The organism is Collinsella sp. 4_8_47FAA (assembly GCF_000763055.1).
Lineage (GTDB): Bacteria > Actinomycetota > Coriobacteriia > Coriobacteriales > Coriobacteriaceae > Collinsella.
The window spans coordinates 277929-334142 of the sequence record NZ_KN214135.1 but is presented as its reverse complement, the minus strand read 5'-3'; the positions used below and the strand labels follow the sequence as shown (position 1 = coordinate 334142).

Below are 56214 nucleotides of genomic sequence, written 5' to 3'. Positions count from 1 at the left end.
CGCTCCTCGACCTCCTGCTCGCGGGTGCGGGCCCGGGTTCGACCTCGACCCCTCGGCCTCGCCCGTCGGGCGGGCCGCAGCGCCTCGGCCGCCGCCCTCGCGGTAGAGCCTGCACCAGCGCTCCAGCGGGGACTTCGACCTGATCCCGAACTCGGCCATAGCGTCGGCCTTCGCCATCCCGCCGTCGACCACGGCCGACGCCGCGGCGACCCTCTGCTCGAATGTGTACCTGGATTGTTTCCCGCCCATGGACAGCAGCGCCTCGCTTCCGAACGCCCGGTATACCCACTGCCATTCTCTCACGGTCTCGCGGGGGACGGACAGGGCCTCGGCCGCCGGCTTGCAGCCGACGCCGGCGTCGAAGAGCTCGACGGCCCGCCTCCTGGACTCCAGGTCGTGCTTCACCCTGAGGTCTATACTCATGGAAAACCTCCCATTTCCCGATGTCCAAGAAATGGGAGGCAGTTCACAGTCCCCTTTGTGGTGGTTTTCTAGGTCGTTAGCTCAGCAGCATGCGGTCGTTGGCGAGCTCGCCGCCCGAGACCTCCTCGAACTTCTGCAGCAGGTCGGCCACGGTGAGCGACTTTTTCTCGTCGCCGGCCACGTCGTAGATTACATGGCCCTCGTGCATCATGATCAGACGGTTGCCCAGACGGATGGCGTCGTTCATGTTATGCGTGACCATGAGCGTGGTCAGGTGGTTCTCGTCGACGATCTCCTCGGTCAGGTTGAGCACCTTAGAGGCCGTCTTGGGGTCGAGGGCCGCGGTGTGCTCGTCGAGCAGTAGCAGGCGCGGCTTGGTGAGCGTGGCCATCAGCAGGGTGAGTGCCTGGCGCTGGCCACCCGAGAGCAGGCCGACCTTGGCGTTGAGGCGTGTGTCCAGGCCAAGGTCCAGGCGCTTGAGCAGCTCAACGTACTCGTCCTTCTCGGCCTTGGTGACGCCCCACGAAAGACCGCGACGCTGGCCACGGCGCTTGGCGAGGGCCAGGTTCTCGGCAATTTGCATGTCGGCTGCGGTGCCGCGCATGGGGTCCTGGAACACGCGGCCCAGGTACTTGGCGCGCTGCGACTCGCTCAGACGCGAGATGTCGGTGCCGTCGAGCTCGATAACGCCCGAATCGAGCGGATACACGCCGGCGATCATGTTGAGCAGCGTGGACTTGCCGGCGCCGTTGCCGCCGATCACGGTCACAAAGTCGCCGTCGTTAAGGGTAAGGTCGACGCCGGTGAGTGCGCGCTTTTCGGTGACGGTGCCCTTGTTAAAGGTCTTTTTGACGTGCGAGAGCTTAAGCATTTGCCTCATCTCCCTTCGTATAGGAGCTGCGGAGCTTGTAGCGCTCCCAAACCACGGGCACGCACAGGGCCACGGCAACGATCACGGCGGAGAGCAGCTTCATGTCGTTGGCATCCATGCCCAGCTGCAGCACGATGGCGCGAATGAGGAAGTACACCACGGAGCCAAAGACTGCAGAGGCAAGACGGACGCTAAACTGCGTCAGACCGCCGGGCAGCAGGCGGCCGAGCACCTCGCCGATAACAATGGCGGCAAGACCGATAACGATGGCGCCGGTGCCCATGCCAATGTCAGCGTACTTCTGGCTCTGGCAGATGAGCGCACCCGAAAGGCCGATAAGGGCGTTAGAGAGCACGAGGGCGATCATCTTGGTGGAGTTGGTGTTGACGCCCAGGGCGCGGATCATGTACTCGTTGTTGCCGGTGGCGCGCAGCGCCGAGCCAATCTCGGTGCCAAAGAACCAGTACAGGATGGCGACGATGGCCACGGCCAGCACAATGCCCAGGATGATGGCAACGGTGGACTGCGGCAGGCCCGTCATGTGGCTGACGGATGAGAAGATGGTGCCCTTGGCAAGGATGGGCGTGTTGGATTTGCCCATGATGCGCAGGTTGATGGACCACAGGCTGATCTGGGTGAGGATTCCGGCGAGGATTGCGGGAATCTCAAAGACGGTGGTCAAGATGCCCGTGACGGCGCCGGCGATGGCACCGGCGCACATGCCGGCCAGCACGGCGAGCAAGGGGTCGACGTTATTGTTGACGATGAGCACGGCGCAAACACAGCCGCCGAGGGCAAAGCTGCCGTCGCAGGTCATATCGGGGATGTCGAGCAGGCGGAACGTGATAAACACGCCGAGCACCATGATGCCCCAGAGGACGCCCTGCGAAACGGCGCCCTGCAATGCAATGAGCATGCTTCATACCTCCTAGGATAGGGTGGACACGTGATTTTCCATAATAGCGGTAACACTGCATAAAAGAGCTGCGGCCGGATGTTTTGTCTCATCCGTAACAAGCAGGGCGAACGCCGGTCTTTGGCGTCCGCCCCTGTGGCTCAGATATTGAATAGCACGGCAACGGCGCGAGCATGAGCCCTAGGCACATCGCCGCGCATGCCGCTACGCGTCCAGAGCGGAGAGGTCGATGCCCAGGGCCTCGGCCATCTCGTCGTTCTTGACGACGACCAGGTCCTTGCTCGAGAGGTGCTTGATCGGCATATCCTCGGGCTTGGCCTCGCCCTTCAGGATCTTGACGGCCATCTCGCCCGCGGCGTAGCCCAGGTCCTCATAGTTGATGGAGAGGGTGAACAGACCGCCGGCCTTACACATGCCCTCCTCGCCGGTAACGAAGGGGAGCTTGTTCTCCTTGCAGATCTGGCCGACCTGCGAGGCACCCGCGGCGATGGTGTTGTCGGTGGGGGAGTACAGCGCATCGACCTTGCCCACGGCAGACTCGACGACGGACTGAATCTCGTTAGAGCTCGAGACGGTGAAGTCGGTGTACTCGAGGCCCAGCTTGTCGAGCTCCTTCTTGGCGGCCTTGATCTGGACGTCGGAGTTGGACTCCGCAGTGCAGTAGAGCAGGCCGACCTTCTTAACGTCGGGCAGGACCTTCTGCATCATCTCGAGCTGCTCGGCGACCGGGGTGAGGTCGGAAGCGCCCGTGACGTTGGTGCCGGGCTTGTCGTTGTCCTGGACCAGGCCGGAAGCAGCGTAGTCGGTGATGGCGCAGCCAACGATGGGGATATCGGCGGTGGCGCCGGCGGCAGCCTGCGCGGCGGGCGTAGCGATGGCATAGATCAGGTCGACGCCGTCGCCTACGAACTTGTCGGCAATGGACTTACACGTGGACTGGTCGTTCTGGGCGTTCTTCTGGTCGATCTTGACCTTGAGACCGCTCTTCTTGATGGCCTTGACGAAGCCGTCGTTGGCGGCATCGAGCGCGGAGTGCTCGGTGAGCTGCAGAACGCCGATGGTGTAGTCGGAACCGGCGGCAGCGGAGCCGGAACCAGAGTTGCCGCCGCATCCGGCGAGCGGAGCGAGCGCGAGCAGGCCAGCGGAGACAAGAAGGCTCCTGCGGCTGATGGTGATGTCCTTCATATCATTACCCCCAGTATAAAAATGGCTGGAAACACTGCACTAGGAAAAAGTGCAAGTGGGACTATAGTAACGCCGATGTCCATTTTTACAATAACCTGGCGGGTTTTTTAATACTGAACCGGATGGGCGGTGCTGAGGAACGACGGACGGTAACGGGGCTTATGCTGCGGGTGCGGGGCTGTCTTCTTCGTCTAGCGCGGCAAAGAGTTTCTTGCCGTCGAGCAAACGCGTGCTGACGTTTCTCATGCGGCTGATCTCAACGGTGCGCAGGGTGTCGTCGGCGCCTCGGGTGTCGTAGACCGTTCCCAGCAGATACGAGACGCCATCGCGCTGCCTGATGGCAAAGGGCCGGACCGTCATCCGTACCACCTCGATTTCGCCTCGGGTCAGGACGTTTGTGATATCAAAGCTGACAGTTGTTCCATGGTCGATGGCCTGTTCGACGAGTTCGCACGTGTCGATACGCTTGGCGTGCGGACGCGTTGTCTTGACGGGTGCGTCGTTGGCGGCCGGTGCCGGTTCGGGCATATCGAGATAGTCGCGAACATCGGCGCTCGCCATGGCGACCAGGTGCTGCGCCATGCTCTTTCGAATGGCTATGGGCGTCGATCGGTTGCGCATGACCATGCCGTGGAGCCGTATGATCTCTTCGTCAGCAAGCGGGCGGGTGAGGAGTCGATAGCCCACGCCGCGCTTATAGTCGATTTCGTATCCAGCGTGACGAAGTGCAGATATCGAGGTATAGATGCTGCGGCGTGCCGCCGAGATGGGCATGCGGGCGGGGTCGTCGGGATGGGCGAGGAGCTCGACCAGCTCGTCGGAAAGCAGCGCCTTGTCCTCGCCGGTGTTCTCGCTCAAGAGCTGCAGGATGCGTACGGCGCGATAGGCTGCCATCGAGGCGGAGCCCCTGGTCGTGGTTTCGTAGTTTTCAACAACGGCTTCGGTCATAGTGCCCACGTCCTTTCCCTTTTTTGGCGATGGCAGATCAGAGCCTAGGGCGCGGAGCCTGGCCAAGGACACGTGACGCCTTGGACGGTCGATGGTTGCCGGCAAACGGCGGGTCGAGTTTTCAACAACCCTGCCTAACTGACCAAAACCTTGCCAAAAGCTTGACGGATGCTGTTGAAAAAAGCGCCCCTCGGCTTGCCGAGAGGCGCTGGCGTGATGCGCTGGAACGCGTTTGGTGGCGCTATGGCGATTAGAAGTCGGCGTTGCCCACGGTGCGCGGGTGCGGCAGGACGTCGCGGATGTTACCCACGCCGGTGAGGTACATCACCAAACGCTCGAAGCCCAGGCCGTAGCCGGCATGCTTGCAGGAGCCATAGCGACGCAGGTCCAGATAGTACTTGTACTGCTCGGGATTCATACCCAGGTCCTTGATGCGGGCCTCGAGCAGATCCAGGCGCTCCTCGCGCTGGGAGCCGCCGATAATCTCGCCGATACCGGGAACCAGGCAGTCGGCGGCGGCGACGGTCTTGCCGTCCTCGTTCATGCGCATGTAGAACGCCTTGATCTCGGCCGGGTAGTCGGTCACAAAAGTCGGTCGCTTAAAGTGTTCCTCGGTCAGGAAACGCTCGTGCTCGGTTTGCAGGTCGATGCCCCAGCTCACGGGGTAGTCGAACTTGTGGCCGGCGGCGACGGCCTGCTCCAGGATTTCGACGGCCTCGGTATAGGTGACGCGGGCAAAGTCGGAGTTTGCCACGTGGTTCAGACGCTCGACCAGGCCCTTGTCCACAAACTTGTTGAGCATATTGAGCTCGTCGGGGCAGGTGGCCATAACGTCCTTAAGAACGTGCTTGAGCATGGCCTCGGCGTTGTCCATGTAGTCGTTGAGGTCGGCGAAGGCCATCTCGGGCTCAATCATCCAAAACTCGGCGGCGTGGCGCGTGGTGTTGGAGTTTTCGGCGCGGAAGGTGGGGCCAAAGGTGTACACGTCGCCAAAGGCCATGGCAAAGTTCTCGGCATTGAGCTGGCCGGACACGGTGAGGCTTGCATGCTTGCCAAAGAAGTCCTGGCTCCAGTCGACCTCGCCGGACTCGGTGAGGGGCGGATTTTTGGGGTCGAGCGTGGTCACGCGGAACATCTCGCCGGCGCCCTCGCAGTCACTCGTGGTGATGATGGGGGTGTTGACGTAGACAAAGCCCTGCTCCTGGAAGAAGCGGTGGATGGCGGCAGCCGCGACAGAGCGGATACGGAACACGGCGCGGAACAGGTTGGTGCGCGGGCGCAGGTGCTGTTGGGTGCGCAGGAACTCGACGGTTGCGCGCTTTTTCTGCAGCGGGTAATCCGGAGCGCTGACGCCCTCGACCTCGATGGAGGTGGCAGAAAGCTCGAAGGGCTGGGGCGCATCGGGGGTCAGCTTGACGGTGCCGGTGCAGATGAGGGCGGCAGAGACGTTTTGGTGGGCGATCTCGTCATAGTTGTCGAGCGCCTCGCGGTTCATGACGACCTGCAGGTCGCGGAAGCAGCTGCCGTCGTTGAGCGTAACGAAGCCAAAGTTCTTCATGTCGCGGACGGACTTGACCCAGCCGGCAACGGTGACGGTCTGGCCACCGAGCGACTCGGCATCGGCATAGAGCTGCGCGATTTTGGTGCGGTTCACGTATCCTCCCATAACGGTTGTACGGATTATTTCCAAACAGTTAACCATTCTAACCCGCGAGTGGGGGCGTAGCAAAACGTCAAGCTCGATGTATGAGCGTGACGTGGGCACCGCGCAAGCGCCGATTTTGCGGTGCCTAGTGTCCGCAGATGGCTTGACGTATGAGGGCTGCGTAGGTGTCGATTCCCGCCTGGGTGAGGTGTGTGCCGTCGTCGACAAGGTATTCGCTGTGGCCCTCCGAGGCGCCGTTCCAGTCGATGACGCCGGCGTTGTCGTTTTGGGCGCATACGTCGCGGATCGTCTGGTTGTTGCGGTCCTGCAGCTCGAGCGGCACGCGCACGGTCACAAAGTAGATGGGTTTGCCGCTCACGGCATTGATCACGTCCTGCACCTGCTGTGGGTCGCGAATAAGGCCATTGGTGCCAAGTGCACAGATGACCACACTCGGGTCGTAGTTGGCGCTGTCCTGCGCGTAGACATCCTGGAAGGTGTAGAACTGGCGGCTCACCACGCCGTCGATGTACGCGTTGGGAAGCACCGCCTGAATGCCAGGTTGGGCACCTGCGGTGACCGAGTCGCCGATCATGAGCACGCGGGCGTCGCAGGTTCCGGTTGCCTCGTCGTAGGTAAAGCTCTTCCAGTCCAAGTTCTTGGGGACCTTTTCGGCGATAGGTCCCTCTTTGGGTTTTTGCTTGGTGGCGTCATCGGATGCGGTGTCGCTGGGCTGGGAATCTTTACCGGATGTGGGCTCGGCGCCCTTGTCGTTGGCTCCGTTGTCCTGGGACGAGGTCGCGTTCTGGGCAAGCTCGGGACGGAGCTGCTCGGCGCGGGCGGTGGCGATGCCTGCCCAGTCAAGCGGCGCGAAGGCAAGTGCGGCGACGCATGCAGCGCCAAGCGCGGGGAGCACCATGGCGGGCGCGAGGACGTGTTTTCTTGCCGTGCTGTCCTGTTGGACCGGCTTGTGGGACCAAGGGCGTTCGACGAGGCGATAGAAAACCTCGGCTACCGCAAGAATCAGTACAAGTTGTAATACCTGCTCCCACCAGGCGATGCGGGTAGTGCGGGTTGCGGGGTTCATCAGAAGCAGTAGGGGATAGTGCACCAGATAGACCGAGAACGAGCGCTGGCCCAGCCAGACGAGCGGCTTGACCGACAACAGACGGCGCACGATGCATTCCGTATTCTGCACGCAGATGATGAGGAGTCCGGTGACGAAGGCAAACAGCAAAAAGCCGCCGCGGTAGAGCCAGACGCTCTCTCCGGTCAGCATGAGTGCGCCGGCTATAACGGCAACGAGCCACGCGATAGAAATCGCATTGACCTTTGAGATGCCCTTGTTGGCGCCGGGGATATGGATGTCACCGCTCAGCATCTCACGCAGGCGCGGCGCTGCGATGGCGGCTAAGGCTCCGCATAGAAGCTCGGCGGCACGGGCGTCGGTTCCGTAGTAGACGCGCGATGTGTCGGCGGTGGGATTAAACATGAGGACCATGGCTGCCGTCGATACAAGCGCGAATGCGATCGTGATGCCGATGGCGGTGCTGCGCGACCTGGTTTTGCTGCACAGTGCCATAAGGATGACCGGCCACACCAGATAGAACTGCATAGTGACGGCGCAGAACCACAGGTGCGTGAGCGGCGAGGGGAGCCCCGCGGCGGCGAAATACGAGACGTTGCGGAAGATGTAGAACCAGTTGCTCAAAAAGAGTGCCGATGACAGGGCGTCCTGCTGCACCTTAGGGAGTAAGCTCGGGGCTGCGATGTAGGTGGCGATGGCGGTAAGCGCGATGGTCACGACGATCGGCGGCATCATGCGCGCAATGCGGCGGCAGATATAGCGCGGGTATGAGAATCCGTCGCGTGCCGTAGCCCGCATAATGCTTTTGGTGGCGAGATAGCCACTCAGCGTAAAGAAGAGTGTAACGCCCAAAAAACCGCCGGTCAGGCGGCTGGGGCGAAGGTGATATAGGACGACGCCGGCGATGGCGAGGGCGCGGAGCCCGTCGAGCGCGACGATGCGTTGGTTGCGTTGAGGCGCGGCATGTACGGCGCCCGTGGGTGTGTTTTGCATCGATCTTCCTCCAATGTCGACCTAGCAGTCTAGCGCTCTGCGCGGACAAAGGAAGGGGGTTCGTGCGGTTGAACAACATGTCGCGGGGCGATGTCTCGCTATGCAAAAGCCGCACCTGCGTTGATGCTCAGCTGCCTATATAGAAACGTTTCAGAACCTCTACATAGGCAAAAACAACAACACAGGTGCGGCAAAGACGCACAGGCGGTTGACCCGTTATGTGACGGCGGTCTGCTACTTGGTCTTGGCAACCAGCAGCGGGTCGCCAAGCTTGACGAGCGGATTGCCGCCGATAAGCGTGCCAGACTCGCCGACGTGGTCGATGCTCTTGAGGCGGTCGAGCTCAGAGACGATGACGGTCACGATGTCCTCGTGGCCGGCGGCTTTGATGGCGTCGCGGTCGAAGCTGATGAGCGGCTGGCCGGCCTTGACCACATCGCCCATCTCGACAAAGCGGGCAAAACCCTTGCCGTTCATTTCCACGGTGCCCAGGCCAACATGGATGAACACGCGCAGGCCGTCCTCGGTGATCATGCCGATGGAGTGGTTGGTGACGGTGGTGGCGCCGATGCGGCCGTTGGCGGGCGCGTAGATGGTGCCGGTAATGGGCTCGATGCCATAGCCCTGGCCAAGCATGCCCGAGGCGATCGTCTCGTCGGGAACCTCGTTCAGGTTGACGAGCACGCCGTTGACGGGGGCATAGATGACGCCTTCGCGGGTAGCGAAGCTTGCTGCGGGCGGAACGGACGCCTCGCCGGTCGAGGTGAAGGTGGACTTAAGCGAATCGAGCAGACCCATAGTTGCCTCCAACTTAAATAGGCGCATATCGCGCGTTTGGTTTGCCGGAAACGTTTCACATGTGTTTCGCGGCTTGGTCAACGCCCCTATTCTACGCTGCTCAACGATACCTCTGAACTGGGATTATGTGATATATCAGTTGAAGGGAAACTTATTGCCGGAGTGTTTCTGCGCCACGGGTTCAAGTGGGGTACGCTTGAAGGCGAAAAACAAGGGCGCATAATTTGCGCGAAGGGAGCACATATGATTGTCGAGAACCATGCGCTGTGGGGCGAGGAGCCGACCGAGGATTATCCGGCGACGTTTACGTATTTGGGTGCCGAGCCGCTGCCCGATAAACCGAATGGCCGCCGCCCCGCGGTGATTATCTGTGGCGGAGGTGCGTTTACGCATATCGCTCCGCATGAGCAGGATCCTGTGGCGTTTGCGTTTTTGGATCACGGTTACCAGGCCTTTGTGCTCAACTATGTCACGAGTTCTACGGGTGACGTGAGCTTTCCGCACCCCCAGGCAGATCTTGCCAAGATGGTCGCCACGGTGCGCGCCAACGCCGACGAGTGGCATGTCGATCCTAAGCGCGTGTGCGTCGTGGGCTTTTCTGCTGGCGGCATGATTTGCGCCTCGCTGGCAACACAGTGGAAGACCGGCCCCTTTGCGGCACTTGCCGGGGCGCGTCCGGACGACATTCGTCCCGATGCCGTGGTGCTGGGCTATCCATTGCTCGACTTTGCCTATGTGCGCGACATGCAGACGCGCGATCCGCGCATTGACTTGCGTGTGCCCAAGACGGGCGGCAAGACGGGGCGCGATTTGCTCAACGACTACCTGTCGATGGTGACGGGCGGCGAGGCAACTGACGAGCATCTGGCCGACATCTGCCCCACCACGCATGTTTCGCGTCAGATGCCACCGACCTTTGTGTGGGGCGTGTCCGACGACAAGACGGCGCCGATCGCGCAGGTCTATCCGTTTGCCCAACGCATGGCGGAGGAGGGCGTCGCTTGCGAGATGCACGTCTTTGACCAGGGCGGTCACGGCCTTTCGCTCGGCAACGCCAACACCGCGGTCGACAACGAGGACAAGCAGGTGGCGGTCCGCCCCTGGATCCGCCTAGCCTTCCGCTTCCTCGAGCGCCACGGGTTTTAGTTACGGCGTTTTACCAAACGCCGTAACCACTTGACGCTGCAAGCCCGCCAGGGCGGCAATCTGCCTTTCAGCTTCGGTGGCATGACCGGAAGGTCAATGCCACCTCGCTTCAAGGCACCTTGCTCGCTCTGGCGGGCTTTCGCTGTCGGTTCCAAGACATCGGCATCGTCCTAGCTGTCAAGGGCTTGGCGTAGGTAGTCATTGGGGACGTTCTTAAGCGACTAGTCGAAAGGGACACTCTTGCGGCACTTGGCACTCGGGGACGTTCCTTTTGTGCCGGCACTTGGGGACGTTCCTTGCAGCAATCTGTCGATTGAACGTCGTTGTGTGTTCACGCTATCATGTAAGTTTAAAATTGGTTAGCCATGGCAAACGGTTAGCCATGGTGAACATAAATACAACGCCCTGCGGGCGCCGGGGGAGGAACACGGACGTGAAGCTCGATACACTCGAGATTGGAAAGGACGCCGTTGTCGCATCGGTGGCATCGGACGATCAGGCACTCCGACAGCATATTTTGGACATGGGTCTAACGCCGGGCACCGAAGTCACCATGATGAAGTATGCCCCCATGGGCGACCCGCTCGAGATTCGCCTGCGTGGCTACGAGTTGACACTGCGTAAGGACGATGCCGCTCGCATCGAGCTCGTGGGTATTCACGACACCGATACGGGTCCGCGCGCTAACGCCGCAATCGGCACGACGGAGCATCCGGCCCTGGGCGAGGGGACGTATTCGCCCCGTGCGGCAAAGACGGCCGTGCCAGAGGGCGCGCCGCTGCACTTTGCCCTCGCCGGCAACCAAAACTGCGGCAAGACCACGTTATTCAACCAGCTGACGGGCTCCAACCAGCACGTCGGTAACTTTCCCGGCGTGACGGTCGACCGCAAAGATGGCACCATCCGTAACCATCCCGAGGCGAGCGTTACCGACCTGCCCGGCATTTACTCCCTGTCGCCGTACACAGGCGAGGAGGTCGTGAGCCGTCAGTTCATCCTCGACGAGCGTCCGGACGCCATCATCGACATCATTGACGCCACCAACATCGAGCGTAACCTGTACCTGACACTGCAGCTTATGGAGCTCGATCGCCCCATGGTCATCGCGCTCAACATGATGGACGAGGTGACCGCCAACGGCGGCGCCGTGGACGTCAACTTGCTCGAGAGCCTGATGGGCGTGCCTGTTGTCCCCATTAGCGCTGCCCGCAACGAGGGCATCGGCGAGCTGGTGGACCACGCCCTGCACGTGGCGCGGTTCCGCGAGCGCCCTGGCCGCCTGGACTTTTGCGCGCCCGACGGTCCGGACGGCGGTGCGCTGCATCGCTGCATCCACGGTATTGCTAACCTGATCGAGGACCATGCCGTGACGGCGCACATCCCGGTGCGCTTTGCGGCGACCAAGCTGGTCGAGGGCGATGAGCTGGTAACCGAGGCGCTTCACCTGGATCGCAACGAGCTCGACGCTATCGAGCACATCATTACCCAGATGGAGGGTGAGGCCGGCACCGACCGCCTATCTGCGCTGGCCGATATGCGTTTTAGCTTTATCGGCGACGTGTGCGGGCGTTGCGTCGTCAAGCCGCACGAGAGCCGCGAGCACGTGCGCTCCGTCAAGATTGACCGCATCCTGACAGGTCGTTACACAGCCATTCCGGCGTTTCTGGTGATCATGGGCCTCGTCTTTTGGCTGACGTTTGGCGTGATCGGCGCGGCGTTGCAGGGACTCATGGAGGACGGCATCGCTGCCGTCATCGCCTCGGCCGATGCGGGCCTCAAGGCGTTCGGCACCAACGACGTGGTGCGCTCGCTGGCTGTCGACGGCGTGCTTACGGGTGTGGGCAGCGTGCTGACCTTCCTACCGATTATCGTCGTGCTCTTCTTGTTCCTCTCCATTCTGGAAGACTCGGGCTACATGGCGCGCGTGGCCTTTGTCATGGATAAGGTGCTGCGTCGTTTTGGCCTGTCGGGCCGCAGCTTTGTGCCCATGCTCGTCGGTTTTGGCTGCACCGTGCCGGCTATCATGTCGACCCGTACGCTCCCATCCGAGCACGACCGCAAGATGACGGTCATGCTCACGCCGTTCATGAGCTGTTCGGCCAAGTTGCCGGTCTACGGCCTGCTGTGCGGGGCGTTTTTCCCACAGGCGACAGTTCCTGCCATGGTCTCGCTCTATCTGATCGGTATCGTGGTCGGCTGCATTGCCGCCCTGGTGCTCAACCGCACGGCATTTAAGGGCGACCCGGTGCCGTTTATCATGGAGCTTCCCAACTACCGCCTGCCGAGCGTCAAGACGACAGTGATGCTGGCATGGGATAAGGCCAAGGACTTTATTACCAAGGCCTTTACCATTATCTTTGCCGCTACCGTGGTCATCTGGTTCCTGCAGACGTTCGACATTCGCTTTAATGTGGTCGCCGATCAGTCGCAAAGCCTGCTTGCGGGCCTCGGCAGCATCATCGCGCCGGCGCTGGCGCCGCTTGGGTTTGGCGACTGGCGTGCGTCCACGGCGCTCGTCACCGGACTTATCGCCAAGGAGAGCGTTATATCGACGCTCACGGTGCTTTTGGGCGCGACCTCGCCCGCGGCACTGTCGACCATGTTTTCGCCGTTTACTGCCTATGTGTTTCTGGTCTTTACGCTGCTGTATCCGCCCTGCGTGGCTGCCATCGGCGCCGTCAAGAGCGAGCTGGGCGCGCGCTACGCCGTTGCCGTGTTCGCGTTTCAGGTGGCAGTCGCCTGGATCGTGGCGTTTGTCGTGCATTCGGCGGGCATATTGCTGGGGTTGGCTTAGTTATGTATTGACGGCGCAACCTCTGTGTATCGAATTGTTTTCGGCCCTGCATCTGTTGCTGACGGATGCGGGGCCGTTGCTATATAATCGCCTCCACTCAAAATGATTGGAGACGTTATATATGAGTCAGGCAAGGCAAGACGGCATCACGCTCAGGCAGTGGCTCCCGCTCGTCGGGCTCACCTGCTGTGCGTTCGTGTTCAACACGTCGGAGTTTATGCCCATCGGCCTTTTGACTGATATCGCCGCGTCGTTCTCGCTCACCGAGGCCCAGGCGGGCATCATGATCTCGGTCTATGCCTGGGGCGTCATGCTGCTGTCGTTGCCGCTCATGGTGTTCGCTTCGCGTTTCGAGTTCAAGCGGATGCTGCTGGGCGTGCTCGCCGTGTTCTCGCTGGGCCAGTTTCTGTCCGCTGTGGCGCCGACTTATCCCATCCTGGTCTGCGCGCGCCTGGTGGTCGCTTGCGCACATGCCGTGTTCTGGTCGGTCGCCTCGATTATGGCGTCGCGCCTGGTTGACACACGCCACGGGGCGCTCGCCATCAGCATGATCGCCACGGGCTCTTCCATCGCGCAGATCTTCGGCCTGCCGCTCGGCCGCGCCATTGGCCTGGCCGTGGGCTGGCGTATGACGTTTGCCGTGGTCGGAGCACTGTCTGCTGTCGCGGTCGTCTACCAGGCGACCGTGTTTCCAACCATGCCGGCGGGCGAGCGCTTTACCGTCAAGCAACTGCCCGAGCTGCTCAAGAACCCGTTACTGATCGCGCTCTATGCGGTCACGGTGTTCATGGCAACTGGCTATTACACGGGCTATAGCTATATCGAGCCTTTCCTGGCTCAGGTCGCGCATGTCGACGCAAGCGCCATCACTATGACGCTGACGGCGTTCGGCTGCTCTGGTCTGCTCGGAAGCTGGCTATTCGGCCGACTGTTCGATGGGCACCGCTTCCCGTTCCTCGCGATTACGCTCTCCGGCGTGCCGGTGGCCCTGCTGCTCATGGGCCCGGCCGCATCGTCGCTCGTGGCAGTGCTTGCCGTCTGCGCGCTGTGGGGCTGCTGCGCCACGGCCTTTAACGTGGCGTTCCAAGCCGAGCTCATCAAGCACACGCCGGCAGATTCGTCGGCCGTCGCCATGTCGATCTTCTCGGGCCTGTTCAATTTGGGCATTGGCACGGGTACCGCGATCGGCGGAGCCGTGGTTTCGGGCCCCGGTATCGCCTGGATCGGCTTCGCGGGCGGTGCGATCGCTGCCACGGGCGTCATCCTCGCCATCACGGTGATGTTCCCGGCCATTCGCCGCGCAAAGCCTGTCGCCTAACCACGTCCCCTCATCAGTTGCGGTGGAATAGTTCCTGTTTAAGGCCTCTGAAGGTCCAAGCAGGAACTATTCCACCGCAACTTATTTTGGGGGAGAGGATACAAGCTGGGCATACAATGGATGTCGTTGTGTTGAGCTTACCGGGAGGCTGTTATGTGGGCATACGAGACGACGTTCTATCAGATCTATCCGCTGGGCTTTTGCGGGGCTCCGCGCGAAAACGCCGCGCCCGTTGCCGAGGATGAGCTCGCCCAGGCCGCCGATGCCACAGCTAGCCCCGATGCCCCCATCATGAAGATTGCCCAATGGGCCGACTACCTGCAGGAACTCGGTATTGGCGCTGTGCTCATCAACCCGCCGCTCGAGTCTGATAGCCATGGCTACGACACGCGCAGCCTGCGCCATATTGATCGCCGCCTGGGTGGGGATGCCGACTTTGCCGCCGTGTGCGACGCGCTGCACGCCCACGGCATCCACGTGGTGCTCGATGCCGTCTTCAACCATGTGGGCCGTGGCTTTTGGGCCTTCCACGATGTGCAAGAGCGCAAGTGGGATTCGCCCTACAAGGATTGGTTCCACATCAGCTTTGACGGTGACTCGTGCTACGGCGACGGCTTTTGGTACGAGGGCTGGGAGGGCCATTTTGAGCTTGTGAAGCTCAACCTGCAAAACCCCGCCGTGGTCGATTACCTGCTTGAGTCTGTGCGTCACTGGGCCGAGGTCTTTGGCGTCGACGGTCTGCGCCTGGACGTCGCCTATATGCTCGACCGCGACTTTATGCGCCGCCTGCATACTTTTACCCGTGAGCTCAAGCCCGACTTTGTGCTGATTGGTGAGACGCTCCACGGCGACTACAACCAGATCGTCAACGACGAGATGCTCGACTCCTGCACCAACTACGAGTGCTACAAGGGCCTGTACTCCAGCTTTAACTCGGTCAACATGTTCGAGATCGCCCATTCGTTGCACCGCCAGTTTGGCGGCGACCCGTGGTGCATCTACCGCGGCAAACATCTGCTGTCGTTTGTCGACAACCACGATGTGCCGCGCCTGGCAAGTATCCTCACCGACAAGTCGTGTCTGCGTCCCGCCTACGGCATGCTCTTTGGCATGCCGGGCATCCCGTGCGTCTACTATGGCAGCGAGTGGGGAATTGCCGGCGAAAAGGGTGGCCCCGATGGCGACTGGGCGCTGCGACCTGCACTCAATGAGCCTGCGCCCAACGAGCTGACGGCGTTCATCACGCAGCTTGCGCACCTTCGCTCGGCCGACGACGCGGCTGCCCGTGCTCTCAACTACGGTGCCTATCGCAACGTGGTGATCCAGAACAAGCAGCTGCTGTTCGAGCGCGCCTGTGACGGCGCGACGGTACTCGTGGCGGTGAATGCCGTGGGTGAGCCTTACACCTTTGGCGCCGGCGAGCTCAACGGGTCCTTCGTCGACCTGCTTGCCGACGATGCGCCCACGGTCGAGCTGACGGGTACCCTTGAGCTTGCACCCTACGAGGTGCGCTATCTGTTGAGAGCCTAGCCCATGGCCGTATCTGACGAGGGCTATCAACATATTGAGCATGGGTTTGAGCCCGTGTTTGACGAGCACTCGCGCGTTTTGGTGCTCGGGTCGTTTCCCTCGGTGCTTTCGCGCGCCAATGCCTTTTATTACGGCAACTCTCAGAATCGCTTTTGGCGTGTGATGGCCACGTGCCTCGGTATGCCTGTACCGCCCAACGAGGGCGATCCTTTGGCAAGCGGTGAGCCCGCGACGCTCGATGCCTCCATTGCCGCCAAGCGATCCATGCTGTTGAACGGTGGCGTGGCCCTGTGGGATGTGATTGAGAGCTGCGACATTAAGGGCTCGAGCGACGCAAGCATCCGCAACGTTGTGCCGGCACATATCGAGCGCATTACCGATGCCGCGCCGATCGAGGCCGTTGTCTGTAACGGCGGCACGGCAGGGCGACTCTACAAACGCTACTTGCAGGATCGGACGGGGCTGCCTGCCATCGTCCTGCCCTCGACAAGTCCCGCCAATGCGACATGGCGTCTGGAGCGGCTTGTTGAGCGGTGGAGCGGCGCCGCTGATTGGCAGGCTTTTTCGATTTAGCAGTTTGAGTGCTTGGCAAGATGCCTCATAACGGCGTGCCAGATCGGTGTGGGCAGTGCAGGCGTGGCGCGCACCATGCCGTCGGTGTCGACGCCACCCGTTGCGGCGCCGCCGAGCTTCTGCGCGTGTTCGACGGAACACCCCATACGAACGGCGCCCACGAGCTTGTCCATGGCCTCAGAAAACGGTCGGCGCAAGAGGCCCATACGTGGGGAATGGCGAAGCGCTGCGATGCCGCTGCCGGCGCAGATGGCAACGCCGCCACACCACAATTGGTCATGGCGCTCACATGCCTTGTGCAGGCGAACGGTGGTCCCACGCGCCTGCTCAGCGCCCCGTTGTGCGGCTCGAATCACGGCATAGACACGCGCTCTCGTACTGCCAAAGCGCTCAAGCGCCTGCTCGATAGCTGTCAACGTCTCATCGTCAGCCACGTCTTCAATGGCCAGCACGATGCCATCGGCAACGCTGCCGGCGTCATTTGCCTTCGAGCCGACTGGGCGGGGGAGTACAGTGCCGGAAAGCTGAGCATAGGCGGCGATGGCATCCTGCAGGTCCCAGAGCAAAAAATCAAGATCGGCGCTATTGGGAATGCTGATATACGCAATGGTCTGCAACGTTTTTGGTGCATCGCCGCGTGCGGTCGTCTCCATGCCGCCTCCTTTCCGGTTGGTTTCCGTTTAGGTTACACCGTCTGGCGGCGCCACGCCGCGCTATCCTAGTGCAACCCTTACGAAAGGAAAGCCATGCGACTGTCCATGAATACCTCGCTTGCCACACTCAAGCCCTCCGGTATCCGCCGGATCAACGCGCTCGCCGCCCAGCACCCGGGGTGCATCGCGCTTGCGCTTGGCGAGCCCGATTTTCCCACGCCCGATGTGATTAGTGCCGAGGTGACCGCCGCACTGGACCGCGGTGACACGCACTATCCGCCCAACAACGGTCGCCCCGCCCTGCGTGAGGCGTTATCTGCCTACATGGGGGACGCGGGCCTTACGTTTTCGGCTGACGAGGTCATCCTAACCGACGGCGCGACCGAGGCCCTGTCGGCAACATTCATGGCTATGCTCAACCCCGGCGACGAGGTCATCATCCCCACGCCGGCCTTTGGCCTGTACGAGAGCATCGTCGTGGCCAACCACGCCAAAGCGGTCTTTTTGGATACGGAGCCTGCGCAATTCCAGATTGATGAGGAGGCGCTTCGTGCCTGCGTGACGCCGGCGACCAAGGCCATCGTCATCTGCTCGCCCAACAATCCCACGGGTTGCATCCTCAACGCGGCGTCTCTCGACGCCGTGGCACACGTGGCAGAGCAGGCGGGCATCTACGTGGTCTGCGACGACGTATACAACCGCCTGGTCTATGTGGATGGCTACGAGCGCTTTGCCCAGTGCCACCCGGAGCTACGCGAGCAGACAGTAGTCATCGAGAGCTTCTCCAAACCCTGGGCCATGACCGGCTGGCGCTTGGGCTGGCTCGCAGCGGCAGCCCCCGTCATCGCCGAGATCGCAAAGGCCCACCAATACCTAGTATCGAGCGCCGTCTCCTTCGAGATGGACGCCGCAGCCCGAGCCCTCACCGTCGACCCAACCCCCATGCTCGAAGTCTACCGGGCCCGCCGCGAACGCGTACTCGCAGCCTTAGACGCCATGGGCCTCGACGTAGTAGAGCCCGCAGGAGCCTTCTACACTTTCCCGAGCATCAAAAAGTTCGGCCTAACCAGCGAAGCCTTCTGCATCAAAGCCATCAAAGAGGCCAACGTAGCCCTAGTCCCCGGAAACTGCTTCGGCACCGAAAGCCACATCCGCCTAAGCTACTGCGTTTCCGACCAAGATTTGGACGAAGGCCTAAATCGCCTGTCCACCTTCATTTCAACCTTATAGCCAACGGGACGCAACACATCAGCCTACCGACATAAGGATTATGCGTGGGGGCGTCGCTCAACGGAAAACCGGGCTGCCCCAAAGTCACCGCAGGCCGCGCCGCCGAAGGCCGGGCGCAAGGTTTTCGTAGATTCCGCACGAGCCGGAAAGCACTTAATGTGCTTTCCGAGCGAGCCCAGGACCTGACCGAGCGAAAACCTTGCGCCCGGCCTTCGGCGGCGCGGCCGGATGGTGGAATTGTGTGCAGCCCGGTTTTCCGTTGACCGACGCCGGGGTCCCCGCCATAATACTTTCGGTTCACGCACGAATCCGCTGCCAGAGACAGCCGGCGCAAACGGGTCTTACCCGCGAGCTTAATGGGACTTCCCGCCAGCCGAGGTGGTCGAGTAGATATGTCTTCTCGCCCCCGTCGCTCATGCAGCGCGGGGGCTTTCTTTTTGGACATGCCCCCGTCACGTCCTTGTGGCGGACCGTGCCCGGAAAGAATTCGAGGAGGTGTAATTCATGCCCCAGCAGTACAAAATCGACAAGGTTGCAGAGATCGAGTCCCGCATCGCCGAGAACGCCGGTCTGTTCGTCGTCAACTACAACGGTCTGACGGTTAAGCAGGCTCAGGAGCTGCGTCATCAGCTTCGCGAGTGCGGCGCCGAGATGAAGGTCTACAAGAACAACCTGGTCAAGATCGCTCTCAAGAACCAGGAGCAGCCCGAGATCGACGAGATCCTCGCCGGCCCCGTCGCTTATGTGTTCTACGAGACCGAGCCGGTCGAGGCCGCTAAGGCCCTTAAGGACTTCTCCGCTCAGTCCAAGGGCGTCCTTGAGATCAAGGGCGGTATCTCCGACGGCAAGGCCGTTTCCGCTGATGATGTTAAGGCTATCGCCGAGCTGCCCACCAAGGACCAGCTTCTCGGTCAGATCGCCGGTCTCATCTCCGGTTTCGCTCGCGACATCGCTGTCTGCGTCAACGGCGTTTCCTCTGGTCTCGCTCGTTCGATCCAGCAGGTCTCCGAGCAGAAGGCAGCCTAGTTGCTGTTTTCACCCGCGGCGGCAACGCCGCACCCCTGGCGCATTCGCGCCGTGTTTTAACTGATCTCCGTGCACAGACACGGAAACCGAAAGGACTTAGAAATGGCTAAGCTTACCACCGATGAGATCATCGATGCTCTTAAGGAAATGACCCTTCTCGAGGCTTCCGAGCTCGTTAAGGCTATCGAGGACACCTTCGGCGTTTCCGCCGCTGCTCCTGCCGCTGTTGTCGCCGCTCCCGCTGCTGGCGCTGCTGAGGCCGAGGAGAAGACCGAGTTTGACGTCGTGCTCGAGGGCTTCGGCGACAACAAGATCCAGGTCATCAAGGCCGTCCGTGAGCTCACCAACCTTGGCCTGAAGGAGGCCAAGGAGGTCGTCGAGGGCGCTCCCAAGGCTGTTCTCGAGGGTGCCAAGAAGGAGGACGCCGAGGCCGCCAAGGAGAAGCTCGAGGCTGCTGGCGCTGCTGTCACCCTCAAGTAATCAGGCTTTCTCGCCAGATTTCTTTGCAGACGGGGTTCGCATTGCGAGCCCCGTCTTTTTTGTTATAACACCTCTATTTTGCTGGCTCGGCATGCAAATTGCTGCCGTTTGCGGTGCTTTGGGGTCGCTACCGTTGGGCGATAAAATTGCACCATCAGCGCAATAATTTGCGTTGACCTGCTGAAGAATGGCGCTTGCCTGCGTTAACGTTAATTAACAGCGGTAAGATACCTCGGTATCGCAATTTAGTCTGCGGCCGGTGAGCCGCACGCACGGGCGCTATTTGCGCCTGCGAAAGGATCCTTGAATACTATGAAGGCAATCATCCCCGCCGCCGGTCTTGGCACGCGTTTTCTGCCTGGCACCAAGTGCACGCCCAAAGAAATGCTGCCGGTGCTCGACAAGCCGGTCATCCAGTACGTCGTTGAGGAGGCGCTCGACCCCGAGGAGGTCGACGATGCCATTATCGTCACCTCTCCCGGCAAGCCTGAGCTGCTGAACTACTTCCAGCCCGACCGTTCGCTCGAGAACCTGCTGCGCGAGCGCGGTAAGGACGCCTACGCCGACGCTGTCGCCCATGCGGGCGGTATGCCGGTCGACTTCCGCTATCAGTACGAGCCCAAGGGTCTCGGTCACGCCATTCGCTCTGCCGCCGACGCTGTGGCAGGGGAGAACTTCCTGGTTCTTCTGGGCGACTACGTTGTGCCCAACCGTGATATCTGCGACAAGATGCTTGCCGTCTCCAAGGAGCACGGTGGCGCTTCGGTTATCGCCGTTGCCGCGTGTGCTCCCGAGGAAGTTAGCCGCTACGGCGTTATCGCCGGTGAGCGCGTGGGCTCGCTCGAGGGCGCCGAGGATGTTGCCGATGGCGAGCCGGGTGCCGTGTGGCGCATCGGCGGCCTGGTGGAGAAGCCTGCCCCCGAGGCGGCTCCGTCCAACCTGTACATCGTCGGTCGCTACCTCCTGTCTCCGCTGGTCATGGACCTGCTGGCCGATCAGCAGGCCGGTAAGGGCGGCGAGATCCAGCTGACCGACGCCATGGCCCGTTCGCTCGATCGCGAGGCCATGTATGCCGTCGTCATCGACCCACTGTCGGGCTACGACACCGGTACCCCGTCTGGCTGGATGGCCACCAACGCCCTCATGGCTGCAAGCGATCCTCGTTTTGCAGGCGCCTTCTGGGATGCCATCGACGAGCGCGGCGGCTTGATGCGCAAGTAGGCCTTCGGGCAACGATATTTACGGGCGCGGACCTCGGTTCGCGCCCGTTTTTTATAAGAGCTGCGATTGCCGGCCCTCTGTTCACAGAAAATATATGAACATATGTTCGATGCACATACATCTACCTGCATGTTTTCTGTCGAAAAACTTTGCTACTCCAAAAACTCAATCACGTCAAGGCTTTTCTTGCCCAACGGTCGGTACCTGATAAACTATTAGGTTGCGATAACTGGCGAAGCTATGCCTCGCCAATCCACCGAGCATTTCCGTGAAGGAGGAAAAACCTGGTGACCTACGCATACACTGCCACTGAGCGCAAGCGCGTCAGCTTCGGGAAAATCCCGGAGGCCATGGAGCTCCCCAACCTTATCTCTGTTCAAAGGGAATCCTTTGAGCGTTTTAAGGACGAGGGCCTTCGTGAGGCGTTCAAGGAATCCAGCCCCATCCAGAGCCAGAACCATGTTCTCGAGGTTACCTTCGGCGAGCATCAGTTCGGCGACCCCGCGCACACCGTCGAGGAGTGCCGCGAGAAGGACATGACCTATCAGGCTCCGCTTCTGACCGACGTCCGTCTCACCAACAAGGAGACCGGCGAGATCAAGGAGCAGCTCGTCTTCATGGGCGACTTCCCCATGATGACCGATCAGGGCACCTTCATCATCAACGGTACCGAGCGTATCGTCGTCTCGCAGCTCGTCCGCTCCCCGGGCGTGTACTACAGCTCCGAGATGGATTCGGGCAAGCAGATCTACAAGGCCCAGATCATCCCGTCCCGTGGTGCCTGGCTCGAGTTTGAGGTCGACAAGCGCGACCAGCTCATGGTCTCCATCGACCGTAAGCGCAAGCAGAGCGCCACGATGTTCCTGCGCGCCCTTGGCATCGCCGTCACCAACGACGACATCATCGAGCTGCTCGGCAACTCCGATGTAATCAAGCGCACCCTTGAGCGCGATACCGCCCTTACCCGCGAGGATGCTCTTATCGAGATCTACCGTCGCCTGCGCCCGGGCGAGCCTCCCACCGTGGACGCTTCCCGCAGCCTTCTCGAGGGTCTGCTCTTCAACCCGCAGCGCTACGATCTGGCCCGCGTCGGTCGCTACAAGGTCAACAAGAAGCTCAACCTCACCACCGAGGAAGAGGTCACGGTGCTCACCGACGAGGATATCGTCGCTACGCTGCGCTACCTGCTGTCCCTCGCCGCCGGCGAGCAGGGCTTCAAGGTCGACGACATCGACCACTTTGGCAACCGCCGTATCCGCACCGTCGGCGAGCTCGTCGCCAACCAGTTCCGTATCGGCATGAGCCGTATGGAGCGCGTCGTCCGTGAGCGCATGAGCTCCCAGGACATCGACGAGATTACCCCGCAGTCGCTCATCAACATCCGCCCGATCGTGGCCTCCATCAAGGAGTTCTTCGGTTCCTCGCAGCTCTCGCAGTTCATGGACCAGGCGAACCCCCTGACCGGTCTGACCCACAAGCGCCGTCTGTCCGCACTCGGCCCTGGTGGTCTTGCCGGCCACAAGTCCGGCTCCAGCCGCCGCACCAACGTGCCGACGGCCGTCCGCGACGTTCACAACTCGCACTACAGCCGCATGTGCCCGATCGAGACCCCCGAAGGCCCCAACATCGGCCTGATCGGCTCGCTCGCCCTCTACGCCCGCGTCAACGAGTACGGCTTCATCGAAGCTCCGTTCCGCCGCGTCGAGAACGGCGTTGCCACCGACCAGATCGACTGGATGACCGCCGACGAGGAAGAGAAGCACGTCATCGCGCCGGCCAACACGCCGCTCGATCCCAAGACCAACGAGTTCATCACGACCGATGCCGAGGGCAAGATCGTCCGTCCGCACACCGTGATCGCCCGTACCCGCGACTTCGACGGCTCCTTCGGCGCTCCCGCCGACGTGCCTGTCGAGGACGTCGACTACATGGACGTCTCGCCGCGTCAGATGCTCTCCGTCGCAGCAACGCTGATTCCGTTCCTGGAGCACGACGACGCCAAGCGTACGCTGATGGGCGCTAACATGCAGCGTCAGGCCGTGCCGCTGGTTCACCCCGCCGCTCCCTATGTCGGTACCGGCATGGAGCGTCGCGCCGCTCTGGACTCCGGCGAGGTCACCCTGGCCAAGAACGCCGGCGAGGTCATCTTTGCCGACGCCGCCAAGATCATCGTCAAGCATGCCGGCGGCATGGACGAGTATCACCTGGCCAAGTACCAGCGCTCCAACCAGTCCACCTGCATCAACCACCGTCCGCTCGTTCGCGTCGGTGACACCGTTGAGCAGGGCGAGCCCCTGGCTGACGGTCCTTCGACCGATCACGGCGAGCTCGCACTGGGCCAGAACCTCACCGTGGCCTATATGCCGTGGGAAGGCTTTAACTACGAGGACGGTATCGTCGTGTCCGAGCGCCTGGTGGCCGAGGACCTGCTGACGACCATCAACATCACCCGTCACGAGATCGACGCCCGCGACACCAAGCTCGGCCCCGAGGAGATCACCCGCGAGATCCCGAACCTCTCCGAGGACATGCTTGCCAACCTCGACGAGGACGGCATCATCCGCATCGGCGCTGAGGTCGGCCCTGGCGACATCCTGGTCGGCAAGGTCACGCCTAAGGGCGAGAGCGCTCTGACCGCCGAGGAGCGCCTGCTGCGCGCCATCTTCGGTGCCAAGGCCCACGATGTCCGCGATACCTCCCTTAAGATGCCTCACGGCGCTTACGGCCGCGTCATCGACGTCGTCCGCTTTAGCCGCGAGAACGGCGACGACCTGGCCCCCGGCGTCAACGAGCAGGTGCGCGTCTACGTCGCCCAGCGTCGTAAGATCCAGCAGGGCGATAAGATCGCCGGCCGCCACGGCAACAAGGGTGTTATTTGTAACGTTCTGCCGGTCGAGGACATGCCCTACATGGCTGACGGTACCCCGATCGACGTTATCCTCAACCCGCTGGGCGTTCCTTCGCGTATGAACGTCGGCCAGCTGCTCGAGTGCCACCTTGGCTGGGCTGCTGCCTGCGGTTGGGATACCGAGCAGGCCGACTCCGACAAGTACGTCCCCGGTCCGTTCTTCACCGCGACGCCCGTCTTCGACGGCGCCAAGGAGGACGAGATCGCCGAGGTCATCCGTCGTGCCAACAAGAACATGCTCAACAAGGCCACCGCTGCCTTTGGCGATCACATGCGCCCCGAGTTCGTCACCCAGCTTGACGAGCGCGGCAAGACCCGTCTGTTCGACGGCCGCACCGGCGAGGAATTCCGCGAGCCCATTACTGTGGGTACGTCCTATATCCTCAAGCTCGGCCACATGGTCGACGACAAGATCCACGCCCGTTCGACTGGCCCTTACAGTCTGGTTACCCAGCAGCCTCTGGGCGGCAAGGCTCAGTTCGGCGGCCAGCGCTTCGGCGAGATGGAAGTTTGGGCACTGTACGCTTACGGTGCTTCCAACGTCCTGCAGGAGATCCTGACCGTCAAGTCCGACGATACCGTGGGCCGCGTCAAGACCTACGAGTCCATCGTCAAGGGCGAGAACGTTCCGGTCCCGGGTATCCCCGAGTCCTTCAAGGTTCTCGTCAAGGAGATTCGCTCCCTCGCACTGGACATCGAGCCCATGCACGATGCCGACGAGGACGCCTCCGCCCCTGTGACCGCCGAGGAGACCTCTGCTCTCGACGACCTGGCTGCGCTCGCCGGCGTTGACGCCGACGTCGAGGCCGAGGATGCCGAGACCGCCGAGGCACCCGAGGCTGTCGCCGCCACGACCACTGATAAGGAGTAGTTGACTGTGGCAGATTTCGAAGCTACTGATTTTGACTCGGTAAAGATCTCCCTTGCCTCCGCCGACCAGATCCGTTCCTGGTCGCACGGTGAGGTCAAGAAGCCGGAGACCATCAATTACCGTACCCTCAAGCCCGAGAAGGACGGCCTGTTCTGCGAGAAGATCTTCGGTCCCGCCAAGGACTGGGAGTGCTCCTGCGGCAAGTACAAGGGCATCCGCTTTAAGGGCATCGTCTGCGAGCGCTGCGGCGTCGAGGTCACCTCGGCCAAGGTGCGTCGCGACCGCATGGGCCACATCGAGCTCGCCGCTCCCGTGTCCCACATCTGGTACTTCAAGAGCCCCACGAGCTTCCCGATGAGCCGTATGCTCGACATCAAGTCCAAGGACCTCGAGAAGGTTCTGTACTTTGCCAGCTACATCATCACCGAGGTCGACTACGAGGCTCGCGAGGCCGACGCCGACGACCTGCGCGAGGAGCTCGCCGCCGATCTGGAAGAGATCGATGCCGAGTGCGCCCGCCAGATCGAGTCCCTCAAGGAGCAGGGCAACCCCGAGAACTTTGACGAGTTCTCCGACGAGGAGCCGCTGACCCCCGAGGAGATCGCCTCTGGCATCGTCGACATCGAGGAAGAGTGCAAGGACGAGAAGCAGCTCCGCACGGACGCCTTCAACGCCTTCATGAAGCTCAGCGAGCGCGACCTCATTTCCGATGAGCCGCTGTTCCGCGAGATGACTCGCTACTACTCCATGTACTTCAAGGGTGGCATGGGTGCCGAGGCCGTCCGCGACCTGCTCGCTGCCATCGACCTTCCCTCCGAGGCCGAGAAGCTCAAGGCCATCATCGCCGACGAGGACTCCCAGAAGCAGAAGCGCGAGAAGGCCGTTAAGCGCCTCGAGGTCGTTGACGCCTTCCTGAAGGGCGGCAACAGCCCCGCGAATATGATTCTGGACGTCATTCCGGTCATTCCGCCCGATCTGCGCCCGATGGTCCAGCTCGACGGCGGCCGCTTCGCCGCGTCCGACCTCAACGACCTGTATCGTCGCGTGATCAACCGTAACAACCGACTCAAGCGCCTGCTCGACCTGGACGCCCCTGCGATCATCGTGAACAACGAGAAGCGCATGCTCCAGGAGTCCGTGGACGCCCTGTTCGACAACGGCCGTCGTGGTCGCCCGGTCTCTGGCCGTGGCGGTCGCCCGCTCAAGTCGCTCGCCGAGGCCCTCAAGGGCAAGCAGGGTCGTTTCCGTCAGAACCTGCTGGGCAAGCGTGTCGACTACTCCGGCCGTTCGGTTATCGTTACCGACCCCAAGCTGCTGCTGCACCAGTGCGGTCTGCCCAAGACCATGGCGCTGGAGCTCTTCAAGCCGTTCGTCATGAAGCGTCTGGTCGAGCTCGGCAAGGTCGAGAACATCAAGGGCGCCAAGCGCGCTATCGACCGCGGTGCCACCTTTGTGTGGGACATCCTCGAAGAGGTCATCGACGGCCGCGTCGTGCTGCTCAACCGTGCACCGACCCTGCACCGTCTGTCCATCCAGGCCTTTGAGCCGGTGCTGGTCGAGGGCAAGGCTATCCACCTGCATCCGCTGGTCTGCTCGCCCTTCAACGCCGACTTCGACGGCGACCAGATGTCTGTCCACGTGCCGCTGTCCAGCCAGGCTCAGGCCGAGGCCCGCGTGCTCATGCTCTCTGCGAACAACCTGCGCTCGCCGGCATCCGGCAAGCCGGTCAACATCCCTTCGCAGGACATGATCATTGGTGTGTACTACCTCACCCAGGTTCGCGAGGGTCTGCCGGGCGAGAACCACGTGTTCTCGAGCTTTGACGACGCGCTGCACGCCTATGACTGCCGCTCCGAGGTCGACATGCAGGCCAAGATCCAGGTCCGCGTGTCCGCTGCCGATGCCAACGTCATCAACGAGGACGGCACCCGTATCTTCCGCGTCAAGAACGGCAAGAACGAGTTCGTCGACTACGACGTCACCGGCAACAAGACCGCGCGCTTCGAGACCTCTATCGGCCGCATCATCTTCAACCGCCAGTGCCTGCCCGAAGACTATGAGTTCATGAACTACAAGATGGTCAAGGGCGACGTGGCCAAGCTGGTTGCGGACTGCTGCGATCGTTACCCCGAGGCCAAGGTCGGCCCGATCCTCGACGCCATCAAGTACTCCGGCTTCCACTACGCTACCCGCGCTGGCCTCACCATCTCGGTGTGGGACGCTCTCATCCCTGCCGAGAAGCAGGAGCTGCTCGACCGTGCCCAGGCCAACGTCGACCAGATCAACGAGTACTTCGAGGAGGGCTTCATCAACGAGACGGAGCGCCACATCGAAGTCGTTAACGAGTGGACCGCTTGTACCGATAAGGTTGCAGCGCTCATGCTCGACATGTTCGACGAGGAGAACCCGCTGTACATGATGGCCGACTCCGGCGCCCGTGGTTCTAAGACCCAGCTGCGTCAGCTCGGCGGCATGCGTGGCCTGATGGCAGACATGTCCGGCGAGACGATCGACCTTCCCATTAAGGCGAACTTCCGCGAGGGCCTGCTGCCGCTCGAGTACTTCATTTCGACCTACGGCGCCCGTAAGGGCCTGGTCGATACCGCATCCCACACCTCGGACTCTGGTTACCTGACCCGTCGTCTGGTCGACGTGGCCCAGGACGTCATCGTCCGCGAGGAGGACTGCGGTACGCACGAGGGCGTCACCTACAACCTCATCATCCCCGGCACCACCGACCTCAACACCGACCTCGTCGGCCGTTGCTTCATTGAGGACGTCGTGGCTCCCGATGGCACCGTGCTCTTTGAGCAGGACGGTTACATCGAGAAGGTCGCCGACATCCAGAAGATGGTCGATGCGGGCCTTAAGAAGGTCAAGCTTCGCGCGCTGCTCACTTGCCGCTCCAAGTACGGCGTGTGCCAGAAGTGCTACGGCTGGGATCTTTCCACCCGTCGTCCGGTCGCCATCGGTACCGCGGTCGGCATTATTGCCGCCCAGTCCATCGGCGAGCCCGGTACGCAGCTTACGATGCGTACCATTCACTCCGGCGGCGTCGCTGGCGTCGACGATATTACGCAGGGTCTGCCTACGGTCAGCCGTATGTTCGATATCGTCGCCAACGTCAACGAGAAGATCCTGGGTCGCGAGGCCGAGCTGGCTCCGTACTCCGGTCACCTCTCGATTAAGCCCGAGAAGTCCGAGTACGTGCTGACGCTCACCGACTCCGAGGATCACACCCGTGTCCTCGACGAGCGTCGCGTCCCCGCTTCGGTGCGCTTTATGCCCGAGATCGAGGACGGCTGCGAGGTTCGCGCCGGCGACCAGATCACCAAGGGCTTCGTCAACTTCCGCAACCTGCGCAAGCTGACCGACATCGAGTCGACGATGCACACCTTCGTCGAGAGCGTCAAGGACGTCTACACCAGCCAGGGCGTCGACCTGAACGACAAGCACATCGAGGTGCTCGCACGTCAGATGCTGCGTCGCGTTCAGATCACCAACCCCGGCGACTCCAAGTACCTGCTTGGTCAGTACGTCGACCGCTACGAGTTCGCTGACGAGGTCGAGCGCGTTGCCCGTCTGGGCGGTCAGGCTCCTGTGGCCGAGCCCGTCATCCTGGGTACGCTCAAGGTCGCGTCCAACATCGACTCCTGGCTGTCGAGCGCTTCGTTCATCCGTACCGCCGGTGTCCTTACCGAGGCTGCCATCGAGGGCAAGGTCGACCACCTGCTCGACCTTAAGTCCAACGTCATAGTCGGTAAGAAGATCCCGGCTGGTACCGGCCTCAAGCCGTACGCCAACGCCAAGCTGACGTATCGCACGGCCGACGGCTACGTGGACATCGACGGCCCGGCTTCGCCCAACGCCAAGTCGCTGCCCGAGTGGGCTCCTGTGGAGCTCAAGGACCTGGACGAGCAGCTCCCGCAGCAGCTCGACTGGGCCGGCTACGACGAGTTCGGTGGTGCTGACGGTTCGTTCACCCGCAACGGCCACACCATCTCCGCCGAGAAGGCTCGCCTGTACCTGTTCGATGACCTGGGCGTGTCGCAGCGCTGGACCAACAAGTTCAGCGAGGTCGGCATCGAGACGGTCGGCGACCTGGTCGGCAAGTCCGAGGAGGATCTGCTGCGCATCGATGGCATCGGTGCCAAGGCGATCGAGGAGCTCCGTGATGGCCTTGAGGCCCACGACCTGCTCTACATCCTCGAGAACAACGACGATGTTGCCGACGAGGAAGACCTCTCGCAGCTGCTGCAGATGGTCTTTAGCCCCGACGGTCCGGACGACATCCTGCTGGGCACCTCCGCCGCGCCGACGCATCACGCCGACGCCGACGAGGAGCTCCTGGGCGCCCCGATCGACGACAAGAAGGCTCCCGCAAACGGTGCCATCAACGAGGACATGGCTTCCCTCGACGAGCTGCTCAACCAGCTCGTGGACACCGACGACGCCGAAGAGGCCAAGGACAACGACGAGGAGTAATTAGTTCCGCCGTTCTAACGAACGGCGGCGACCTCCGTCGCTGCGCGGCCCCCAGAGCTACAATCTGTCATTCAAAAGGCAGGGCATGACCAAAAGGTCAATGCCCTGCCTTTTTCATGCCACCTTGTACGCTCTGGGGGCCGCTCGCTTATGTGCGCTCAACCTGTTGCGTTTCGTTAACCCCTTGGGGACGGAGGAAAACGGATCATTTTGAGGTGCGATTTCGGAAGCATGCGGCAAAATCTTGATGGGTCGACCACACCGCATATGCTCAAGCGCTCTACCTGCAGGTTTGTTATTGCAAAACCCCTGTGCGCTCAGCAAGTCCAAAATTTGCCGCATACTTCCGAAAACGCCGCCGATTTCCATGCGAAAGACGAAAGCAGATCACCGCCGGAGCGCGACGTTTCCCCAGATAAAACCGACCAAAATAAACCTGTCCCTTTTTGGCAGGTAACGTTGCCCCAACGAGCACGTCGGATTCCCGGGCCGGGCGGCACAGGGGTTAAGTTTGTCGCGAGTTCCGCACGAGCCGGAGGCCACTTAATGTGCACTCCGTGCGAGTCAGGACTGTAGAGCAGCAAACTTAACCCCTGTGCCGCCCGGCCCGGGAATCCGCCCCCGCGCACAGAAGGAGATTCCTTTTGTGTAGGCTTTGCGGAAATGTGCCAATTTTAGGATACGCCCGGCGGCGTGGTCTGTTGACGGCACAGCTAACGCCACGTATCCTATCGAACTGCGTGTTTCGTAGGGGGATGCTGACCCCTCGATTCAAGCCGTTGCACTTTACAGAAAGCTGGAATCATTCGAGAAGGAGTACGCTTTGCCTACTATTAACCAGCTGGTTCGCCAGGGCCGTCGTTCCGTGCCCAAGAAGTCCAAGAACGCTGCTCTGCAGCACAACTCCCAGAAGCGCGGCGTGTGCACCCGCGTCTTCACCACGAGCCCCAAGAAGCCGAACTCGGCTCTTCGTAAGGTTGCCCGTGTTCGCCTCGTCAACGGCATCGAAGTTACTGCTTACATCCCGGGTGAGGGCCACAACCTGCAGGAGCACTCCATCGTGCTCGTCCGCGGCGGTCGTGTCCGTGACCTCCCTGGTGTCCGTTATCACGTCATCCGTGGCGCCTACGACGCTGCTCCGGTCCAGAACCGTATGCAGGCCCGTTCCAAGTACGGTGCTAAGCGCCCCAAGGCCAAATAAGCCAGATAACGTTTTGATACTTTCGCCGTGTGCCGCCTAAGCGCCGCACGGTAGACACTTAAGGAGATTTCACATGCCGCGTCGTGCAGCAGCTAATCGTCGTGAGGTTCAGCCTGACGCCGTTTACAACAACCGCCTGGTGACTCAGCTCATCAACAAGGTCCTTCTTGACGGCAAGAAGGCCACCGCTGAGCGCATCGTTTACACCGCTTTCGAGATCGTTGCCGAGAAGTCCGAGGGTGGCGACGCTCTCGCTACCTTCAAGAAGGCTATGGACAACGTCAAGCCCACGCTCGAGGTCAAGCCCAAGCGTGTCGGTGGCGCTACCTATCAGGTCCCGATGGAGGTCAACTCCCGTCGTTCCACCGCTCTGGGTATCCGCTGGATCGTCAACTTCTCCCGCGCTCGCAAGGAGAAGACCATGGCCGAGCGTCTCGCCAACGAGATCCTCGACGCTTCCAACGGCCTGGGCGCTTCCGTCAAGAAGCGTGAGGACGTCTTCAAGATGGCCGAGGCCAACCGCGCGTTCTCTCACTATCGTTGGTAAGTTAAGGTAAGGAACTAACATGGCTAAGCCTAAGTACAAGCTTTCCGATACCCGTAACATCGGCATCATGGCTCACATCGATGCCGGTAAGACCACCACGACCGAGCGTATTCTTTACTACACCGGTAAGACCCACAAGATCGGTGAGGTCCATGAGGGCGCTGCCACCATGGACTGGATGGTTCAGGAGCAGGAGCGCGGCGTAACCATTACCTCCGCTGCTACCACGTGCTTCTGGAACAAGGACGGTAAGGACTACCGCATCCAGATCATCGACACCCCGGGCCACGTTGACTTCACCGCCGAGGTCGAGCGCTGCCTGCGCGTCCTCGATGGCGCTGTCGCCGTCTTCGACGCCGTTGCCGGCGTTCAGCCCCAGTCTGAGACCGTTTGGCGTCAGGCTTCTACCTTCAACGTCCCCCGCATCGCCTTCATCAACAAGTATGACCGCGTGGGCGCTGACTTCTTCAACGCTATCGAGACCATGAAGGATCGTCTCGACGCCAACGCCGTGGCCGCTCAGGTCCCGATGGGCGCCGAGGACAACTTCTGGGGCGTCATCGACCTCGTCACCATGACCGCATGGGACTTCAAGGCCGACGACAAGGGCATGACCTACCCCGAGCCGATGGACGAGATCCCGGCTGAGTTCGCTGACATCGCTGCCACCAAGCGCGAGGAGCTCCTCGACGCTGCTGCCAGCTTTGACGACGAGCTCATGGAGAAGATCCTCATGGAGGAGGACTTCACTGTCGAGGAGCTCAAGGCTGCTCTGCGCAAGGGCGTTCTGGCCAACGAGCTCAACCTCGTCTTCGTGGGTTCCGCCTACAAGAACAAGGGCGTTCAGGAGCTGCTCGACGCTGTCGTCGACTACCTGCCCAGCCCGCTTGACGTTGAGGCCGTCACCGGTACCGATCCGGACACCGGCGAGGAGATCCAGCGTCATCCTTCCTTCGACGAGCCCTTCTCCGGCCTGGTCTTCAAGATCATGACCGACCCGTTCGTCGGTAAGCTCACCTACGTCCGCGTTTACTCCGGCCGCGCCGAGTCCGGCTCCTACGTTGTCAACGCTTCCAACGGTCAGCGCGAGCGCCTCGGCCGCATCCTCGAGATGAACGCCGCCGAGCGTATCGACCGTGACGACGCTGCCGCCGGCGACATCGTCGCTTGCGTCGGCTTCAAGAACTCCACCACCGGTGACACCCTGTGCGAAGAGGGCAAGGAGATCGTCCTCGAGAAGATCGAGTTCGCTAAGCCCGTTATCGACGTTGCCATCGAGCCCAAGACCAAGGCCGAGCAGGACAAGATGTCCCTGGCTCTGACCAAGCTCGCCGAGGAGGACCCGACCTTCCAGGTGTCCACCAACCACGAGACCGGCCAGACCATCATCGCCGGCATGGGCGAGCTGCACCTCGAGATCATCGTCGACCGTCTGCTCCGCGAGTTCAAGGTTGACGCTAACGTTGGTAAGCCCCAGGTTGCCTACCGCGAGACCGCTGGTCACGACGTCGAGAAGGCTGAGGGCAAGTTCGTCCGTCAGTCCGGTGGTCGCGGTCAGTACGGCCACGCCGTCATCAAGCTCGAGAAGATGGAGGAGGGCTTCGGCTACGAGTTCGTCAACGCTATCGTCGGCGGCGTCGTGCCCAAGGAGTACATCCCGTCCATCGACAAGGGCATCCAGGAGGCCCTGAACACCGGTGTTATCGCCGGCTTCCCGGTCCTCGACGTTAAGGTCACCCTGTTCGACGGTTCTTACCACGAGGTCGACTCCTCCGAGGCCGCCTTCAAGATCGCCGGTTCCATGGCTATCAAGGACGCTCTCAAGAAGTCTGACCCGCAGCTGCTCGAGCCGATCATGGCTGTCGAGGTTGAGACCCCCGAGCAGTACATGGGCGACGTTATGGGCAACCTCTCCGGTCGCCGCGGCAAGATCGAGGGCATGGAGGATCGCAAGAACAGCAAGCTCATCCGTGCCAAGGTGCCGCTGGGCGAGATGTTCGGTTACGCTACCGACCTTCGCTCCCAGACCCAGGGCCGTGCATCCTACACGATGCAGTTCGACTCTTATGAGCCCGCGCCCAAGTCCATCGTGGACGAGGTCATGAGCAAGAACGCCTAAGTTCGAGCTCCCTGTTACGTAATCCGCGAGAACATCTCTCGCACTCTTTGGAGGTTTAAGTTGGCTACCCAGAAGATCCGCATTCGCCTCAAGGGCTATGATCACGAGGTCGTCGATCAGTCCGCGAAGCTCATCGTCGAGACCGCTCAGAAGACCGGCGCTCGCGTTTCCGGTCCTGTCCCCCTGCCCACCGAGCGCAACCTGTACACGGTTATCCGCTCGCCGCACGTGAACAAGGACTCCCGTGAGCAGTTCGAGATGCGCACCCACAAGCGCCTCATCGACATCCTCGACCCCACCTCGGGCACCGTTGATTCGCTCATGCGTCTCGACCTCCCCGCTGGCGTCGACATCGACATCAAGCTCTAAGCGATATCGCTCATAGCTTAAAGAGCCCCGCTGCCATTACGGTAGCGGGGCTCTTTTGTTTTGAGTTTAGATTTTGGGATAGCGAATTCGTCTGCCGAGCCGGCGGCTGCGGCGCCCTATTCGCTCAGGGGGCGCAAGGATGCTTCTTCGAAGTGGAAGACGCACAAGCCGCTCTCGGTCTCAATGCATGCGCGGCCGCAATCGTCGACCGTTCTAAATATGCCTCGTGCCAGCTCGTCTCCAGCGGGGGAGCGGGCGATAACGTGCTTCCCGATCCAATTGAGGTGAGCGATATATTCGTCGTGGACGGGCGCGAGCGGACCGGCGTCTTCTTCCTTGGCGTTGAGGCGCTCTGCCCAGGTATCTACAGCGTCTATAACTGCGTGATAGACCTCATCGAGGAGCATGTCGACGGCGGGAACGCTCTCGTTGAGGTCCGAGAGGCCAATTGCCGCCAGGCCGCCATCGGGCACCTCTTGGGGCGTGTAGTTTACGTTGACACCAATGCCGCAGACGGCGAAAGGTTTGCCTTCGTTATCGCGTGCGGCCTCGACCAGAATGCCGCCGAGCTTGCGTCCTCGCGCGACCAGGTCGTTGGGCCATTTGAGGCCAATCTCGTTTGCAAGACCCTGCTTTTCGAGTGCTTCGAGCACCGCTAGGCCGCTGACGGCGGCAAGACCAGAGTACTTTGCGGGATTAACGCATGGACGCAGGACAATCGAAAGCAATAGGTTGCCGGCGGTTGAATCCCACTTGTGGCCGCGCCGGCCGCGTCCTGCCGTTTGCGCGCGGGCGGCAAGTCCTGTGCCGTGCGGCGCACCCTGTTTTCCTGCCTCGAGCAGGTCATCGTTGGTCGATCCGGTTACGTCGACAATCGTTAATTGGGCATCCATAGCGGCTGCTACCTCCTTATTGAATAAGTGAATGACGCAATGGTGTCGAGAGATAGACACAATGTGAAGCCTTTGTCGCATTTGGACAATTTAATGTTAACACGTCAACAAAGACTGAAATGCGTTATCCTCTCTTGGTCGATGTAAACACGTCAACAACTCAAAGGAGGTTAGTGATGGGTTTCACGATTCTTGGAACAGGCTCGGCGCTTCCTGAACGCAGTGTTTCCAATGACGAGCTGTCTGAGTTCCTCGATACCTCGGATGAGTGGATTTTTACCCGCACGGGTATCAAGAGCCGCCACGTCTGCACCACCGAGTCACTTGACGACCTTGCCGTAGCGGCGAGCGAGCGGGCACTCCAGGTGTCCGGAATCGACGCGAGCCAGCTGGATCTGATCGTCTGCTCGACGACGACGGGTGACCACCTTGTTCCCGCTGAGGCGTGTGCCGTTGCTGAGCGACTAGGCGCGACGTGCCCTGCCTTCGATGTCTCGGCGGCTTGTGCCGGCTTCGTATTTGCGCTCGATGTCGCCGAGGGCTATATCGCTCGCAGCCGTGCCGAGCGCGTGCTTGTTGTTGCTGCCGAGCAGATGACGCGCGCGCTCGACTGGACCGACCGTGCCACCTGCGTGCTTTTTGGCGATGGGGCAGGCGCCGCAGTGATTGAAGCTGGGGGAGACAACCCCCTTGCCGTTGAGCTTTTGACGGCGCCCGACGTCGAGACGTTACGCGTTCCCGGTCTGGTCGGTACCTCGCCGTTTAAGGGTTCCGCAGATAGCGCGAGCGTGCTGTCCATGAATGGCCGCCGCGTGTTCAAGTTCGGCGTCAACGCCATCTGCGACACGGTCCATAAGCTTGCGATCGATGCGGGCATTTTGGTCGAAGACATCGATCATTTTGTATTCCATCAGGCTAACGAACGAATCCTGAGCCAGGCGGTCAAGCGCCTGGGCGTGCCGGACGAGCGCGTGGTTCGCACGTTGCGTGAAACCGGCAACATCTCGAGCGCATGCATTCCGCTTGCCCTCGACCGGCTGGCAAACGCCGGTGCACTTCACACAGGCGACACCATCGCCTTGGTTGGATTTGGCGCCAGTCTGGATATAGGTGGCTATCTGCTTCGTTGGAAGTAGTCGCACATAGGAAATAAAAACGCCCTAGGGCACAACCAAAGGAGAACTACCATGGCAGATCAGAAGACCTTCGAGCGCGTTTGCGACGTTATCCGCGAGACCGCCGGTCTTGACGATGTCGAGATGAAGCCCGAGTCCACGCTCGAGGAGATTGGCCTCGACAGCCTGGGTACCGTCGAGATTCTCGTCGCCGTTGAGGACGAGTTTGGCATCCAGCTTGATACCGAGGAGAACCCCAAGACGGTCGGCGAGTTCGCCGATACGGTCGAGGCGGCATTGGAGAAGTAGAGATGCTCAAGACTCCTCTCTGCGATCTGCTCGGCATCGAAAAGCCCGTGTTCCAGGGCGGTATGGCCTGGATTGCCGATGCCTCGCTGGCGTCCGCAGTGTCCGAGGCGGGTGGCTTAGGCATCATCGCGGCCATGAACGCCGACGCCAACTGGCTTCGCGACCAGATTCATAAGCTGCGCGCCAGGACGGATAAGCCCTTTGGCGTCAACGTCATGCTCATGAGCCCGTTCGCCGACGAGGTCGCCCAGGTTGTGATTGACGAGCGAGTACCGGTCGTCGTGACGGGTGCCGGCAATCCCACCAAGTACATGAAGGCGTGGAACGAGGCGGGCATCAAGGTCATCCCGGTCGTTGCCTCGGTGGCGCTGGCGCGCCTCGTGGCGCGTCGTGGGGCCACGGCGGTTGTTGCCGAGGGCACCGAATCGGGCGGCCATATTGGCGAGACCTCGACGATGGCACTGGTGCCGCAGGTCGTCGATGCGGTCGACATTCCCGTCGTGGCTGCCGGCGGTATTGCCGACGGCCGCGGCATGGCGGCCGCCTTTATGCTGGGCGCCGCCGGCGTGCAGGTGGGTACGCGCTTTCTGATCGCAGACGAGTGCACCGTATCGGAGCAGTACAAGGAGATGGTCCTGAAGGCCAACGACACCTCGACGCGTGCGACCGGCCGCTCGACGGGACACCCGGTGCGTGCCCTCAAGAGCCCCTTTACCAACGCCTACGCTAAGAGCGAGGCGGCGGGCGCAAGCGTCGAGGAGCTCGGGGCCATGGGCACGGGCGCCCTTCGCAAGGCCGCCAAGGACGGTAATTACGAAGAGGGTTCGTTTTTGTGTGGACAGATTGCCGGCATGGTTAGCGAGCGCCAGAGCGCACGTGAAATCGTTGACGACCTGGTCGATGGCGCCGAGCGCGTCCTGAAGGGTGCGTGCGCATGGGTAGCGTAGCGTTTCTGTTTGCCGGCCAGGGTGCCCAACACCCCGCGATGGGCGTCGATCTGATCGAGACATCGCCGGCGGCCGCCGAGGTGTTCGCCATTGCCGACGAGGTGCGCCCGGGGACCAGCGAGCAATGCCGGAGTGCCTCCAAGGAGGAGCTCTCGCAGACCGAGAACACGCAGCCGTGCGTGTTCGTTCACGACCTAGCAGCGGCTGCCGCCCTGCGTGAGCGCGGCGTGGTACCTGCCGCCTGTGCGGGATTCTCGCTAGGCGAGGTCGCCGCGCTCACCTTTGCGGGGGCGTTCGATACGCGAGCGGGCTTTGAGCTCGTGTGCGAGCGCGCGGCGCTGATGGCCGCGGCTGCCGAGCGCCATCCGGGCGGCATGCGCGCCGTCATCAAGCTTGATGCGGCGCAAGTCGAGAACCTGGCTGCGCAGGCCGGCGAGGACTGCTGGCCGGTCAACTACAACAGTCCGCAGCAGACGGTTGTTGCCGGAGCGCCCGAGGCGCTGCAGGAGCTCGACGCCTTGGTAAAAGAGGCTGGTGGCCGGGCCATGAAGGTCGCGGTGTCGGGTGCATTCCATAGCCCCTATATGGCCGAGGCGACTGAGGGTCTGGCGACGTATATCCAAGCCGGCCACGCGCCGTCTCCGCTGCTGATTCCGGTGATGGCAAACATGACGGCGGCGCCCTATCCGGCGGACCCGCGAGTGACATCGGGTGTCTTGGCCAACCAGGTGAGTCATGCCGTTCGCTGGGTCGACACGCTGCATGCTCTGCAGGATCAGGGCATCGACACGTTTATTGAGGTCGGCCCTGGCAAAACGCTGTCGGGCCTGGTCAAGCGTACGCTGAGCGACGTTCGCGTGTATTCGTGCGAAACGGCCGAGCAGGTCGCAGCTATTGCCGACGAGCTCGCATAGTCCACAGGGCTGTAACCCGAAAGGAATGACATGGGCAACTTGAACAACGGCGCGCTCGAGCGCAACGACTCACGTCGCGTGGCACTGGTCACGGGCGGATCGCGTGGTATCGGCCGCGCCTGCGCTGTCGGTCTGGCGGAGGACGGCTTTGATATCGCTGTCGTCTATGCCGGCAGCGTCGATGCGGCGCGCGAGACGTGCGAAGCCTGCGAGGCGGCTGGCGCCGCGGCACGCGCATATCAATGCGACGTGGCCGACCCCGCTGCCGTCAACGCGTGCGTGGAAGCGGTCCTCAACGACTTTGGCTCCATTTGGGCGCTCGTCAACAACGCTGGCATCACCCGCGATGGCCTGCTCATGCGTATGGGCGATGATGCTTTCGATCGCGTGCTCGATGTCAATCTCAAGGGAACATTCAATATGACGCGCGCGCTCACCAAGACCTTTATGCGACAGCGCGGCGGTTGCGTCGTCAACATGAGCTCTGTTGTGGGCCTGATGGGCAATGCCGGGCAGGCCAACTACGCTGCCTCCAAGGCGGGCGTGATCGGCCTGACCAAGGCGGTGGCGCGCGAGCTTGCGCCCCGCGGCGTACGAGTGAACGCGGTCGCACCCGGGTTTGTCGAGACCGATATGACGGCAAAGCTATCGGATAAGGTGCGTGCGGCGTGCGAGGAGCAGATTCCCCTGAGGCGCATGGCGCGCCCCGAGGAAGTGGCCGGCGTGGTGCGCTTTTTGGCGAGTGATGCGGCTGCCTACATTACGGGCGAGGTCGTGCGCGTCGACGGCGGAATGGCGATGTAGAAACCAGGGCCGAACAACGGCTTGAATGAGGAGACCATGATGGAACAGAGAGTTGCAATCACCGGCATCGGTGCCGTATCGCCGCTCGGCAACACCGCGCTTGCCACCTGGGCGGCCATGTGCGCCGGCACGTGCGGCATCGGCCCGATCACGCACTTCGATACTGATGCGTTTGCCGTCAAGGTGGCAGCCGAGGTCAAGGGCTTTGACGGCAACGAGTACTTTGGCAAGCGTGACGCCAAGCATCTCGACCCCTGCGTTCAGTTTGCGATGGCGGCTTCGGACGAAGCCATGCACGATGCGGGCTTTGATGTCGAAGGCGCCATCGATCGCGAGCGCCTGGGCGTCTACGTGGGCTCGGGCGTGGGCGGCATGACGACGCTCGTCGACAACGTCCATACGATTGCCGAACGTGGGCCCCGCCGCGCATCGCCCTATATGATCGCGATGATGATTCCCAACATGGCATCGGGCAATATCGCAATCCGCCACAAGGCAAAGGGCCCGACCCTGCCCGTGGTGACCGCGTGCGCAACCTCGGCCCATGCGGTGGGCGAGGCGTTCCGCGCCATCAAGCACGGCTATGCCGACGCGATCCTCGCGGGCGGCGCCGAGGCCGCAATCATCCCCGATGCCGTTGCGGGCTTTACATCCTGCCGTGCTCTCACCACTAATCCTGACCCGTCGACGGCTTGCCGCCCGTTCGATGCAGACCGCGACGGCTTTGTGATGGGCGAGGGCGCCTGCGTGCTGGTTCTCGAGGGCATGGAGCATGCGCAGGCGCGCGGTGCGCACATTTATGCCGAGGTCGTGGGCTACGGCAACACCGATGATGCCTATCACATCACGAGCCCCGATCCCGAGGCTGCCGGCATTGCCCGCGCGATATCGCTGGCGGTGGCTGAGGGCGACGTTAAGCCTTCCGAGGGCCTCTACATCAATGCCCACGGCACATCTACCAAGCTCAACGATTCGTCCGAGACGGCTGGCATTAAGCGTGCGCTCGGCGAGGACGCGGCGCGCGCCGCGCACGTCTCGTCGACTAAGTCGATGACCGGCCACATGATCGGTGCCACGGGCGCCATCGAGGTCATGGCCTGCGCCATGGCGCTCGAGCAGGGCGTGGTGCCGCCGACCATTAACTACCACACGCCCGATTCCGCCTGCGATCTTGACTACACGCCCAATCGCGCGGTTCGCGCCGACCTTACCTGGGCGCTTTCGACCAACCTGGGCTTTGGCGGACACAACGCCGCCATCGCGCTGCGTAGATATACGAGGAGCTAGAGCATGGATTCCAAAAGACTTGCCGAGATAGCCGATGTTATGGAGGACCGCGGCCTCACGCGCGTGCGCGTTGAGGAGCCCGATGGCACCGCGGTCGAACTCGAGCGCGCGAGCGCCGCACAGCCGGTTGCCGTGCCCATGCCCATGCCGAGCGCTATGGCCGCTCCAGTTGCAGCTCCCACAGTCGCGCCTGCCGCACCGGAGCCCGCCGCGCAGACACCTGCCGCCGCACCGGAGCCCAAGGGCACCGAGGTGACCGCTCCCATGGTCGGCGTTTTCTATGCTGCCCCGGCGCCGGGCGACGAACCGTTTGTGCACGTGGGCTCCAAGGTCAAGGCTGGCGAGACCCTTTGCATCATCGAGGCCATGAAGGTTCTCAACGAGGTGACGGCAGAGGCGGATGGCGAGGTGCTCGAGATCTGCGTGGCCGACGGCGACCTCGTGGAGTTCGGCAGCTGCCTCATGAGGATCGGATAGGTGATATCCATGAACAAAGAAGAGCTCAAGAAGCTGTTACCGCATCGCGAGCCGATGCTTTTGCTCGACGAAGCCGAGCTGGTGGGCGACGAGACCCACGGCAAGATCACGATTACGGGCGACGAGTACTTTTTGCAGGGGCATTTTCCGGGAAACCCGGTGGTCCCCGGCGTGATTCAGTGCGAGATGCTCGCCCAAAACTGTTGCGTGCTGCTGATGGGCGATGAGGAAGCGCGCGGCGCGACGCCGTTCTACACGAGTCTGGACAAGGTGCGCTTTAAGCGTCCGGTGCGCCCGGGCGACACGGTGGATCTGGTGTGCACCATCACGCGTGTGCGCGGGCCGTTCCGCTTTGCGACGGGTACTGCGAGCGTCAACGGTGAGGTTTGCTGCCGCGCCGATATGTCTTTTGCACTCATGCACGAAAGTTAAGGAAGGCTTCATGTTCGACAAAGTGCTCATCGCCAACCGCGGCGAAGTCGCGGTCCGTGTTATTCGCGCGTGCCGCGATATGGGCATCAAAACCGTCGCCGTCTATTCCACGGCCGATGCGGACGCGCTGCACGTGCAACTTGCCGACGAGGCGTATTGCATCGGCGGCCCGCGTCTTGCCGAGAGCTACCTCAACGACGATGCCGTGCTCACCTGTGCCGTAAAGTCGGGCGCAAAGGCGATCCATCCTGGGTACGGCTTCTTTTCCGAGAAGGCGAGCTTTGTACGCGACTGCGACAAGTATGGCCTGGCTTTTGTCGGTCCTTCGGCCGAGGTGATCGACAGCATGGGCGACAAGGACGCCGCACGCCGAACGGCTGCCGCGGCGGGCGTGCCCATCGTGCCGGGCTGCGATTTGCTCAAAAGTCCCGAGGAGGCGACGGCCGAGGCCGAGCGCATTGGCTGTCCCGTGCTCATTAAGGCGCGCGCGGGCGGTGGCGGTCGCGGCATTCGCAAGGTCGAGCGCGTGGAAGATGCGGCAAAGGCGTTCATCGAGGCGCGTGCCGAGGGCGAGGCCGTTTTTGGCGACGGCGAGTGCTACATGGAGAAGTTCGTCGCGCCGGCGCATCACGTTGAGGTGCAGATTATGGCCGATAAGCAGGGCCATGTGTTTTCGCTCGGCGAGCGCGAGTGCTCGGTGCAGCGGCGCAACCAAAAGCTAATCGAGGAGAGCCCCGCGCCGTGCCTCGACGGACACGACGACATTCGTGCTCGCATGCACAAGGCAGCGCGTGACCTGGCTCGTGCCGTCGGCTACGAAGGAGCCGGTACCATCGAGTTCCTGTATTCGGACGACGGCAATTTCTACTTTATGGAAATGAACACGCGCTTGCAGGTGGAGCATCCGGTTACGGAGTTTGTGACCGATACCGACTTGGTCAAGTGGCAGCTGCGCGTGGCAGCCGGCCAGCCTCTGCCCTTTGAGCAGGAGGACATGCCGGTCCGCAACCACGCCATGGAGTGCCGCATCAATGCCGAAACGCCGGACTTTCTGCCGTCATGCGGAACGGTCACCGCGTTGCGTGTGCCGGGTGGTCCGCGCGTGCGCTGGGATTCCGCCATGTTTACCGGTGCGAAAGTTCCGCCGTACTACGACTCCATGCTTGGCAAGCTCATCGTGTGTGCGCCCACGCGTGACGGCGCCATTCGCAAGATGCGCTCGGCCCTGGGCGAGCTCGTGATTGAGGGCGTGAGCGAAAACAGCGAGCTTCAGCTCGACGTGCTGGCAAACGACGAGTTCTTGTCGGGCATGTACCACACCGATCTGATGGGGCATCTCTATGCTGATGAATAGAAAAGCGAAGACGGTCAACGTCCTCGAGGGGCCGATGACCGAGTCGTGCGCCGAGTTTCCCGCACGCCACGTGTTTATCAAGTGCCCGGAGTGCCGCCGTGTGATCGATGAGGCACGCCTGCACGACAACCTCGAGGTCTGCCCTCGTTGCGGCAAACACTTTCGCGTGAGCGGTCGCGCGCGCATGCGCATGACGGTCGACGGGGGCACGTTTGAGGAATGGGATGCCAATCTGGCGTCGGAGGACTTCCTCTCGTTTCCCGGCTATGCCGACAAGCTCAAGAGCGTGAGCGAGCGTTCGGGCGAGCGCGATGCCGTCGTGTGCGGTAGGGGTAAAATCTGCGGCTGCGATACCGCGCTCTTCTTTATGGATGCCAACTTTATGATGGGCTCGATGGGCTCCGTGGTGGGCGAGAAGATCTGTCGCACATTTGAGCGTGCGACCGAGCTGGGGCTGCCGGTCGTTGGCTTTACCGTATCGGGTGGCGCCCGCATGCAGGAGGGCGTGACCTCGCTCATGCAGATGGCCAAAATCTCTGCGGCGGTTAGGCGCCACAGCGAGGCGGGCGGCCTGTATGTCACGGTGCTCACCGACCCCACGACCGGAGGCGTAACCGCGAGCTTTGCCATGGAGGGCGACATTATCCTGGCCGAGCCCGATGCCCTGACGGCTTTTGCCGGCCCGCGCGTGATCGAGCAGAACATGCACAAACGCCTGCCCAAGGGATTCCAGCGTTCCGAGTTTTTGCTGGAGCACGGCTTTTGCGATGCCGTTGTTCCGCGTGGCGAGATTGCGCTCACGGTAGGCGAGCTGCTGGCGCTGCACGAAGGGCACGCGCCCGGCCTGGGGGCACCGCATGAGATCGTGCATACGGGTCGCCGCGGCAAAAAGCTGGGACACCTGTTTAAGCGCTCGCCGGCACCAAAAACCGCGCTCGAGATTGTCAAGCAGACCCGCTCGGCAGATCGCGCCACGGCGGGTGAGATGATCTCGCTGGGCCTGGATGGATTTGTGGAGCTGCACGGCGACCGTTACTTTGGCGACGACGCCGCTGTGGTGACTGGCATTGGCTGGAAAGACGGACGCCCCGTAACGGTTATCGCCATCGAGCGCGGCACCACGACCAAAGAGCGTATGCGCCGCAACTTTGGCATGGCGCATCCCGAGGGCTACCGCAAAGCGCGTCGCCTGATGCGCCAGGCCGAAAAGTTTGGTCGACCGGTTCTGTGCCTGGTCGATGCTTCGGGTGCGTTTTGCGGCATCGGTGCCGAGGAACGCGGTCAGGGCGAGGCCATCGCCCAGAATCTCATGGAGATGAGCGGCCTTAAGACGCCGATTGTCTCGGTGGTAATAGGCGAGGGCGGCTCTGGTGGCGCGCTGGCGCTGTCCGTGGCCGACCGCATCCTGATGCTCTCGAGCTCGGCCTATTCGGTCGTGAGCCCCGAGGCCTGTGCGTCGATTCTGTGGAAGGATACCGAGCGCGCGAATGAGGCCGCCGAAGCGCTTAAGCTCACGGCCCCCGATCTGTTGGCGCTCGGCATCATCGACGGCATTGTTGATGATAGGGGCCTGTCGCATGAGGAGATCGCCGGTGCCGTCATGTCCTCGGCATTTGATGCCTTCGATACGCTTGGGCGGCTCGACGACGCGACCCTCACAAACCTCCGCTACGAAAAGTACCGCGCAATCGGTCAGTATCGCACGATGTGACAAAGGGACAGTCCGCATGTCACATTGGGAAAGGGTTCCTGTGTCACAAGTTTCTAACACCTCGTTTACAACGACGGTCTCATCAAACGCCATGGCCGTGGTGGACTATCTGTCCAAAAGCATGATGTCGGCGTTACCGTTTATTGTCTGCGCGGCGTTGTTCCGCACCGTCGCCGTCATTATGGGCGAAGGCATGCTGGGCCTATGGTCTGCCGATTCCGAAATCTATCGCCTGTTCTACAGTTGGCTCTATAACGCCGGCTACTACTTTTTGCCCATTTATCTTGGTTGGGCGGCCGCCCGCCAGCTCGGTTGCTCGGAGCAGCTGGGCATGATGCTGGGCGGCGTATTGATTGCGCCCGATCTGCTTAAGCTCGTCGATGCCGCATCGACGACGGGGGCATCGATGACTTCCGTGTATGGTCTGCTTCCTGCGCCGGTCAACGATTACACGACGACTGTTATTCCGGTTCTCATCTCGGTGCCTGTGCTATGGCAAGTGGAGTGTTTCTTTCGGCGCGTTATCCCTAAGGCCGTGGCGTTTTCGTTCGTTCCGTTTGCAACCATGCTTGTCATGGTTCCGGTTTCGCTGTGCATTACGGCGCCGGCGGGCAGCTATCTGGGCATGCTGTTGGGACAGCTTATGTTTATGCTTGGCAATTCCGGTGGCATCGTGTCGCTGTTCACGCTCATGGGGCTTGCCGCGGGCTGGGAGTTCCTAAAGATCGCCGGCGTCAGCAACGTTGTCCTATCGCTCGCCTATGCGCAGTTTATGAGTGTGGGAACGGATTCGTGCATTTTGATCGCTGCGACGATGGCAACGTTCGCCGTTTGGGGCATGCCTTTTGGCGCGTCGCTCCGCGTTGCGGATAAGGACGAGAAGGCGCTCATGCTGGGCTATTCGATCTCGGGTGTTCTTGGCGGCGTAAGCGAGCCGGCGCTGTACGGTTGCGGCTTTAAATATGGCAGGTGCCTGACGTGCATGGCCATTGGCGGCGCCGTCGGAGGCCTTGTTGCGGCCGTGGGCCACGTTACGGCCTATACCATCGGCATGACGAATGTCCTTATGGTCATTGGCTTTGCCACGGGCGGCATCTCGAACCTGCTGTGGTGCTGCGTTGCCGGCGGTGTGGCATTTGCGGTGTCTGCGGCGCTGAGCTACTGCTTTGGCGTGGTGCCGGCGCAGGGACAGGCGACGGAGGACGGAGCCGATTCGCCCGAAACAGTGGCGAGCGCTGCTGAAGTAAGCGCATAAACCTGCGCGACAAAAGGACGATTCTTTTGTCATGCTCCAAGGCCGTGGCCCGCGCGGGCTGCGGCCTCTTTGTATCTGGGAGACAAAGTGGCTACACTACAATCCGTTTGAGCAATAGATATATAGGTAGTGCCGTGGGGGCGGATGTAGATGGTCGAGTGGATTGTTAAGCGCGCACAGGGCGACCGTGCGCGCGTGGGCACGTTGACGGGCGTGGTGTGTATTCTCGCCAATGTTGCGCTTTGTGCTGCGAAGGGCGCAATCGGTGTGGTTTCGGGATCGGTTTCGATTGTGGCGGATGCCATGAACAACCTGTCCGATGCCAGCTCGAATATCGTGAGCGTGCTGGGCTTTAAGCTGGCGAGCAAGCCCGCCGACCCCGAGCATCCATACGGCCATGGTCGCTACGAGTACCTCTCGGGTCTTGTCGTGGCGGCGCTCGTGCTTCTCATTGGCCTTGAACTGGTGAAGTCCTCGTTTGAGCGTATCATCCACCCCGAACCTGTCGAGTTCTCGCTTGCCCTGGTGGCAGTCCTGGCGCTTTCGATGGTTGTTAAGCTGTGGATGGCGGCGCTCAACCAAAAGCTCGGCGACCGTATCGAGTCCGAGACACTGCATGCGACTGCCCAGGATTCCAAGAACGATGTTCTTGCCACAGGCGCCGTGCTGGCATGTGCAATTGTTTCGCAGGTGACGCACATCAATCTTGACGCATGGGTCGGACTTGCCGTTGGCGCCTATATTGGCTGGAGCGGCTTTGAACTTATTCAAGATACGGTGAGCCCGCTTTTGGGTCAGTCGCCCGATCCTAAGCTGGTCAAGCACATTCGAGACAAGATCATGAGCTATCCCGGCGTTTTGGGAGTTCACGATTTGATGGTTCACGACTACGGCCCGGGCAGGAAGTTCGCAAGCGCTCACGCCGAGATGGCAGCCGAGGCCAGCCCGCTGGAAAGTCACGACACGCTCGATAACATCGAGCAGTCGTTTAGGAACGAAGACGGCATGATTGTCACACTTCACTACGACCCCATCGTGACCGACGATCCAAAGGTGGCGAGCATGCGCTTGCGCATCAACGCTATGGCTCAAGAGATCGATAGCCGCCTTTCGATTCATGATTTGCGCTGTGTGCCGGGCCCCACGCACACCAACGTGATCTTTGACTGCGTGCGTCCCTCGGATCTGCAGATGAGTGCCGAAGACTTAAAGCACGCGCTGGCACAACGGGTCGAATCGGAATACCCCAGGTCGATTGCCAAGATTACGATCGACGAAGACTACGTAGGACATACCCACGAGTAAGGCTGTGCCGGCAAAGCAGGTTATGCAGAAGGGGAGAGCATGAAGAAGCTGTATCTACTCCGCCACGGTCAGACGGAGTTCAACGTCAAAAAGCTGGTCCAGGGCCGCTGCGATTCGCCGCTGACCGACCTGGGCCGTCAGCAGGCACGGGTGGCAGCCGCATGGCTCAAAGCCCACAACGTCGTTCCCGACAAGGTGGTCTCCTCCCCTTTGGGCCGAGCCATGGACACGGCAAGTCTCGTCGCAAGCGAGCTCCTTGGCCCGGACGCAGCAGTTGATCCCTGCGAAGGCATCATCGAGCGCTGCTACGGCACCTTCGAAGAAGGCCCGCACGACGCTCTACCCACCGACGTCTGGGATCCAGGCGAGGACCTGGTCCCCTTCGGAGGAGAAGGAAGCCGCGCGCTGCAAGAGCGCATGGTAGACACCCTCACCAATCTCATGGGCGCCGAGGGCATAGAAACCCTCCTAGCAGTAAGCCACGGCAGCGCCAGCCGCCAATTCATCAAGGCTGCAGCCCCAGAGGACTTTGAGCTCCCAACAAAACTCCCCAACTGCGCCATCATGATCTTCGATTTCGATGAGGAAAAGTCGGGAGAAGAGGGCGACACGTCTCAATCCAAGTTCACCTTGCAGCAAATCATCGATCCCCAACAAAGTCATTAGCCTGAGCGAGCAAGGTTTAGCAGACATCAACGTGTCGTCTCCCGAGCTTTGGCGGAGGGGCGGGGCCGAGAGTAGTTAAGGTTGTCGCGAGTTCCGCACGAACAGGAGAGCACTTAATGTGCTCTCCGTCGTGAGCAGGACTGTAGAGCAGCAACTTTAACTACTCTCGGCCCCGCCCCTCCGCCAAAGCTCGGGAGACGTGCCACGCACTTTACCTGCGTAAACAATGTGAGTGAAATATGAATCTCGATGGATACGCCCGCAGCCGTGTATACTAAACAGCTGTGTGAAACCAGGGGAGTATTCTGGCTGGACAAAATGCCTGCTTAATAGGGTTGTCAGGTAGTCCGGGCGAAATACAAGGCTGGGGAGCACGTCGTGTAAGTAGTGGTCCTCTAGGGGCGTACGCTCGGTGGTGTACGCATTGTCCCAAGACCACGCGAGAGTTGGGATCATATCTTGATCAGCATGATTCTCGGCCGCAAGATTGGCATGACCCAGGTTTGGGACGAGGACGACAACGTCGTTCCCGTCACGGTCATCCAGGCTGGCCCCTGCGCTGTCTCGCAGGTTAAAACTCAGGCAACCGACGGCTATGACGCCGTCCAGATCGGTTTCGGCGACATCAAGGCCAAGAACGTGAACAAGCCCATGGCTGGTCACTTCGCCAAGGCTGGCGTCGAGCCTGTCCGCTTCCTTCGTGAGGTCCGCGTCGAGAACGGCGAGGAGCACAAGGTCGGCGAGGTCGTCACCGTCGCTGATTTCGCTGATGTCGAGAAGGTCGACGTCATCGGTACCTCCAAGGGTAAAGGCTTCCAGGGTCGCATCAAGCGCTGGGGTCAGCGCCGCGGTCCTATGACGCATGGTTCTCACTTCCAGCGTCACCCCGGTTCTATCGGTCAGTGCGCCTATCCTGCGCGCGTCCTCAAGGGCGTTAAGATGGCCGGTCACATGGGTAACGAGCGCGTTACCGTCAAGAACCTTTCCGTTGTCCGCATCGATGCCGAGCAGAACCTCATCTTGGTCAAGGGCGCTGTCCCGGGTGCCAAGAATGGTCTCGTCGCCATCCGTATGGCCTAAGGGCCCAGCCCATTTAGCCCAGCGTCATACCAAGGAGAACACTTAAATGGCAAAGTTTGAAGTAAAGAACAGCGAGGGCAAGAAGGTCGCCGAGGCCGAGCTCGCCGCTGAGGTGTACGGCATCGAGCCGAACATCCACGTTATGCACCACATCGTCAAGTGCCAGATGGCCTCTTGGCGTCAGGGCACCCAGTCTGCTAAGGGTCGCTCTGAGGTTTCCGGTGGCGGCAAGAAGCCTTGGCGTCAGAAGGGCACCGGCCGTGCCCGCCAGGGTTCCATCCGTGCTGCCCAGTGGCGTCACGGTGGCGTCGTCTTCGCCCCCAAGCCCCGTTCCTACGCTAAGCGTATGAACAACAAGGAGGTCAAGCTGGCTATGCGTTCCGCGCTGTCCGCCAAGCTGGCCGATGGCGAGCTCGTGCTCGTCGACGACTACGGCTTCGAGAAGCCTTCCACCAAGGCTGCCGTCGCCATGCTCAAGGCTCTCGGCCTTGAGGGCAAGCGTCTGACCATCATCGTTCGCGATGAGGACGTCAACGCCTACCTGTCGTTCCGCAACATTCCCAAGACGTTCATCATCACCGCTGACGAGGCCAACACCTACGATCTCGTCAACAACAACGCTGTGCTGATGCCCGCCGACATCGCCGCTCACTTCGGGGAGGTGCTTGCATAAATGACCGCCCACGAGATCATCATCCGTCCGATCGTGTCCGAGCGTTCCTTCTCCGGCATGGAGCTGAACAAGTACACGTTCGAGGTCGCCAAGGATGCTAACAAGTATCAGATCAAGGACGCTGTCGAGGAGATCTTCGGCGTCAAGGTCGTTCGCGTGAACACCCTGACGGTCAAGCCCAAGACCAAGCGCGTGCGCTATGTCGCCGGCAAGACCCGTTCTTGGAAGAAGGCCATCGTCACGCTGGCCGAGGGCGACACCATCGAGGTCTTTGGCAACCAGGCCTAAGACTCGCTGCTGTTGAGTGAGCTCATGCCTCCCAAATAGGGGAGGCGGGAGCTCAAGGTTTTGGGCGTATAAAATGGACACGCCCGGAACCGTGTATACGTCCGGTGTCATCGCACCCGAGGCAGAACCTCGAATCCCTGTCTGCGATGGCTAACGGATTCCTATTGAAAGGGATTGTAATGGCTGTAAAGCACCTTAAGCCGACCTCCGCTGGTAGGCGTTGGCAGACGATCTCCGACTTCTCCGAGATCACCTGCACCAAGCCCGAGAAGTCTCTTCTCGAGCCCCTGCCCAAGAAGGCCGGTCGTAACAACAACGGCCGCATCACCACCCGCCACCAGGGCGGCGGCGTGAAGCGTCGTTACCGCGTGATCGACTTCAAGCGCAACAAGGACGGCGTGCCCGCCAAGGTTGCCACGATCGAGTACGATCCGAACCGTTCCGCTCGCATCGCTCTGCTGCACTACGCTGACGGTGAGAAGCGCTACATCCTGGCCCCCAAGGGCCTCGAGGTCGGTCAGACCATCATGTCCGGTTCTGACGCCGACATCAAGCCGGGCAACGCTCTGCCCCTCGCCGACATCCCCGTCGGTACGCTCATCCACGCCGTCGAGTTCCAGCCGGGCAAGGGCGCTGCTATCGCCCGTTCCGCCGGTAACTCCTGCCAGCTGATGGGTAAGGAGGGCAAGTACGCTATCGTCCGTATGCCTTCCTCCGAGATGCGCCGCATCCTCGTTACCTGCCGCGCCACCGTCGGTGAGGTCGGCAACGCCGATCACTCCAACATCGTCATCGGCAAGGCCGGCCGTAAGCGTCACATGAACGTGCGCCCGACCGTCCGCGGTACCGTCATGAACCCTGTCGACCACCCGCACGGCGGTGGCGAGGGCAAGAACCACACCTCTGGTCGTCCCTCCGTTACCCCCTGGGGTAAGCCGACGAAGGGCCTTCGTACGCGCAAGAAGAAGAAGGTCTCGAACCAGCACATCATTCGTCGCCGTAAGAAGTAATTTCGGATACCGAGTTTTAGGAGAAAGCACTTATGAGCAGAAGTCTCAAAAAGGGCCCGTTCGTGGAGACTCGCCTTCTCTCGCGTATCACCGCGATGAACGAGGCTGGCAAGAAGGACGTCGTGAAGACCTGGTCCCGCGCGTCCACCATCTTCCCCGAGATGGTTGGTCACACCATCGCCGTCCACGACGGCCGCAAGCATGTGCCCGTGTATGTTACCGAGTCCATGGTTGGTCACAAGCTCGGCGAGTTCGCGCCGACTCGTACGTTCCGTGGCCACAAGGCCAAATAGGGGGTTAACCGTAAATGGCAACTAAGTCTATTGAAACTGAGGCCACCGAGGTTCGCGCCGTCGCTAAGTACGTGCGTGTTTCCCCCAGCAAGGCCCGCCTGGTGGTCGATCTGATCCGCCGCAAGCCTGTTGCTCAGGCCTTCGACATCCTCCACTTCTGCGACCGCGCCGTCGCCGTGGATGTCGAGAAGGTTCTCCGTTCCGCCGTTGCGAACGCCGAGAACAACAACGGTCTGCGTGCCGACAACCTGGTTGTCGCCGCTGCCTATGTTGACGAGGGTCCGACGCTTAAGCGCATCCGTCCCCGCGCCAAGGGTTCCGCTTCTCGCATTCTGAAGCGTACTTCCCACATCACCGTCGTCGTTGCTCCTCGAAAGGAGGCGTAAAGCTGTATGGGTCAGAAAGTCTACCCCACCGGCTTCCGTCTTGGCATCACCGAGAACTGGCGCTCCCGCTGGTTCGCAGAGAAGGATTACGCTAAGACCCTCGGTAACGATCTCGAGATCCGCAAGTACCTCGAGAAGCGTCTTTCCCGCGCAGCTGTCTCCCGCGTCGAGATCGAGCGCGCTGGCGACAAGGTGAAGGTCATCATCCTCACCGCTCGCCCCGGCGTTGTCATCGGTAAGAAGGGTGCCGAGATCGATACCCTCCGCACCGAGCTCGAGAAGGTCGCTGGCGTCTCCAAGGGCCAGCTCTCCGTCGACGTTGTCGAGATCAAGCGTCCCGAGCTCGACGCCAACCTCGTTGCTCAGTCCATCGCTGAGCAGCTCGAGGGCCGCGTTGCCTTCCGTCGCGCTATGCGCAAGGCTGTCCAGTCCGCCCGCAAGGCCGGCGCCAAGGGCATCCGTATCCAGTGCTCCGGTCGTCTCGGCGGTGCCGAGATGGGCCGTCGTGAGTGGTACCGTGAGGGTCGCGTGCCTCTGCACACCCTCCGTGCCAAGATCGACTACGGCACGGCTGTCGCCAGCACCACCATGGGTGCCTGCGGCGTGAAGGTCTGGATCTACCTGGGCGAGAAGCTCCCGGGCCAGCCTGTTCCCAACCCTGCACTCGAGGGCTCTTCCCGTCCTCGTCGTCGTAACTCCGAGAGGAGGGGTCAGTAGTGCTTGCCCCTAAGCGTATTCTTCACCGCAAGGTGCAGCGTGGCTCCATGAAGGGCCAGGCCAAGGGTAATACCGAGCTGCATTTCGGCGAGTTTGGTATCCAGGCTCTCGAGGCCCATTGGATCACCAACCGTCAGATCGAGGCCGCTCGTATTGCCATGACCCGCTACATGAAGCGTGGCGGTCGTGTCTACATCACGATCTTCCCCGATAAGCCCATCACCAAGAAGCCTGCCGAGACTCGCATGGGTTCTGGTAAGGGTAACCCCGAGGAGTGGGTGGCCGTCGTCAAGCCCGGCCGCATCATGTTCGAGGTCAAGGGCGTGCCCGAGGAGGTCGCTCGCGAGGCTCTGCGTCTTGCACAGCACAAGCTTCCCATCAAGACCAAGATAGTTGCTGCCAAGAACGCTGAGCAGCGCATCGAGAAGGAGATGGCTGAGGAGGCCGCTCTCGAGGCCAAGTGGGCTGCTGAGGACGCCGCCGCCGCCAAGGAGGAGAACTAATGAAGCCCGCAGAGATTCGTGAGCTCTCGGACGCTCAGCTCGTTGAGAAGCTGAAGGAAATGCGCGCCGAGCTCTTTAACCTTCGTTTCCAGATGGCCACCAGCCAGCTGGACAACACCGCTCGCGTCAACACCGTGAAGAAGGACATCGCTCGCGTCCTCACGGAGCAGCGCGCCCGTGAGATCGCAGCGGAGAAGTCCGCTGTCGCCGAGTAGGACCTAAGGAGAGAACATGACTGATTCGCGTAACTCGCGTAAGGTCCGTACGGGTGTCGTTACCTCCGTCTCCGGTGCCAAGACCATTGTTGTCACCATCACCGAGCGCAAGCGTCACCCCAAGTACGGCAAGATGATGACCAGCTCCAAGAAGCTGCACGCTCACGACGAGGAGTGCACGGCTGGCGTGGGCGACACCGTCCGCGTTATGGAGACCCGTCCTATGTCCAAGATGAAGCGTTGGCGCCTCATCGAGGTCGTCGAGCGCGCTAAATAAGCAGTCGCTCTTACGACTTGTACGTTTCCGAAGATGTGCGTATGCCTGGCTTGCATACCACAGGCCGTCTAAAGGCAGCGCACCTCTCTTCGGTTCTTAGTTCGGAGGAACATCTACCATGATTCAGATGCAAACCATGCTGAACGTCGCCGACAACTCCGGCGCTCGCAAGATTCGCTGCATCAAGGTGCTTGGCGGTTCCAAGCGTCGTTATGCAGGCATCGGCGATGTGTTCATCGGTGCTGTCCAGGAGGCTACCCCTGGCGCCAACGTCAAGAAGAAGGACGTTGTCCGTTGCGTCGTCGTTCGCACCGTTAAGGAGATCCGCCGCAAGGATGGCTCCTACATTCGCTTTGATGAGAACGCCTGCGTTGTCATCAACAACGATGGTTCGCCCGTCGGCACCCGTATCTTCGGGCCTGTCGCTCGCGAGCTTCGTGACAAGAAGTACATGAAGATCGTCTCGCTCGCTCCCGAGACCCTGTAGTTAGGGGAGATATATGTATATCAAGAAGGGCGATAAGGTCCAGGTTCTCTCTGGTAAGGATCGCGGCAAGCAGGGCGTTGTCCTGCGTGCTCTCCCCGCCGAGAACAAGGTCGTTGTCGAGGGCGTTTCGGTCGTCAAGAAGGCCGTCAAGCCCAACGCTGCCAACCAGCAGGGCGGCATCGTTTCGCAGGAGGCTCCCATCGACGCCTCCAACGTCAATCTCGTTTGCCCCGAGTGCGGTAAGGTTACCCGCGTCGGTCACGAGAAGGACGGCAAGAACAAGCTGCGCGTCTGCAAGAAGTGCGGCCACAAGTTCTAAGTTGCCCGCAACATCAAGTTGCTAGCAAAGGCCCGGATGCCCCACGGCACCCGGGCCTTTTTCTATCCCCACTCATTGGGGACAGACTTAAATGAGTGTTTGCACTCATTGGGGACAGACTTAAATGACTAGTCGTTGGGGACGTTCTTAAACGGCTAGTTGATAGGGACAGTCTTTAGATTTGTATATCTGGCCATCTTGGATAGGCTTCAACGAAAGCGGCACTTAGGGACTGTCCCAAACTGCCGGCACATAGGGACGTTCCCTTTTTGCCGGCAGTTTGGGACGGTCCTTTGATGTCTGGTGCCCCCAGAGGGGTGAAGTAATACAGCTGGCTCTGTCTTTTAGGGCTATGGTGTTCCGCACCTTTCTGTTTCACAAGGATCGTTGCATGCGCATTTACGCGCATAGGCTTGCGCGATAATGCGCATAACCGCGCAAACATCTGCCAACTATGGCTAAATAATGACCGATAAGCAAATAAGCACGCAAACACGAGCAGATACGCGCGCAATTGTGCGACTATAGGGTTGTTAGAAATGAAGGACTTCCGATGACTCAGGAGGCACATCATGGCAGATTCCAAACAGGCTCCGCTCGACGCCGAGGCAGCCGCAAAGGCGGCGTTTGCCTCGGTCCAGAATCAGCCGTTCCCAAACGACATTTTTACGGCTCCCGAGCTTCGCTGGGCAGTGATCGGGTGCGGTGTTATCGCCAACCAAATGGCCCAGTCCCTCGCGCTGGCCGGCCGCAAGCTCGCGGGTGTCGCCAACCGTACGCTTTCCAAAGCCCAGGCTTTTGCCGAGCAGTATGGCGTCGAGAAGGTGTACGAGACGGTCGAGGACCTCTACGCCGATCCGGACATCGACGCCGTCTATATCACCACGCCGCACAACACGCATATCACCTACCTGCGAGCCGCTCTGGCAGCTGGTAAGCACGTGCTCTGCGAGAAGGCCATTACCCTCAATTCCGCTGAGCTCGACGAGGCGCGTGCCATCGCCGACGAGCACAACGTCGTCCTTATGGACGCCACCACGGTGCTTCACATGCCGCTGTATCAGGAGCTGCGCCGCCGCATGGATGCGGGCGACTTTGGTCGCATGAACCTCGCCCAGCTCAACTTTGGCAGCTATAAGGAGTACGGGGACCTGACCAACCGGTTCTACAACCGTAGTCTCGCCGGCGGCGCCATGCTCGACATTGGCGTGTATGCCCTGTCTGTCATGCGCCTGTTTATGGCCAGTCAACCCGTGGAGGTCGTCTCTCTGGGCAACACCTGTGAGACCGGCGTTGACGTCGCGAGTGGCATTGTCTGCCGTAACGCCGAGCAGCAGCTGGGCGTGGTGAGCCTTACGCTCCACTCCAAGCAGCCCAAGCGTTCGGTTATCAGCTTCGACAAATGCTATATCGAGGTCAACGAGTATCCGCGCGCCGACCATGCGACCATCGTGTGGACTGCGGACGGTCGCCGTGAGGAGGTCCACGCTGGCACCGAGGCATACGCTCTGTGCTACGAGATGGCCGACCTGGAGAAGGCCGTTGCCGGCGATGATTCGAAGTGCGAGCTTCTGGGCTATGCTTCTGATGTTATGGAGCTGATGACCAAGCTTCGCGCCGACTGGGGAGTCGTGTACCCCGAGGAGGAGTAAGCGATGCTAGCGGAAGATAGGCTCAACGCGATCGTGTCGATGGTGCAGCAGGCTGGCTCGGTTACCGTGCCGGAGCTTGCTGAGGCCCTGGGCGTGACGGCGTCTACCATTCGGCGCGACCTGCAGACGCTCGACCGAGCGCACCGCATCGCCAAGGTCCACGGTGGAGCGACGAGTCTTGAGCGCGCGCACGTGACGCGCGACCTAACGCTTAATGAGCGCAGCGACCTCCATAACGACGACAAGGAGCGTATCTGCGCCCGTGCGGCGGCGCTTGTGGAGCCCGAGAGCTTTGTATACATCGACTCGGGCTCGACGACCCTCAAGCTCATCGAGCATCTTCCACACCTTGAAGATGTCACCTATGTGACCGATTCCGTGCTTCATGCTCAACGCCTTGCTTTGCGCGGCATGCGTACCGTGGTGCTGGGCGGCGAGCTCAAACCCGAAACCGAGGCGCTCGTTGGCCCCGATGCCTTGGCAACCTTAGACCGCTACAACTTCAACTGTGGCTTTTGGGGCTCTAACGGCATTGCCGCCGAGCAGGGCTTCACGGCGCCCGATATCGAGGAGGCGCAAGTAAAGCGTATCTCGATGCGCCATACAGCCAAGCGCTTCGTAATCTCGGACGCCAGTAAATTTGGCATGGTGGCGCCCGTCAAGTTCGCGGACTTCCGCGACGCAACGATTATTACCGCAGGCGAGGTCCCCGCCAAGTACCGGGCAATGGACAACGTCATCACGGTCTAACAGCAGGGGACGGGCTAAGGCCAAAACCACCACAAAGGCGCCTGTCCCCATTGTGGTGGTTAGTATCGAAAACCGAGTAGTTTTCTCAATAGAAAAACGGCAACGTCCATCACGGGCGTTGCCGCTTTCGTTGTCTGCCGGTTTGTCTACGTCTGTAACAACTGGACCGTTAAAAGTGGGCTAGGTGTTACAGATTGAGATACTTCCGAACCGCGCCGTCCCTTTGTCTCAATCTGTAACATCTGGGACCGATTTTGCCGAGTTATTGTTACAGATTGAGATTTTCCCTTAAGGGGGATTTGAATGTCTCGATCTGTAACAGATAGACCGGAAAATGGGTTCTAACTGTTACAGATCGAGACGTTTTGGGACCGCGGTTGAACCATTGCGGCAAAACCACCACAAAGGTGCCTGTGAACTGCCTCCCATTTCTTGGACATCGGGAAATGGGAGGTTTTCCATGAGTATAGACCTCAGGGTGAAGCACGACCTGGAGTCCAGGAGGCGGGCCGTCGAGCTCTTCGACGCCGGCGTCGGCTGCAAGCCGGCGGCCGAGGCCCTGTCCGTCCCCCGCGAGACCGTGAGAGAATGGCAGTGGGTATACCGGGCGTTCGGAAGCGAGGCGCTGCTGTCCATGGGCGGGAAACAATCCAGGTACACATTCGAGCAGAGGGTCGCCGCGGCGTCGGCCGTGGTCGACGGCGGGATGGCGAAGGCCGACGCTATGGCCGAGTTCGGGATCAGGTCGAAGTCCCCGC

The 56214-nt window shown here is 61.2% G+C and carries 51 protein-coding genes and 2 pseudogenes; 43 read left to right on the top strand and 10 right to left on the bottom strand.

The genetic code is table 11. The features are described 5' to 3' along the window. The 8 genes from HMPREF9463_RS11110 to HMPREF9463_RS04780 form a co-directional block, all read right to left on the bottom strand. Positions 1 to 423, bottom strand: a 423-nt coding sequence (locus HMPREF9463_RS11110; RefSeq protein WP_052044082.1) for a helix-turn-helix domain-containing protein, incomplete at its 3' end; no start/stop codon positions are given. 76 nt (positions 424 to 499) lie between these two features. Continuing rightward, positions 500 to 1294: an ABC transporter ATP-binding protein gene (locus HMPREF9463_RS04810; RefSeq protein ID WP_022093887.1), complete on the bottom strand. Its 795-nt coding sequence runs from the start codon at positions 1292 to 1294 to the stop codon at positions 500 to 502. Then, a complete protein-coding gene (locus tag HMPREF9463_RS04805; RefSeq protein WP_035137531.1) occupies positions 1287 to 2210 on the bottom strand; it encodes an ABC transporter permease in 924 nt (307 codons plus the stop codon). Before HMPREF9463_RS04805 ends, HMPREF9463_RS04810 begins: the two co-directional genes overlap by 8 nt. A 204-nt stretch (positions 2211 to 2414) precedes the next feature. Beyond that, positions 2415 to 3395 carry an ABC transporter substrate-binding protein gene (locus HMPREF9463_RS04800; protein ID WP_035137530.1) on the bottom strand — a complete coding sequence of 327 codons (981 nt, stop codon included), beginning with the start codon at positions 3393 to 3395 and terminating at the stop codon, positions 2415 to 2417. A 159-nt stretch (positions 3396 to 3554) separates the two neighbouring features. Next, a complete protein-coding gene (locus HMPREF9463_RS04795) occupies positions 3555 to 4343 on the bottom strand; it encodes a hypothetical protein (protein WP_035137529.1) in 789 nt (262 codons plus the stop codon). Positions 4344 to 4593: 250 nt separating this feature from the next. After that, positions 4594 to 5997 carry an asparagine--tRNA ligase gene (gene asnS, locus HMPREF9463_RS04790; RefSeq protein WP_035137528.1) on the bottom strand — a complete coding sequence of 468 codons (1404 nt, stop codon included), beginning with the start codon at positions 5995 to 5997 and terminating at the stop codon, positions 4594 to 4596. Positions 5998 to 6133: 136 nt separating this feature from the next. Then, on the bottom strand, positions 6134 to 8068 hold the full coding sequence (locus tag HMPREF9463_RS04785; RefSeq protein WP_035137527.1) for an acyltransferase family protein: 1935 nt from the start codon (positions 8066 to 8068) through the stop codon (positions 6134 to 6136). Between the two features lie 234 nt (positions 8069 to 8302). Then, positions 8303 to 8866 carry a PTS sugar transporter subunit IIA gene (locus HMPREF9463_RS04780; protein ID WP_035137526.1) on the bottom strand — a complete coding sequence of 188 codons (564 nt, stop codon included), beginning with the start codon at positions 8864 to 8866 and terminating at the stop codon, positions 8303 to 8305. A gap of 243 nt (positions 8867 to 9109) precedes the next feature. Here HMPREF9463_RS04780 and HMPREF9463_RS04775 point away from each other — a divergent pair, with 243 nt between their 5' ends. The 5 genes from HMPREF9463_RS04775 (at position 9110) to HMPREF9463_RS04755 (ending at position 16227) form a co-directional block, all read left to right on the top strand. Continuing rightward, positions 9110 to 10012 carry an alpha/beta hydrolase gene (locus HMPREF9463_RS04775; protein WP_035137525.1) on the top strand — a complete coding sequence of 301 codons (903 nt, stop codon included), beginning with the start codon at positions 9110 to 9112 and terminating at the stop codon, positions 10010 to 10012. Positions 10013 to 10394: 382 nt separating this feature from the next. Then, positions 10395 to 12806, top strand: coding sequence for a ferrous iron transport protein B (gene feoB / locus HMPREF9463_RS04770; protein WP_084591781.1), 2412 nt, complete (start codon positions 10395 to 10397; stop codon positions 12804 to 12806). Between the two features lie 121 nt (positions 12807 to 12927). Further along, a complete protein-coding gene (locus tag HMPREF9463_RS04765; protein ID WP_035137522.1) occupies positions 12928 to 14124 on the top strand; it encodes an MFS transporter in 1197 nt (398 codons plus the stop codon). A gap of 153 nt (positions 14125 to 14277) precedes the next feature. Then, on the top strand, positions 14278 to 15654 hold the full coding sequence (locus HMPREF9463_RS04760) for an alpha-amylase family glycosyl hydrolase (RefSeq protein ID WP_035137518.1): 1377 nt from the start codon (positions 14278 to 14280) through the stop codon (positions 15652 to 15654). Between the two features lie 3 nt (positions 15655 to 15657). Further along, on the top strand, positions 15658 to 16227 hold the full coding sequence (locus tag HMPREF9463_RS04755; RefSeq protein WP_035137516.1) for a uracil-DNA glycosylase family protein: 570 nt from the start codon (positions 15658 to 15660) through the stop codon (positions 16225 to 16227). On the opposite strand, the gene HMPREF9463_RS04750 is transcribed toward HMPREF9463_RS04755, so the two are convergent. Next, a complete protein-coding gene (locus tag HMPREF9463_RS04750; RefSeq protein WP_035137514.1) occupies positions 16224 to 16880 on the bottom strand; it encodes a hypothetical protein in 657 nt (218 codons plus the stop codon). The two genes, HMPREF9463_RS04755 and HMPREF9463_RS04750, sit on opposite strands and share 4 nt — an antisense overlap. A 93-nt stretch (positions 16881 to 16973) precedes the next feature. Here HMPREF9463_RS04750 and HMPREF9463_RS04745 point away from each other — a divergent pair, with 93 nt between their 5' ends. From HMPREF9463_RS04745 to rpsJ, 10 genes are all read left to right on the top strand, one after another. Beyond that, positions 16974 to 18110: a pyridoxal phosphate-dependent aminotransferase gene (locus tag HMPREF9463_RS04745; protein WP_035137513.1), complete on the top strand. Its 1137-nt coding sequence runs from the start codon at positions 16974 to 16976 to the stop codon at positions 18108 to 18110. A gap of 504 nt (positions 18111 to 18614) precedes the next feature. Next, the gene (rplJ, locus tag HMPREF9463_RS04740) at positions 18615 to 19136 is read left to right on the top strand and encodes a 50S ribosomal protein L10 (RefSeq protein ID WP_035137512.1); all 522 of its coding nucleotides are present in this window, start codon (positions 18615 to 18617) and stop codon (positions 19134 to 19136) included. 102 nt (positions 19137 to 19238) lie between these two features. Beyond that, entirely contained in the window at positions 19239 to 19616 is a 378-nt protein-coding gene (gene rplL, locus HMPREF9463_RS04735; protein ID WP_006235005.1) for a 50S ribosomal protein L7/L12, read from the top strand. Positions 19617 to 19928: 312 nt separating this feature from the next. Next, a complete protein-coding gene (locus tag HMPREF9463_RS04730) occupies positions 19929 to 20837 on the top strand; it encodes a UTP--glucose-1-phosphate uridylyltransferase (RefSeq protein WP_035137509.1) in 909 nt (302 codons plus the stop codon). 350 nt (positions 20838 to 21187) lie between these two features. Beyond that, positions 21188 to 24616: a DNA-directed RNA polymerase subunit beta gene (locus HMPREF9463_RS04725; RefSeq protein ID WP_006235007.1), complete on the top strand. Its 3429-nt coding sequence runs from the start codon at positions 21188 to 21190 to the stop codon at positions 24614 to 24616. A 6-nt stretch (positions 24617 to 24622) separates the two neighbouring features. Then, entirely contained in the window at positions 24623 to 29101 is a 4479-nt protein-coding gene (locus HMPREF9463_RS04720; protein ID WP_198019924.1) for a DNA-directed RNA polymerase subunit beta', read from the top strand. An 823-nt stretch (positions 29102 to 29924) separates the two neighbouring features. Beyond that, a complete protein-coding gene (gene rpsL, locus HMPREF9463_RS04715) occupies positions 29925 to 30302 on the top strand; it encodes a 30S ribosomal protein S12 (protein WP_006235012.1) in 378 nt (125 codons plus the stop codon). Positions 30303 to 30375: 73 nt separating this feature from the next. Then, positions 30376 to 30849: a 30S ribosomal protein S7 gene (gene rpsG / locus HMPREF9463_RS04710; protein ID WP_006235013.1), complete on the top strand. Its 474-nt coding sequence runs from the start codon at positions 30376 to 30378 to the stop codon at positions 30847 to 30849. Positions 30850 to 30868: 19 nt separating this feature from the next. Continuing rightward, on the top strand, positions 30869 to 32968 hold the full coding sequence (gene fusA / locus HMPREF9463_RS04705) for an elongation factor G (protein ID WP_035137504.1): 2100 nt from the start codon (positions 30869 to 30871) through the stop codon (positions 32966 to 32968). Between the two features lie 60 nt (positions 32969 to 33028). Next, entirely contained in the window at positions 33029 to 33337 is a 309-nt protein-coding gene (rpsJ, locus tag HMPREF9463_RS04700; RefSeq protein ID WP_022094184.1) for a 30S ribosomal protein S10, read from the top strand. 116 nt (positions 33338 to 33453) lie between these two features. On the opposite strand, the gene HMPREF9463_RS10425 is transcribed toward rpsJ, so the two are convergent. Next, on the bottom strand, positions 33454 to 34230 hold the full coding sequence (locus HMPREF9463_RS10425) for a biotin--[acetyl-CoA-carboxylase] ligase (RefSeq protein ID WP_052044081.1): 777 nt from the start codon (positions 34228 to 34230) through the stop codon (positions 33454 to 33456). 176 nt (positions 34231 to 34406) lie between these two features. Between HMPREF9463_RS10425 and HMPREF9463_RS04690 the strand changes: the two genes are divergently transcribed. From HMPREF9463_RS04690 to HMPREF9463_RS11105, 28 genes and pseudogenes are all read left to right on the top strand, one after another. Continuing rightward, a complete protein-coding gene (locus HMPREF9463_RS04690) occupies positions 34407 to 35366 on the top strand; it encodes a 3-oxoacyl-ACP synthase III family protein (protein ID WP_035137501.1) in 960 nt (319 codons plus the stop codon). A 51-nt stretch (positions 35367 to 35417) separates the two neighbouring features. Continuing rightward, the gene (locus HMPREF9463_RS04685) at positions 35418 to 35654 is read left to right on the top strand and encodes an acyl carrier protein (RefSeq protein WP_006235019.1); all 237 of its coding nucleotides are present in this window, start codon (positions 35418 to 35420) and stop codon (positions 35652 to 35654) included. A gap of 2 nt (positions 35655 to 35656) precedes the next feature. Continuing rightward, positions 35657 to 36601 carry an enoyl-[acyl-carrier-protein] reductase FabK gene (fabK, locus tag HMPREF9463_RS04680; RefSeq protein ID WP_035137499.1) on the top strand — a complete coding sequence of 315 codons (945 nt, stop codon included), beginning with the start codon at positions 35657 to 35659 and terminating at the stop codon, positions 36599 to 36601. Then, a complete protein-coding gene (locus HMPREF9463_RS04675; protein WP_035137496.1) occupies positions 36589 to 37515 on the top strand; it encodes an ACP S-malonyltransferase in 927 nt (308 codons plus the stop codon). Before fabK ends, HMPREF9463_RS04675 begins: the two co-directional genes overlap by 13 nt. 30 nt (positions 37516 to 37545) lie before the next feature. Continuing rightward, a complete protein-coding gene (gene fabG, locus HMPREF9463_RS04670; RefSeq protein WP_052044080.1) occupies positions 37546 to 38319 on the top strand; it encodes a 3-oxoacyl-[acyl-carrier-protein] reductase in 774 nt (257 codons plus the stop codon). 39 nt (positions 38320 to 38358) lie between these two features. Then, the gene (gene fabF / locus HMPREF9463_RS04665) at positions 38359 to 39606 is read left to right on the top strand and encodes a beta-ketoacyl-ACP synthase II (protein WP_035137495.1); all 1248 of its coding nucleotides are present in this window, start codon (positions 38359 to 38361) and stop codon (positions 39604 to 39606) included. Positions 39607 to 39609: 3 nt separating this feature from the next. Continuing rightward, positions 39610 to 40083: an acetyl-CoA carboxylase biotin carboxyl carrier protein gene (gene accB / locus HMPREF9463_RS04660; protein ID WP_022094191.1), complete on the top strand. Its 474-nt coding sequence runs from the start codon at positions 39610 to 39612 to the stop codon at positions 40081 to 40083. Between the two features lie 9 nt (positions 40084 to 40092). Continuing rightward, positions 40093 to 40515 (top strand): 3-hydroxyacyl-ACP dehydratase FabZ, encoded by a 423-nt coding sequence (gene fabZ, locus HMPREF9463_RS04655; protein WP_035137493.1) that lies wholly within the window; start codon positions 40093 to 40095, stop codon positions 40513 to 40515. Between the two features lie 10 nt (positions 40516 to 40525). Beyond that, the gene (locus HMPREF9463_RS04650) at positions 40526 to 41869 is read left to right on the top strand and encodes an acetyl-CoA carboxylase biotin carboxylase subunit (RefSeq protein WP_035137491.1); all 1344 of its coding nucleotides are present in this window, start codon (positions 40526 to 40528) and stop codon (positions 41867 to 41869) included. Further along, positions 41862 to 43580, top strand: a complete 1719-nt coding sequence (gene accD / locus HMPREF9463_RS04645; RefSeq protein ID WP_232219753.1) for an acetyl-CoA carboxylase, carboxyltransferase subunit beta — start codon at positions 41862 to 41864, stop codon at positions 43578 to 43580. The genes HMPREF9463_RS04650 and accD overlap by 8 nt, the downstream gene beginning before the upstream one ends. 40 nt (positions 43581 to 43620) lie before the next feature. Then, on the top strand, positions 43621 to 44835 hold the full coding sequence (locus HMPREF9463_RS04640; RefSeq protein ID WP_052044078.1) for a hypothetical protein: 1215 nt from the start codon (positions 43621 to 43623) through the stop codon (positions 44833 to 44835). A gap of 150 nt (positions 44836 to 44985) precedes the next feature. Continuing rightward, positions 44986 to 46140 (top strand): cation diffusion facilitator family transporter, encoded by a 1155-nt coding sequence (locus tag HMPREF9463_RS04635; protein WP_035137486.1) that lies wholly within the window; start codon positions 44986 to 44988, stop codon positions 46138 to 46140. Positions 46141 to 46179: 39 nt separating this feature from the next. After that, positions 46180 to 46806 carry a histidine phosphatase family protein gene (locus tag HMPREF9463_RS04630; protein WP_052044077.1) on the top strand — a complete coding sequence of 209 codons (627 nt, stop codon included), beginning with the start codon at positions 46180 to 46182 and terminating at the stop codon, positions 46804 to 46806. Between the two features lie 459 nt (positions 46807 to 47265). Further along, a complete protein-coding gene (gene rplC, locus HMPREF9463_RS04625) occupies positions 47266 to 47886 on the top strand; it encodes a 50S ribosomal protein L3 (protein WP_035137484.1) in 621 nt (206 codons plus the stop codon). Positions 47887 to 47932: 46 nt separating this feature from the next. Continuing rightward, positions 47933 to 48559 (top strand): 50S ribosomal protein L4, encoded by a 627-nt coding sequence (gene rplD / locus HMPREF9463_RS04620; RefSeq protein ID WP_006235032.1) that lies wholly within the window; start codon positions 47933 to 47935, stop codon positions 48557 to 48559. After that, positions 48560 to 48847, top strand: a complete 288-nt coding sequence (gene rplW, locus HMPREF9463_RS04615; protein ID WP_022094197.1) for a 50S ribosomal protein L23 — start codon at positions 48560 to 48562, stop codon at positions 48845 to 48847. Positions 48848 to 49026: 179 nt separating this feature from the next. Further along, complete coding sequence (gene rplB, locus HMPREF9463_RS04610; RefSeq protein WP_022094198.1) at positions 49027 to 49857, top strand: 50S ribosomal protein L2; 831 nt, start codon at positions 49027 to 49029, stop codon at positions 49855 to 49857. Between the two features lie 32 nt (positions 49858 to 49889). After that, a complete protein-coding gene (gene rpsS, locus HMPREF9463_RS04605) occupies positions 49890 to 50150 on the top strand; it encodes a 30S ribosomal protein S19 (protein WP_006235035.1) in 261 nt (86 codons plus the stop codon). Between the two features lie 14 nt (positions 50151 to 50164). Further along, complete coding sequence (gene rplV / locus HMPREF9463_RS04600) at positions 50165 to 50536, top strand: 50S ribosomal protein L22 (RefSeq protein ID WP_006235036.1); 372 nt, start codon at positions 50165 to 50167, stop codon at positions 50534 to 50536. A gap of 6 nt (positions 50537 to 50542) precedes the next feature. Beyond that, positions 50543 to 51253: a 30S ribosomal protein S3 gene (gene rpsC / locus HMPREF9463_RS04595; protein WP_006235037.1), complete on the top strand. Its 711-nt coding sequence runs from the start codon at positions 50543 to 50545 to the stop codon at positions 51251 to 51253. Further along, positions 51253 to 51648 (top strand): annotated as a pseudogene (gene rplP, locus HMPREF9463_RS04590) (50S ribosomal protein L16); the annotation flags it as partial. The gene rpsC and the pseudogene rplP, both read left to right, overlap by 1 nt. A gap of 107 nt (positions 51649 to 51755) precedes the next feature. Beyond that, the gene (rpmC, locus tag HMPREF9463_RS04585; RefSeq protein WP_006235039.1) at positions 51756 to 51971 is read left to right on the top strand and encodes a 50S ribosomal protein L29; all 216 of its coding nucleotides are present in this window, start codon (positions 51756 to 51758) and stop codon (positions 51969 to 51971) included. A gap of 16 nt (positions 51972 to 51987) precedes the next feature. Further along, positions 51988 to 52248 carry a 30S ribosomal protein S17 gene (gene rpsQ / locus HMPREF9463_RS04580; RefSeq protein WP_006235040.1) on the top strand — a complete coding sequence of 87 codons (261 nt, stop codon included), beginning with the start codon at positions 51988 to 51990 and terminating at the stop codon, positions 52246 to 52248. A gap of 118 nt (positions 52249 to 52366) precedes the next feature. Then, positions 52367 to 52735, top strand: a complete 369-nt coding sequence (gene rplN, locus HMPREF9463_RS04575; protein WP_006235041.1) for a 50S ribosomal protein L14 — start codon at positions 52367 to 52369, stop codon at positions 52733 to 52735. A 13-nt stretch (positions 52736 to 52748) separates the two neighbouring features. Then, positions 52749 to 53054: a 50S ribosomal protein L24 gene (gene rplX, locus HMPREF9463_RS04570; protein WP_006235043.1), complete on the top strand. Its 306-nt coding sequence runs from the start codon at positions 52749 to 52751 to the stop codon at positions 53052 to 53054. A gap of 572 nt (positions 53055 to 53626) precedes the next feature. After that, a complete protein-coding gene (locus tag HMPREF9463_RS04565) occupies positions 53627 to 54706 on the top strand; it encodes a Gfo/Idh/MocA family protein (protein ID WP_084591779.1) in 1080 nt (359 codons plus the stop codon). 3 nt (positions 54707 to 54709) lie between these two features. Further along, a complete protein-coding gene (locus HMPREF9463_RS04560) occupies positions 54710 to 55456 on the top strand; it encodes a DeoR/GlpR family DNA-binding transcription regulator (protein ID WP_035137481.1) in 747 nt (248 codons plus the stop codon). Positions 55457 to 55916: 460 nt separating this feature from the next. Then, positions 55917 to 56214: pseudogene (locus tag HMPREF9463_RS11105) on the top strand (helix-turn-helix domain-containing protein); the annotation flags it as partial.

Coding starts and splice junctions, on each gene's coding strand:
- HMPREF9463_RS04810 (WP_022093887.1), bottom strand. CDS start 1,294: ATGCTTAAGCTCTCGCACGTCAAAAAGACCTTTAACAAGGGCACCGTC.
- HMPREF9463_RS04805 (WP_035137531.1), bottom strand. CDS start 2,210: ATGCTCATTGCATTGCAGGGCGCCGTTTCGCAGGGCGTCCTCTGGGGC.
- HMPREF9463_RS04800 (WP_035137530.1), bottom strand. CDS start 3,395: ATGAAGGACATCACCATCAGCCGCAGGAGCCTTCTTGTCTCCGCTGGC.
- HMPREF9463_RS04795 (WP_035137529.1), bottom strand. CDS start 4,343: ATGACCGAAGCCGTTGTTGAAAACTACGAAACCACGACCAGGGGCTCC.
- HMPREF9463_RS04785 (WP_035137527.1), bottom strand. CDS start 8,068: ATGCAAAACACACCCACGGGCGCCGTACATGCCGCGCCTCAACGCAAC.
- HMPREF9463_RS04780 (WP_035137526.1), bottom strand. CDS start 8,866: ATGGGTCTGCTCGATTCGCTTAAGTCCACCTTCACCTCGACCGGCGAG.
- HMPREF9463_RS04775 (WP_035137525.1), top strand. CDS start 9,110: ATGATTGTCGAGAACCATGCGCTGTGGGGCGAGGAGCCGACCGAGGAT.
- feoB (WP_084591781.1), top strand. CDS start 10,395: ATGGTGAACATAAATACAACGCCCTGCGGGCGCCGGGGGAGGAACACG.
- HMPREF9463_RS04765 (WP_035137522.1), top strand. CDS start 12,928: ATGAGTCAGGCAAGGCAAGACGGCATCACGCTCAGGCAGTGGCTCCCG.
- HMPREF9463_RS04760 (WP_035137518.1), top strand. CDS start 14,278: ATGTGGGCATACGAGACGACGTTCTATCAGATCTATCCGCTGGGCTTT.
- HMPREF9463_RS04755 (WP_035137516.1), top strand. CDS start 15,658: ATGGCCGTATCTGACGAGGGCTATCAACATATTGAGCATGGGTTTGAG.
- HMPREF9463_RS04750 (WP_035137514.1), bottom strand. CDS start 16,880: ATGGAGACGACCGCACGCGGCGATGCACCAAAAACGTTGCAGACCATT.
- HMPREF9463_RS04745 (WP_035137513.1), top strand. CDS start 16,974: ATGCGACTGTCCATGAATACCTCGCTTGCCACACTCAAGCCCTCCGGT.
- rplJ (WP_035137512.1), top strand. CDS start 18,615: ATGCCCCAGCAGTACAAAATCGACAAGGTTGCAGAGATCGAGTCCCGC.
- rplL (WP_006235005.1), top strand. CDS start 19,239: ATGGCTAAGCTTACCACCGATGAGATCATCGATGCTCTTAAGGAAATG.
- HMPREF9463_RS04730 (WP_035137509.1), top strand. CDS start 19,929: ATGAAGGCAATCATCCCCGCCGCCGGTCTTGGCACGCGTTTTCTGCCT.
- HMPREF9463_RS04725 (WP_006235007.1), top strand. CDS start 21,188: ATGGAGCTCCCCAACCTTATCTCTGTTCAAAGGGAATCCTTTGAGCGT.
- rpsG (WP_006235013.1), top strand. CDS start 30,376: ATGCCGCGTCGTGCAGCAGCTAATCGTCGTGAGGTTCAGCCTGACGCC.
- fusA (WP_035137504.1), top strand. CDS start 30,869: ATGGCTAAGCCTAAGTACAAGCTTTCCGATACCCGTAACATCGGCATC.
- HMPREF9463_RS10425 (WP_052044081.1), bottom strand. CDS start 34,230: ATGGATGCCCAATTAACGATTGTCGACGTAACCGGATCGACCAACGAT.
- HMPREF9463_RS04690 (WP_035137501.1), top strand. CDS start 34,407: ATGGGTTTCACGATTCTTGGAACAGGCTCGGCGCTTCCTGAACGCAGT.
- HMPREF9463_RS04685 (WP_006235019.1), top strand. CDS start 35,418: ATGGCAGATCAGAAGACCTTCGAGCGCGTTTGCGACGTTATCCGCGAG.
- fabK (WP_035137499.1), top strand. CDS start 35,657: ATGCTCAAGACTCCTCTCTGCGATCTGCTCGGCATCGAAAAGCCCGTG.
- HMPREF9463_RS04675 (WP_035137496.1), top strand. CDS start 36,589: ATGGGTAGCGTAGCGTTTCTGTTTGCCGGCCAGGGTGCCCAACACCCC.
- fabG (WP_052044080.1), top strand. CDS start 37,546: ATGGGCAACTTGAACAACGGCGCGCTCGAGCGCAACGACTCACGTCGC.
- fabF (WP_035137495.1), top strand. CDS start 38,359: ATGGAACAGAGAGTTGCAATCACCGGCATCGGTGCCGTATCGCCGCTC.
- accB (WP_022094191.1), top strand. CDS start 39,610: ATGGATTCCAAAAGACTTGCCGAGATAGCCGATGTTATGGAGGACCGC.
- fabZ (WP_035137493.1), top strand. CDS start 40,093: ATGAACAAAGAAGAGCTCAAGAAGCTGTTACCGCATCGCGAGCCGATG.
- HMPREF9463_RS04650 (WP_035137491.1), top strand. CDS start 40,526: ATGTTCGACAAAGTGCTCATCGCCAACCGCGGCGAAGTCGCGGTCCGT.
- accD (WP_232219753.1), top strand. CDS start 41,862: ATGAATAGAAAAGCGAAGACGGTCAACGTCCTCGAGGGGCCGATGACC.
- HMPREF9463_RS04635 (WP_035137486.1), top strand. CDS start 44,986: ATGGTCGAGTGGATTGTTAAGCGCGCACAGGGCGACCGTGCGCGCGTG.
- HMPREF9463_RS04630 (WP_052044077.1), top strand. CDS start 46,180: ATGAAGAAGCTGTATCTACTCCGCCACGGTCAGACGGAGTTCAACGTC.
- rplD (WP_006235032.1), top strand. CDS start 47,933: ATGGCAAAGTTTGAAGTAAAGAACAGCGAGGGCAAGAAGGTCGCCGAG.
- rplW (WP_022094197.1), top strand. CDS start 48,560: ATGACCGCCCACGAGATCATCATCCGTCCGATCGTGTCCGAGCGTTCC.
- rplB (WP_022094198.1), top strand. CDS start 49,027: ATGGCTGTAAAGCACCTTAAGCCGACCTCCGCTGGTAGGCGTTGGCAG.
- rpsS (WP_006235035.1), top strand. CDS start 49,890: ATGAGCAGAAGTCTCAAAAAGGGCCCGTTCGTGGAGACTCGCCTTCTC.
- rplV (WP_006235036.1), top strand. CDS start 50,165: ATGGCAACTAAGTCTATTGAAACTGAGGCCACCGAGGTTCGCGCCGTC.
- rpsC (WP_006235037.1), top strand. CDS start 50,543: ATGGGTCAGAAAGTCTACCCCACCGGCTTCCGTCTTGGCATCACCGAG.
- rpmC (WP_006235039.1), top strand. CDS start 51,756: ATGAAGCCCGCAGAGATTCGTGAGCTCTCGGACGCTCAGCTCGTTGAG.
- rpsQ (WP_006235040.1), top strand. CDS start 51,988: ATGACTGATTCGCGTAACTCGCGTAAGGTCCGTACGGGTGTCGTTACC.
- rplN (WP_006235041.1), top strand. CDS start 52,367: ATGATTCAGATGCAAACCATGCTGAACGTCGCCGACAACTCCGGCGCT.
- rplX (WP_006235043.1), top strand. CDS start 52,749: ATGTATATCAAGAAGGGCGATAAGGTCCAGGTTCTCTCTGGTAAGGAT.
- HMPREF9463_RS04565 (WP_084591779.1), top strand. CDS start 53,627: ATGGCAGATTCCAAACAGGCTCCGCTCGACGCCGAGGCAGCCGCAAAG.
- HMPREF9463_RS04560 (WP_035137481.1), top strand. CDS start 54,710: ATGCTAGCGGAAGATAGGCTCAACGCGATCGTGTCGATGGTGCAGCAG.